The organism is Actinoplanes subtropicus (genome assembly GCF_000721705.1).
GTDB lineage: Bacteria > Actinomycetota > Actinomycetes > Mycobacteriales > Micromonosporaceae > Actinoplanes > Actinoplanes subtropicus.
On the sequence record NZ_JOJL01000008.1, the window covers coordinates 340,993 to 398,169 of the forward strand.

Below are 57,177 nucleotides of genomic sequence, written 5' to 3' on the forward strand. Positions count from 1 at the left end.
GGGTCCACCTGATGCTGTCCAAAAACAGGCTGGCGGCAGCGGCGCTCGCCGCGCTGCTCGTCCCGTCGGTCATGAGCGTCACGCCGGCCCAGGCGGCGCCGAAAGACAAGGGCTTCTCGGACCCGGCCCCGCTGAAGCGGGTCGCCCTCACCGGCGGCAGGACGAAACGAGCCGCGCCGCCACGGAAGTCGTACCCGAAGTTCGACCCGGCCGGCCACGCGGCTCTGCCGGGCGCGCAGGACGCCACGGTCCGACTGACCGCCAAGACGGCCGCACGCGTCGGCGATTCCCCCATCTCGCTCGCCCGCGCGGCCGGCGGCGCGAGCCCCGATGCGGTACACGTCACGACGCTGAGCCAGCAGGCGGCCCGTACGGCCGGCGTCCATGGTGTGCTTTTCAGCCTGCGCGGCTCGGGCGGCGGCGACGTCAGCGTCACGGTCGACGACTCGCGCTTCCGCAACGCCTACGGCGGCGGGTTCGCCTCCCGCCTGCACCTTGTTCGCCTGCCCTCGTGCGTGTTGTCGAGCCCCCAACTGCCGCAGTGCCAACGGCAGACACCGGTCAGCACCCAGGCGACCGCCCCGCTCTCGGCCCGGGTGGCCCTTGCCGCGGACAACTCGACGACCGTCCTGGCGGCCACATCGGGCGGCTCCGGGTCGGGCGGCTCCTACTCGGCCACCAGCCTCGCGCCCGGCGGATCGTGGTCGACCGGCGGCAACACCGGCTCCTTCACCTACAGCTACCCGATCGCGGTGCCGCCGGCCATCGGCGGCGGCGCCCCGACCCTCGACCTCGGCTACGACTCGGCGACACAGGACGCGCGCACCGAGGGGACCAACGACCAGTCGTCCTGGCTGGGTGACGGCTGGGACGTCGCCGACAGCTTCATCGAGCGCACCTACCAGGCCTGCGACGACGTCAAGGACTCCGGCGAACCGGCCGGCGGCGGCGACACCTGCTGGGCCGGTCAACTGCTGACCATGTCGCTCAACGGGGCGTCGACCTCGATCGTCTACGACGACGACACCAAGACGTTCCACAGCTCGGCCGACACGTCGACCACCAAGATCGAGAAGCTGTCCGGCGCTACGAACGGGACCGCGAACGGCGAGTACTTCCGGGTCACCGAGAACGGCGTGCAGTACTACTTCGGCCTGAACCGGCTTCCGGGCTGGTCGACCGGCGCCGCGGAGACCGGCTCCGCGTGGACGGTGCCGGTCTACCGCGCGCACGCCGGCGTCGGCGATTGCCCGGACGGTGCCTTCGCCGCCACCGCGTGCACCCTGGGCTACCGGTTCAACCTCGACTACGTCGTCGACACGCACGGCAACGCGACCGCCTACTACTACTCGCCGGAGACGGGTTACTACGGCGCCGACGACAAGAACGACGCGGTCGCGTACACCCGTGGCGGCACGCTCGACCACATCGACTACGGCATGACGGCGTCGACGGTCTACTCGGCCGCGCCCGAGCAGATCAAGTTCGACGTCACCGAGCGCTGCACCGTCGGCGAGCCGGCCGGGAACACGTGCACGGATGCCCAGTTCACCAGCGGCCATCCGGAGTACTGGCCGGACGTCCCGGTCGACATGAACTGCACGAAGGGCGCCGACTGCACCAATCACGGCCCCACCTTCTGGTCCCGCCGAGCGCTCGCGTCGATCACCACGCAGGTCCGGGTCGGCGGCGCCTACCAGCAGGTCGACCGCTACGACTTCACCCACTCGTTCCCGGACAACGGGGACAGCGCGCCCACGCTCTGGCTCGAGTCGATCAAGCACACCGGTCTGGACCGGCTCGGCGGTGCCGCGGCCGACGCGTCGACGCCCGCCGTGGTCTTCTACCCGGGGCAGCTGCCGAACCGGGTCGGAACCGTGCCCGGCCTGCCGAGGATGTACCACAACCGGATCACGACGGTGGTCTCCGAGACCGGCGCCGAGACCGACGTCGTCTACCGGACGCCCGACTGCGGCGACCTGCCGGCCAGCGACCTGACCGACGCGAGCGACGCGAAGGCCCAGGCGTACGCGTCGGACAACAAGACCGCCTGTTTCCCGGTGTACTGGATCCCCGAGGCCCAGCCCCGGCCGCTGATCGACTGGTTCTACACGCACCCGGTCGCCTCGGTCACCACCCTCGACCCGAACAACCACTATCAGGACGGCAGCTCGCCACACCTGATCACCGAGTACGCCTACCAGGGCACGCCCGGCTGGCACTACGACGACAACGAGACCGTCAAGGCCAAGAACCGCACCTGGGGACAGTTCCGCGGCTACCCCGAGGTCGACATCCGGACCGGCGACCCGGCGGTCTTCCACTACACCGACGGCACGCAGGTCTTCGACCGCAGGACGCTCACGAAGAACTACTACTTCCTCGGCATGGACGGCGACACGCTGCCGAACGGCCAGAAGCGGCCCAACCACCCGCTGACCAGCACCGACGGCACGATCACCGCCGACGACTCGGGAGTGCTGGCCGGGCAGCTCTTCGAATCGGTGACCTACACCGGCGACGGCGGCACGATCAACAGCAGCACGGTGACCGTACCGACGATCATCGGGCCCACCGCGTCCCGCGCCCGCACCGGACTGCCCGCCCTCACCGCGCAGATGGTCCGTACCGCGCGGACCGTGACCCGCCAGGCCGTATCGACGGGCTGGCGGCGCACCGAGACCGACACCTTCTACAACCGCACCCTCGGGCAGAGCACCACCGGCATGCCGGTGCAGACGGCCGACCTGGGCGAGTCCGGCGCGGCCGGCAACGCCGCACACTGCACCTTCCACCGCTACCTCGACGGCAAGACCGCCACCCTGGTCGAGCCCGCCGAGGTGATCACCACCGACCAGAAGTGCGACACCGCCGGCGCCCAGCCCTCCGGCACGCTGCTCTCCGACCTGCGCACCTCCTACGACGGCAACGCCTTCGCCTACAACAACGACGGGCAGAGCAACCCCGCGCTGCCCACCGTCGGCAACGCGACGCTCGACCAACAGGCGTCGGCCGCGAGCGGCACGACGGCCTCGGCCTTCGTCGACCTCACCAGGAAGACGTACGACGGCTACGGCCGGGTCGTCTCGACGATCCGGACGCCCAGCTCGACCACGCCGGACGGCAAGGCGAGCATCGCGCAGAGCACCTACACCCGGCTCACGCCGAGCAGCGGTGCGCTGCCCGGTGCGGCCGTGCAGATCACCCAGGTCACCGCGGGCGTCGACTGCTCCGCCGTCACGACGTCGAGCAAGGACTGCCAACTGAGCTCGACCACCCTGGACGCGGCGCGGCAGAAGCCGATCGCGGAGACCAGCGTCTCCGGCGGCCTGACCTCGATGACCTACGACGCGCTCGGCCGGCTCACCGCGGTGTGGCTGCCGAACAAGAGCATGGCCGCCAAGGCGCCGGCGAACATGACCTACACGTACGCGCCGTCGAACACCGGGCCGTCGATCGTCACCACCAGCACGCTGCGCGACGACGGCGGCTACAACGTCTCCAAGGCGCTCAGCGACGCCATGCTGCGCGAGCTCGAGAAGCAGGCCGTCGGCGAGAACGGCAGCACCGCGGTCACCGACACCCAGTACGACTCGCACGGCTGGACCGTGCTCATCAACAACGCCTACGCCGTGTCCGGTGACCCGCGCGACGCGCTGATCTCCGATCACCTGTCGCAGGTGTCGATCCCGTCCACCACGGCGACCGACCACGATGCGATGGGCCGCGTCACCCAGTCGACCGATGAGCACAACGGGGCGGCCATCCGGTACACGCGGACCGCCTACACCGGGGACACGACGACGGTCCTGCCGCCGGCCGGCGGCGTCGCGACCACCACCACCGTCAACGGCCGCGGCCAGACCGTCGGCCTCGCCCAGTACACCTCGCCGCCGACGATGAGCGGCACGCTCAGCGCCGGCTTCACCGCGAGCGGCGGCGCCCGCCAGACGATCGCGTACACCTACACGGCCGACGGCAAGCAATCGACGGTCACCGGGCCCGACGGCTCGGTCTGGGGCTACGGCTACGACCTGCTCGGTCGCCAGACGTCACACACCGACCCGGACAGCGGGACGAGCTACACCGGATACGACGACGCCGGCCGCGTCACCGCGACCAAGGACGCCCGCGGTGTCGAACTCGATTACACCTACGACCTGCTCGGCCGCAAGCTGACCGCCGTCGACAAGGCCAAGAGCAATTTCCAGTTCGCGTCCTGGACGTACGACACGCTCAAGATCGGCAAACCCACCTCCTCCACCCGGTACGTCTCCGGCGTGACCGGCGGCTACACCGTGGCCGTCACCGGCTACTCGGCCCTGGGCAACCCGATGGGCTCCACCGTCACCCTGCCGAGCGTCGAGCGCCCGCTGCCGTCGTCCTACTCGACCGGATACGCCTACACGGGTACCACCGAGGCGCTCGCGCAGCAGAGCGACCCGGCGGCCGGCAACCTGCCCGGCGAGACCATCACCTACACCCATGACGCTCTCGGCGCGGCGACCAGGACCTCGGGTGTGGATCTGTACGTGGCCGACACCACGTACACCGACTTCGCCCAGCTCTCCAAGGTCCTGATGGGCGACTCCGCCGACCAGGCCGCGGTGCTCTACACCTACGACGAGGAGACGCTGCGCCTGACCGGCCGCGAGATCCAGCGCAGCCAGGGCATCGGGCCGACGGTCGACGACACCACCTACAGCTACGACCCGGCCGGCAACCCGCTCGCGGTCACCGACAAGCAGTCCGAGACCGGCAACACCGTCACCGACGTCCAGTGCTATCGCTACAACGGCCTCGCCCGGCTCGCCGAGGCTTGGACGGCCGCGGACTCCTGCCCCGCGGCGGGAACCGGGCCGGCGGCCACGGCGGTCTCCTCGGGCCCAGGGTCTTATTGGCAGTCGTACGGCTACGACTCCGTCGGCGACCGCACCTCGCTCACCGACCACTCCACCGCGGGCGGGACCGATGTCTCCGCCTCGTACACCAACGGCTGCAGCAGCGGATGCAACCGTACGGGCGCGCAGCCGCACACTCTCACCGCCACGACGGGCGGCGCCGACCCGGCCAAGTTCGTCTACGACGTGGCCGGCAACCTGCTCACCCGGACCGCCACGAGCGGCAACGGGCAGAACCTGAAGTGGGACGACGAGGGCCACCTCGCCCAGGTCGACACCACCGGCAGCACCCCGACGACGACCAAGTACCTGTACGACGCCGACGGCAACCAGCTGATCCGGCGCGACCCGGGCCGGACCACCCTCTTCGCCGGCGACACCCAAGTGGTGATCAACACCGCCGTGAGCCCGGCGGTCGTCCTCGGCGCGGTCCGCACCTACCAGCACGGCGGCACCGGCGCGGCCGTCGCCGAGCGGTCCACGCTGCCCGGCGGCGGCACCGACTACCTGTTCAACGACGCGCGTGGCACCGCCAACCTGGCGATGGACACCACGACCCAGGCGCTGTCCCGTCAGCAGTACAAGCCGTACGGTCAGGTGCGGGCCAGCAGCAACACCACCGCCTGGCCCGACCTGACGCACGGGTACCTCGGCGTGCCGCAGGACCTGGGCACGGGCTACGCGGACACCGGCGCCCGCAAGTACGACCCGGCGCTCGGCCGGTTCATCAGCCCCGACCCGGTGCTCGAGACCACCGACCCGAACCAGCTGGGCGGGTACACCTACGCCGGCGACAACCCGATCTCCCACTCGGACCCCAGCGGGCTCTGCGATCCCGACATCTGCGCTCCCCAGCTGGACCACACCGGAAGCGGCTCCGGCGGGGATGACGAACACACCACCAAGAACGGCAAGAAGGTCCCGGTCGTCAACGCGGGCAGCACCGGACACGCACCGCTCACCATGTCGGGACACACCTATGTCGACCAGAACGGCATCCCGCACGTCACCATGCAGGCGCCGGGGAAGAACGCCGGTGTCGTCGCGTTCCTCAACCAGCAGCTGACCGCGAGCGGCGAGTACTACGACCCGTCGACCGGGAACGGATCCATGTACCTGGAACAGAACGAGGACAATCCGGCCATGGGGAAGGGACTGGTCCGCCTCGGCGACGGCAAGCTGGTGCCGCGCGGCACCACCGCGGACTCCATCAAGGTCTCCTGGGTCAACGGCCGGATGGTCAGCGTGGACAGCGTCGATTTCACCGCGACCGACACCGCCTACAGCGATGCGCGCGGCGCCGCGAACGCGAACACGATGAAGAACAAGATGGATGTCAACGGCAAGGGCCAGGCCGGGAGCGCCGTCTATGTCGCCAAGTCCGACGCCGAGGCGGCCGACATGTACGAGCGGGTCAAGGACGTGCCGAACGCGCGGGTCGTCAACCCGACCACCGGGTGGGACTCCGGCGAGGTCTACAGCGACACCCATCTCGCCGCGCTGCGTGGGCTCGGGCTCAAGGAGACGCCGCCACGGACGGCTACCGGCGAGGTCGAGGGCGGCGGCGGAGGCCGCGCGGCCGGCGCGGCCGGGGCCCTGTCCCTGGTGGGCGACCTTTACCAGGCGTACAAGTTCGGGCATGCGCTCGGGTCGAAGGATCCGCGCGAGATGGATAGTTTCATGTGCGGCTTCACCGGGCTTCCCGTCTACTGCGCTCAGGCGAACGGTGTCGGGGCGGCCGTTGCGTAAGGTAATTGCTGGATCAACGAGCGGGAACGACACCATGGGACTGGATCTCACCTGGGCCGACGCGGCCGCGGTGATGCGCCGACGGGACGAGTGCTGGGAGGCTGGCGGGGAGTGTGACCACCAGCCGAGCTGCCGGGACGACGTCGAACCCTTTCCGGAGGAAATCGAGTTCCCGTACCGGCAGCTCGACGACGTCGCGAAGATCATGGAGCGGCTCGGGATGGGTTACGAGGGCGCGATCCTGCCCGACGAGGTGTTCTCCGAGAGCGAGATGCGGGAAGAGGCATGGCGCTGGCAGCGGCTTCCGGGAAAAACCGGGATCGCGCTGTTCAAACTCCGGTCGAACGACCGGTGGCTGGTGACCGTGCCGGAGATCGACGAAGCGCTGGCCGCCTACGCCGCGGTGCCGGAGCGCGAGCGGGCCGAGCTCGAGACCGGCAAGAAGTGGGCGGCGTGGATCGAGTGGCTGCGGCAGTCGCGGCAGCACGGGGGGTTCGAGGTCGAGTGACCGGCCCGCCGCCGGTCACACCCGGATGCGGAGCACCGCGGCCATCAGGCACGGCCACGGAGCCTACGACAGGTTGCCTCGATCGCCGACAATTCCAGTGTGAGAGTGCGGATCCTGGGGACGGCGCTGACGCTCGCGCTGGTCTCCGCCGGCTGTACCACGACGAGCAACGCCACCCCCGGCCCGGCGCGGGTCAACCCGCTGCCCGCCGACGTCCAAGGCCTGGGCCCGGCCGTCTTCGTGACCAACGACGGGACCGTCGAGAGCCTGATCGCCGTCGCGCGGTTCGGCGACGAGATCGCCGGCGTCGCGCCCCTGCGGCGGCGGGCCGAGGTGGCGCTGGGCGACCCGCGGCTGCCGACCGTGGTGCACGGGCTCGGCGACGACTCCGGGAAGGACGGGATCCTCGAGGGCGGCCGGCTGACCGATGTGGAACTGCCGCAGAACACCTATGTGGACCGGGTATTCCGGCTCGGCCCCAGCCTGTCCGGGACGGGGACGTGGTGCCTGACCATCCGGGCGGACGGGGCTATCGCCCGGCCCGCCGCGGAGTCGACCTGCGAGACGGCCCGGTACGGCGGTGCGTACTGGTCGGCAGCCCCGGACATGTGGGGCGGGATCAACCTGTCCACCGGCGCCGCCACCAAGGCGATCGTCCTGCCCGACTATCCGATGGCCGCCTCGCCCGACGGCCGCTACCTGGCCACGGTCACCGACCGGCTGATCCTCGCCGACCTCACCAAGGGCACGGCGAAGCCGACCGTCGACCTGCCGGAATGGCGCGACCAGCCCGGCGTCTTCACCAAGGACGGGTACGCCCTGGTGCACGACCAGAAGCTCAGCGTGGTCCACCCGGACGGCACGCTGCGTAACCTGCTGGCCCCGGTGAGCGAGGCGGCCTTCTCCTCGGACGGCCGGTACGCCCTGGCCGACGACTCGTCCGGGCTGGCCGTCGTCGACCTGTACAGCGGCGCGGTGCGCCGCATCGCCGGCTCGTCGAGCAAGCACGTGCCGTACCTCGTCGTGGCCGGCCACCAGGCGCTGGTGGTCGAGATCGACAATCCCGGCATCGACCACCCCGGCCCGGCGAGCGCCAGCGCCGTCGACCTAACGACGGCGCGCCGCCGGGCGGTCGCCCTGTCCGTGCCGGAGGAGACGGACGCCCAGGTCATGGACCCCGTGGACGGGCTGGCCAGCCTTCAGTTGCGCGGCAGCGGCGACGTCTTGACGATCACCACGGCCGGCACGGTGACGCTCGCCCCGAGGGGCGCGCTGCCGTACCTGCCGCTGCCGGGCGGGCGGGTGCTCTACCGGCTGGACAAGCGCGAGGACGCCCTGCTGGTCGCCGACGACCGCGGCGGGCATGCCGAGATCCGTACGGGCGCCGGCGCCGGCGAAGACGTCGGCGACGTGGTGGTGGCCGGCGACCATCTCATCCTGGCGCTGAGCGGCAGGCAGCCGCCGAGCGCCGAGACGACGCTGGTCAGGCTGGACGGGACCGGCAAACCGCTGGTGCTCTACCGCGGCGCGGTCCTCGCCAGCCTGGGGTAGGCAGGAGTTACGCCTTCCGGCCGACGGCGGCGAACTGGGCGATGTCCGGAGCGGCCAGCGCCTCCTCGTCCGGCCGCCAGCGGGTCACCGAGACCACGCCGGGCTCGATGAGCTCCAGACCGTCGAAGAGCGCCGCTATCCGGGCGGGGCTGCGCAGGTGGTATTTGGGCTCGGCCGAGATGTTCCAGATGCGCGCGGCCTCCACGACGGCTTCCTCGGTGTCGCCGCCGTCGTACATCGCGAGGTAACTGCCCGCGGGGAGGCCGGCCATCAGCCGGTCGATGATCGACTTGGCCTCCTCGTCGCTCTCCACGTGGCCGAGGATGCCCATCAGCATGAGCGCGACCGGCTGGGTGAGGTCGAGCGTCTTGCCGGCCTCGCCGAGGATCAACCCGGGATCGCGGAGATCGGCGTCGACGTAGGCCGTGGCGCCCTCGGGGCTGCTGGTCAGCAGGGCGCGCGCGTGCGCGAGCACCAGCGGGTCGTTGTCGACATACACGATCCGCGAGTCGGGCGCGGCCTGCTGCGCCACCTCGTGCGTGTTGTCGGCCGTGGGCAGGCCGGTGCCGATGTCGAGGAACTGCCGGATGCCGGCCTCGGCGGCAAGGTACCGCACGGCCCGGGCCAGGTATTTCCGGGACAACCGGGCGTACGTGCCCAGATGCGGCATGGCCGCGATGATCTGGTCGCCGACGGCGCGGTCGGCCTCGAAGTTGTCCTTGCCGCCGAGAAGGTAGTTCCAGATCCGGGCCGTCTGGGGGATGTTCGTGTCGAGGTCCGTCATGTCCACATTCTTACCCGGGAACGGACCACGGCGTCCACAGTGGAGAGGCGTCGATCTTGGCGGCAAAATTGCCTGATCACGCCAGTGAGGAATATTCAGGGCGGTGGAGGCCAAGCCGCTGACCTGCGGCGAGGTGCAGCTCAAGGTGGGCCCTGAATATCCCTCGCTTGACATCGTGCGCTGTTATTGACTCCGCTCACTCTAGTCGCGGATGGTGGTGCGGTGACGTCCTGGATGCGCCGACATGATCACAACATCTTCCTGAATACGGCGAATCTGCTGGTTTGCGGAGCGCTGGCGGGTGTTGTCGTGGCGGCCGGAATTTTTCCGGCCGCCGCCATGTCCGGGCTGGCGGCCAAGGCCGGCGGCGAGACGTTCGCGAATCTGCCGAGCGAGCTGAAGGCGTTCAGCTCGCCGCAGATCAGCCGGATCTACGCGTCCGACAACAAGACGCAGATCTCCCAGTTCTACGACGAGTTCCGCAGCGACGTACCGCTCAAGGACATCTCGCCGCACATGCGGGACGCCATTGTCGCCGCCGAGGACAGGGAGTTCTACCACCACCGCGGCGTCGACTTCAAAGGCGTCGCGCGCGCCCTGGTGAACAACAACAAGGGCAAGGCCAAGCAGGGCGCCTCGACCATCACCATGCAGTGGGTACGGATGTCGCTGGCGTACTCGGCGACCAACCCGCAGGAGGTGGTCGACGCGACGGTGGACACGCCGAAGCGCAAAGTCGTCGAGATGAAGTACGCGCTGCAGGTGGAGAAGGAACTGACCAAGGACCAGATCCTCGAGCGCTACCTGAACATCGCGCCCTTCGGCAACCAGGCGTACGGCATCTTCGCGGCCAGCCAGGTTTACTTCAACAAGAAGCCGAAGGACCTCACGATCGGCCAGGCCGCCATGCTGGCCAGCATCGTGAAGGCGCCGACCAGCTACAACCCGGAGACCGCCCAGGGCAACAAGGAGCTGCTCGAGCGGCGCAACAACTACGTGATCCCGGGCATGGTCCAAGCCGGGATGATCACGCAGGCGGAGGCGGACAAGGCGTTCAAGGAGCCCATCCCCAAGCAGGTCAGGCCGGTCGCCAACGGCTGCGTGTCGGTGGCGAAGAACGCGTGGGGCTTCTTCTGCGACTATTTCTACCGCTGGTGGATGGGCCGGGAGGAATTCGGAGCCACCGCGTACGACCGGGAGCGTCGCCTGAAGAGCGGCGGCTACCGCATCGTCACCACGCTGGACGTGGACGCGCAGGCGGACGCCCGGGACGACATCTCGGCCGAGATCAAGGACACCAACCGGAACGCGCTGCTGATCGCCGCGGTCGAGCCCGGTGACGGCAAGGTGCGGGCGCTCGCCGCGAACCGGCATTACAAACTCGACGACAAGGCGCATCCGCAGAACTACCTCTCGTCCGATCCGGGCAAGGCGAGCCGGGGCATCCGGGGCACCTATCCGAACACCACGAATCCGCTGGTGACCGGGGGCGGCGACATCACCGGGTACCAGGCCGGGTCGGTGATGAAGATGTTCACGATGGTCGCCGCGTTGGAACACGGCTATCCCCTCGCGTACAGCATAAAAGCCGAGAAACAGTATAAATCCGGCTACATCATTAGCAGTAGCAGCGATTCGGCCTGCCCGGGGACGCATTTCTGGTGCCCGGAGAATTCCGGCGGCGGCGAGGAGGGCGTCTACAACCTGTGGACCGGGTTCGGCAAGTCGATCAACACGTTCTTCGTGCCGCTCGAGGAGCGGGTCGGCGCCGAGAACGTCGTCGCGGTGGCCAAGCGGTTCGGCATCCAGTTCCGGGCGGCGAGCGACGCGAAGCTGGCCGAACCGGGCAACTCGCACCAGTGGGGCGCGTTCACCCTCGGCGTCTCGGCCACGACGCCGCTGGACATGGCGAACGCGTACGCGACGCTCGCCGGCGACGGCATGTACTGCGAGCCGACCCCGATCGAGCAGATCACCACCAAGGCCGGCGAGAAACTGGACGTCGGCAAGTCCCACTGCACCCGCGCGACGAGCGCGAACGTGGCCCGCGCGGCGCTCGACGCGGCCCGCTGCCCGGTCGGTGACTCGTCCCAGCTGGGCTCCTGTCACGGCGCCACCGCTCCCGACACCCGCGGCGTCGTGAAGCACCCGGTCTTCGGCAAGACCGGCACCACCGACCACGACAAGACCGCGGCGCTGATCGCCGGCACCACGTCGCTGGTCGTGGCCGGTTATCTGGTGAATCCGGACTATCAGGAGCATTCCGACCGGATGTCGCACCACATCGTGAACCCGGCGGTCTGGAACACGCTGGCCGACTTCATGCGGGGCAAACCCAAGGTCCAATTCAAAACGCCGGACAACAACAAGATTGCGTACGGGGATCAGCGCCGGATTCCGGATGTGGAGTGCGACCCGATTCCCAGCGCGAAGAGCAGCATCGACGCGGCCGGCTTCGACGTCTCGGTCGGCCAGACCGTCGACTCGGCCTGCCCCGCGGGCACGGCGGCCGGCACCAACCCGCCCAACCGGACGATCAAGGGCGGCCCGGTGGAGATCGAGGTCAGCAACGGCAAGGGCGCCGGAGGGCCGCCGGTCCCCGGCCAGGCCGGCACCGCGACCCGGTCGCCACGACCTAGATAAGTGTCTTCTCAGCCTGCTCACAGCCGCCGACCAAGCCAACCCGGGTAGGTACCCACTACCCTGGTAGGGCAGCACATGACGTGCTTCAACCTCAGGGAGGCTGGACACCGTGAAATCTTCGAACCCGGTACTGTCGCGGCTCGGCCAGGCCGCCGAGCGGCAGCGGACCGCCGGGTACGGATATGGCGAGCCGTACCCGACCACTCCGGGCTATGCGGCCCCGCCGGTCGCGCAGGCCATGTCGATCGACGACGTGGTCGTCAAGACCGTGATCCTGCTCGGCCTCACCGGCATCTCCGCGGTCGCCGCGTGGAATCTCATTCCCGACGCCTACCTGGGCGCCGCGTGGATCGGCGCCGCGATCGTCGGCCTGGTCCTGGGCCTCGTCATCTCGTTCTCGCGGATGGCCAACCCGGCCCTGGTGGTGACGTATGCGGTCGTCGAGGGCGTCTTCGTCGGCATGGTCAGCAAATTCTTCGAGTCGTTCTACCACGGCATCGTCCTGCAGGCCGTGGTCGCGACCTTCGGCGTCTTCCTGCTGATGGCGGTGCTCTACACCCAGCGGGTGATCCGCTCGTCCCCGCGCTTCCGCAAGATCATGATCGCCACGATCGGCGGCCTGTTCATGATCATGCTGCTCAACTTCGTGCTCGCCCTGTTCGGCGTGCACACCGGCCTGCGCGACAACGGCGCGATCGGCATCATCTTCAGCCTGGTCTGCATCGTCGTCGCGTCGCTGAGCTTCGTGCTCGACTTCGACCAGATCGAGCAGGGCGTCCGCATGGGCCTGCCCCAGCGCTACTCCTGGACCTGCGCCTTCGGCATCCTGGTCGGCCTGATCTGGCTGTACCTCGAGATTCTCCGCCTCCTGAGCTACCTCCAGGGCGGCAGCCGAAACTAACCGCCACCCGAACCCCAAGGCATCACCCAGGCGGCGCCCGGATCGTCCTCCCACGGTCCGGGCGCCGCCGCATGCCCGGCTACGCTCGCTCCCGTGACCGACTTCGCCGCTGCGATCGACCGCCTGCTCAACCAGGTGCGGCACTGGGAGCAACCACGCTGGCGCAACGGCAAAGCGGACCAGGTCTACGCGCTGGTCCAGCACCTCGCCGACCTGGCGGCCGACGCCGAGTCCCGCCCCCACCGCCCGGTCCCCCGCGAGCCCGACGTCATCCTCCCCGACCAACTCCGCGTCATGGCCGACGACCTCATCGCCGCCGCCCCCGCCGCAGCCGCCCCCAACGCAGTCCTAGCCGAGGCCGCCGAAGCAGTCGACCTCCTACGCAAAAACCTATAAAAACCGCCGAGCCCGGCCGCTCCAAGCAGACCGAACCCGGCGGAACCCCTACCCCGCCACTTCCGTGAACCCCTCACCACAGAACGGCGATCGACTCCCGGGGCCCCGTGCCGTGTAACGGCCCGGCCCGCGGTCACTCCCGGGCCTCCCGGTGCCCCGTGCCGTGTAACGGCCCGCGGTCACTCCCGGGCCTCCCGGTGCCCCGTACCGTGTAACGGCCCGCGGTCACTTCCAGGCCTCCCGGGGTGCCCCGTATCACGTAACGGCCCGCGATCGCCCCGCTGATGAGGAGACAGTCGATTTTCGAGACCGTGGGGTTTGCGGTCTCGAAAATCGGCTGGCTCCTCATCAGCCCCGAAGGGGCGATCGCCCGCGGCGCCGAAGGCGACGCCAGCCAGCTCAGCCGCACGGGACGGCCAACTCAGTCAACTCAACTCAGCTCAACCGCTCGACCCAGCTCAACCGCTCGACCCAGCTCAACCGCTCGACCCAGCTCAACCGCTCGACCCAGCTCAACCGCTCGACTCAACTCAACCGCTCGACAACCATCGCCATGCCCTGGCCGCCGCCGACGCACATCGTCTCCAGGCCGATGGTCTTGTCCTGCCAGTCGAGGGAGTTCAGCAGCGTGCCGGTGATCCGGGCGCCGGTCATGCCGAACGGGTGGCCGACCGCGATCGCGCCGCCGTTCACGTTCAGCTTCTCGATCGGGATGCCCAGGTCCTGGTACGACGGGATGACCTGGGCCGCGAACGCCTCGTTGATCTCGACCAGGTCGACGTCGTCGATGGTCATGCCGGCCCGCTTCAGCGCCTGCTTCGACGCCTCGACCGGGCCGAGGCCCATGATCTCGGGGGAGAGGGCGGTCACGCCGGTCGACACGATCCGGGCCAGCGGGGTGATGCCCAGCTCGCGTGCCTTGGTGTCGGTCATGATGACCACCGCGGCCGCGCCGTCGTTCAGCGGGCAGCAGTTGCCGGCGGTGACCCGGCCGTCGGGGCGGAACACCGGCTTGAGCCCGGCCACGCCCTCGACCGTCACGCCCGGCCGGGGGCCGTCGTCCTTCGAGACCACCGTGCCGTCCGGCAGCGTCACGGGAGTGATCTCGCGCTCCCAGAAGCCGTCCGCGATCGCCTTCTCGGCGAGGTTCTGCGACCGTACGCCGAACTCGTCCATCTCCTGGCGGGAGATGCCCTTGATCTGCGCCAGGTTTTCGGCGGTCTGTCCCATCGCGATGTAGATGTCCGGAACCTTGCCGTCCTCGCGCGGGTCGTGCCAGACCGTGCCGCCCTTGGCGGACGCGGCGGTGCGCGCCACCGCCTCGGCGAAGTACGGGTTCTGCCAGCTGCCGCCGACCAGGGCCGCAGCCTCCGGCGGGAGACCGTCCGAGCTGCCCCGGGCGTACCGGGAAACGGTTTCGACGCCGGCCGAGACGAAGATGTCGCCCTCGCCGGCCTTGATGGCGTGGAACGCCATCCGGGAGGTCTGCAGCGAGGACGAGCAGTAGCGGGTGATGGTCGCGCCGGGCAGGCCGTCCAGCCCGAGCTTGGTGGCGACCACCCGGGCCATGTTGAAGCCCTGCTCGCCGCCGGGCAGGCCGCAGCCCAGGTAGAGGTCTTCGATGAGAGTGCGGTCGAGCTGGGGCACCTTGTTCAGCGCGGCATCGACGATGGTGGTGGCGAGATCGTCGGGGCGCAGGTCTTTGAGCGATCCCTTGACGGCCCGGCCGATCGGGGAGCGCGCGGTGGCGACGATGACAGCTTCCGGCATGAGCACCACGTTAACTGGTCAGTAACAACGTCTGCGAGTGCGGATTTGTCACACGCCGGACATGCTCGCCTTCGCGACCGCCGGATACAACGCGTGGGCCCACACTCGATACCCATCGGCGGACGGGTGGAACCCGTCGTAACAGAACGTACCCGCATCGGCCCGGAAGACGGCGCCGGTTTCGCCGGCCAGGTCGACGACCGCGCCGCCGGCCGCCTCCACCGCCCGGGCCTGCGCTTTTGCCATCCGGCGGCCCAGCATGCCGGCCACCTGGCGCAGCGGCGGCGCGATCGCCCGCAGCGCGCCCAGGTCGGGACAGGTGCCGACGACCACGCGTACGCCCGACTCGCGCAACCGCCGCACGGCCTGGCCGAGCAGTTCGGCGGCCTCGTCGGGGCTGCGCAGGCTGGTCGCGTCGTGCGCGCCGATCAGTACGACGGCCACGTCCGGCCGGTCGCCGAGCAGCGCCCGGGCCACCTGGGTGGCCAGGTCGGCCGAGCGGGACCCGGCCACGCCCACGCTGGACAGCAGCACGTGCCGCTCGCCGGTCTCCGCGCTACCCTCGGCGAGCAGCCGGGCCAGCTGGCCGCCGACCGTCTCGGAGAGCCACTCGACGCCCACGCCGATCGCGGCCGAGTCGCCCAGCAGGACCAGGCGCAGGGTCGGGGCGGAGAGCTTGCCCATCGACGTACGCAGGGCCAGGCCCATGGTCGGTTTCGCGTAGCGCCGGGCCTTGGCGGCGAGCACCTCGCCGGCGAGCAGGGCGACGCCGCCTACCGCTCCGGCGAACAGACCGGTGGCCGCCGCCCTGCCGATCCGTGCGTTCAGCCCCGCCATCTCTCGCCTCCCTGCCTCGGCCCCCGCGAATCGTTAATGATCCGCTGGGGTCCACCCTACGGCCCCAGCACCGGAGGGGCCCAGATTCTCCAAGCCGCCCCCGGAAGCGCCGTCCCCGGAAGCGCCGTCCCCGGAAGCGCCGCCCGCCAAGGTGCCGCCCTCCGGGGCGCCGGCCCCTGCACCAGCCGCCGGTGACAGGGCGGCCGCCTTCTGTCCGAACCAGTTGCGCGGCTCGCCGAACCACGGATGCCGCCGCAGCAGCACCCGCCGGCCGCCGGGCTTGGCCGGGCTCACCTCGGTGCCGGCCGCGCGGACCGCCTCCTGTGCCGCGTCCTCGAGGCTGCTCACGCCCACCCCGGCGGTCGGCCGGTCGTCCTCGCCGAGCGCGGCCAGCAGGGTGGGCAGCACCACCGAGGCGGCCCGGGCGTAGCCCTCCGCCGACGGGTGGAAGTGGTCCGAGCTGAACATCCGCACCGGGTCGGCCTCGAACATCGGGCCCAGCAGGTTGCCCAGCGACACCGTACGCCCGCCGGCCGCCACCACCGCGACCGTTTGCGCGGCGGCCAGGTCGCGGCTCCACTTGCGGGCCAGCCAGCGCAGCGGCGGCTTGATCGGCTGGATCGCGCCGATGTCCGGGCAGGTGCCGACGACCACCCGGCAGCCGGTCGCGCGCAGCCGGCGCACCGCGTCGCCCAGGTAGCGGACCGCCTGGTCGCGGGCCGAGATGTGGGTGACGTCGTTGCCGCCGATGAGGATCACCGCGATGTCCGGCTCGTACTCGAGGGCGGCGTCCACCTGGTACGGCAATCCGGACGACATCGCGCCGACCACGGCCACCCGGTAGAGGCGGACCGGCCGGTTCAGCCGCCGGGAGACGCTGGTGGCCAGCAGCGCGCCGGGTGTCTCGCGGGGACGGTGCACGCCGTACCCGGCGGCCGAGGAGTCGCCGAGGATCACCATGGTGATCGGCTTACCGCCGAACTTCGCGCCGTACAGCCCGTCGCCGCGGGGCGGTGGTGCCTCGGCCAGCGGAATGATCCGCCGGGCGTCGGCCGCCTGCCGCAGCAGCACGCCGGCCGAACCGGCGGTCACCACGGCCAGCGCACCCGTCACCCCGCCGAGAACCTGGCCGGCGACCTTGATCCGCCGCCAGTCCTGTGCGGTGAACTCGAAGCCGCTCACGGGTCCCCCTCCCCATCCGGGCTTGGATTTCGAGGCTAACTCGTTCCGGCGAGAGGCAATCATGGCGCGCTCAAGTCATGCTGGAGTGGCGGAGAGGGGAAATGATGGCGAAAACGCTGAAACGAACGGCGGCGTTCACCGCGCTGGCCAGGGCACTCACTGCGGGCGTACGCGGTGGCCCGTCGCTGAGCAAGCGCATGGCGGCCCTGCCCCGCATGCTCAAAGCGACGGCAAAAGGACAGTACGACGGTGGTCTGCGGGTGGCGCTGATGGCCGGCGCCGCCGCGTACATCATCTCGCCGATCGACCTCATCCCGGAGGCGTTCCTGTTCGTCTTCGGCCTGGCCGACGACGCTGTGATGATCACCTGGCTGGCCGGCGCCGTGCTGGCCGAGACGGAGCGCTTCCTGGAGTGGGAGAAGCAGCGGGACCGGGTCGTCGTAATCTAGGGCGTGCGTTACTACGACAACGTCGTCGAGATCATCGGTGACACACCTCTGGTGAAGCTCAACCGCGTCACCGAGGGCATCGAAGCCACGGTGCTGGCCAAGGTCGAGTATTTCAATCCCGGCGGGTCCGTGAAGGACCGGATCGCGCTGCGGATGGTGCTCGACGCCGAGAAGGCCGGCGTGCTCCGGCCGGGCGGCACCATCGTCGAGCCGACCAGCGGAAACACCGGTGTCGGCCTGGCCATGGTCGCGCAGCAGCGCGGCTACAAGTGCATCTTCGTCTGCCCCGACAAGGTCAGCGAGGACAAGCAGAACGTCCTGCGGGCGTACGGTGCGGAGGTCGTGGTCTGCCCGACCGCGGTCGCCCCCGAGGACCCGCGTTCCTACTACAACGTCTCCGACCGGCTGGCCCGCGAGGTGCCCGGCGCCTGGAAGCCGGACCAGTACAGCAACCCGGCCAACCCGCGCTCGCACTACGAGGACACCGGCCCCGAGCTGTGGAAACAGACCGGGGGGCGGCTTACCCACTTCGTCGCCGGGGTGGGCACCGGCGGCACCATCACCGGCGTCGGGCGCTACCTCAAGGAGCAGGGCCCGGTCCGGGTGATCGGCGCCGACCCGGAGGGCTCCGTCTATTCCGGCGGTACGGGTCGGCCGTACCTGGTCGAGGGGGTCGGCGAGGACTTCTGGCCGGCCAACTACGACCGGGAGGTCTGCGACGAGGTCATCGAGGTCTCCGACTCCGACTCGTTCGAGATGACCCGGCGGCTGGCCCGCGAGGAGGGCCTGCTGGTCGGCGGCTCGTGCGGGATGGCCGTGGTGGCCGCGCTCGAGGTGGCCCGCCGGGCCGCCCCCGAGGACGTGGTCGTGGTGCTGCTGCCGGACGGCGGCCGCGGCTACCTGTCCAAGATCTTCAACGACGACTGGATGGCCCGGTACGGCTTCCTGCGTACCGGCGGCGACCAGCCCACCGTGGCCGACGCCCTGGCCGGCAAGGACGGCCGGACGCCGCCGCTGATCCACGTGCACCCGACCGAGACGGTGCGCGACGCGATCGACTACATGCGGGAGTACGGCGTGAGCCAGCTCCCGGTGCTCAAGGCCGAGCCGCCGGTGGTGACCGGCGAGGTGGCCGGCTCGATAGCGGAGAAGGCCCTGCTGGACGCCCTCTTCACCGGCCAGGCCCACCTCTACGACACCATCGAGCGCCACATGGGCGACCCGTTGCCGTTGATAGGGGGCGGCCAGCCGGTGAGCGAGGCAGTGGCCCTGCTGGAGAAAGCCGACGCCGCGATGGTCCTGATCGACGGCAAGCCGGCCGGCGTGCTGACGAGACAGGACCTCCTAGCCCACCTGGTCTGACCACCACCGCGCCGCCCTTTGCTCTGCGCACCATGACGCGCTGCTCTGCGCACCATGACGCGCTGCTCTGCGCACCATGACGCGCTGCTCTGCGCACCATGACGCGCTGCTCTGCGCACCAAGACGCGCTGCTCTGCGCACCAAGACGCGCTGCTCTGCGCACCAAGACGCGCTGCTCTGCGCACCTACGTCATGGTGCGCAGAGCAGCGCGTATAGGTGCGCAGAGCAAAGGGCCGCCGGCTCAGCTCAGCTCGGCGGGGACGGCCACCACGTCCACCAGCGCGTTCTTGCGGAGAAGGGTGATCGGGAGGTTCTGCCCGATCGCCGGCCCCAGCATGAGGCGCTGGAGGGCTTGGACCGTGCCCAGGGGCTGGCCGCCGGCCGAGATGAGGATGTCGCCCAGGTAGATTCCGGCTGTTCCGGCCGGGCTGCCTGGGACGACCTCGACGACCCGCAGGCCGATCTTCTGGTCGAGCCGGGACGCCAGTTGCGGGGGGAGTGGTGCGGGGACGCCGGCCACGCCCAGCCAGGCGCGGCGGACCCGGCCCGAGGCGACCAGCTCGCCGATGATCGTGCGGGTGGTGGAGTTGATCGGGACGGCCAGGCCGAGGCCGTAGCCGGCGACCGCCGTGTTGATGCCGACCACCGTGCCGGTGGAGTCGGCCAGCGCCCCGCCCGAATTGCCGGGGTTGAGCGCCGCGTCGGTTTGGATGACGCTGTCGATGATCCGGACCCGCCGGCCGTCCCGGGCGGGCAGCGACCGGCCCAGCCCGGAGACCACCCCGGCGGTGACCGAGCCGGCCAGGCCCATCGGGTTGCCGACGGCCACCACCAGCTGGCCGATCTTGAGATTGTCGGCGTTGCCGAGCGGCGCGGCCGGCGCGCCCGGGTGGTGCACCCGGACCACGGCGAGGTCGGAGAGCGGGTCCGCCCCGACCACGTCGAACTTCGTCTCGGTGCCGTCCGCGAACGACGCGGTGCCGCCGCTCGCCCCGTTGACGACATGGGCATTGGTCAGGAGGAAGCCGTCGTCGGTGAAGGTGACCGCCGAACCGGCGCCGGCCCCGCGGCTGGTCCGCACCGCGAGGGCGGCGACCGAGGGAAGCAGGCTTGTGGCGACACCGGTCACGATGCGGCTGTACGCGTCGAGCGCCGCGGATTCGACACCCGTGTGTTCGGTATCCATGACCACCGCAACAACCCGCATGACCAGGTCGATGCCGCCGAGGCGTACGCCCACGGCGAACAGCGGCGGTGACGGTCAGCAACGGCAATCGCACAGAAAGTCCGACCGGCGAGCGGGGCGGTGCGGTTGTATGAGTCGTACCGGAGGTTGCAGCACGTCCCGACGGAGAGTGACGGATGGTCATCGCCGACCAAGCGCCGGCCGACATCGTGGACCGCATGCTCTGGCGCGACGCCCAGCAGATGCTCGGGCGGCACGCCGAGGCGGGCCCCGACGGCACCTGTGTCTGGTGTGGATGGCGGTGGCCGTGCGCGCCTCGCCGTCTGGCCGAGCGGGCCGACGCCGCATCCCGCCGCCCCTGGCGGGAGGCGTGGACCGTGCGGCACGACCTGAACAGCATCCGGGCCATGCCCGGCCTGCGAGAGGACTACACCGACCGCAACCAGGGCCGCTACACCTGACAACTCCACCGAGCCTGACAACTCCAGAGAAGCTCCGACGTCGGCCGAACGCTTGACCTCCCCCGGCAGGCCCCGGCTCATCAGCCCGGCCGACGTCTCCCGGCGGTGACACCGTGGCGCCCCGCCAGCGCTGCGGCATCCCGCACCAGGAACCCGCCCTTGAACTGGTACAGGACCGGCACGCCTCCGCTGGTCCAGCGCCTCCGGCCAGGCGCGACCCCCGGTTTGGGCGGGGCGGTTGGCGGGAGCGCGCGACCACAGGTTCCCCCGCAGTATCTCGGTCGCGCGCTCCCGCCCTCCTGTAGTTGGGGCGGATCCACAGTGGAGGTGCCGCCACCGCATGTCCGTCCCGGCTCAGCTGCCACCCCCGGCGGCCGGTTTCGTCGGCCGCAAGGCCGAGCTGGCCCTTCTCGATGCGCCGTCGCCGCAGGTCACCCTGCTGTTCGGCCCGCCCGGCGTGGGCAAGAGCGCGCTCGCCGTGCACTGGGCGCGGGCGGCCGGCGACCTGTTCCCGGACGGCCGGCTGCATGTCGACCTGCGTGGTTTCGCCGACGCCGAGCCGCGTGACCCGGCCGACGCGCTGCGGTTGCTGCTCGAGTCGCTCGGCGTCGAGCCCGGCCGGATGCCCGCCGACCTGGACGGCCGGCGGGCGCTCTACCGCGGGCGTACGTCGTCGCTGCGCCTGCTGGTGGTCCTCGACAACGCCCGGGACGACGACCAGGTGCTCCCCCTGCTCCCGGCCGGTGACCGGAGCCGGGCGGTGGTGACCAGCCGCCGCCGGCTCACCGGCCTGATCGCCGCCACCGGCGCCCGCCCGATCGACCTCGACGTGCTGGCCGAGGACGAGGCGGTCGAGCTCTTCCACGACCGGGTCGGTGGGGCCGGGCCGGGCGCGGCCGACGTCGTCCGGGCGTGCGGCCGGCTCCCGCTCGCCGTCACGCTGGCGGCGGCCCGGGTGCGCACCTCCGGGCACCCGCTCGCCACCCTCGCCGCGCTGCACGCCGAGTTGCGTCGCCCGGCGAACCGGCTCGAGGCGCTCGACGATCTGCGGGCCGTCCTCTCCTGGTCGTACCAGGGGCTGACCCCGCCCGCCGCCCGCCTGTTCCGGCTGCTCGGCCTCGTCGCCGAGCCGGAGATCGCGCTCCCCGCCGCCTCGGCGTTGCTCGGCCGGCCCGCCTCGGCCGCCCGTCGACTGCTGCGCGAGCTGACCGAGGCCGCCCTGCTCACCGAACCGGTCCCCGGCCGTTTCGCGATGATGGACGTGATTCGGGCGTACGCCGGGGAACTGGCCCGGGCCACCGACCCGGCCGCCGACCGGCGCGCGGCGCTGACCCGGCTGAAGGACCACTACAGGCCGGCCGCGCCCGTCCGCCCCGGGCTATCCGAGTGACCGACTGTAACGCAGCTGCTTGACCGGCTCGCCGCCGATCGCCTCGACCCGCGTCTCCCCGTCGGCCACCCACCCGCCGCGGTCGTAGAAGCGGCGGGCCCGCTCGTTGCCCTCCAGCACCCAGAGCACCGCCCGCTCACCGCCGAGCTCGGCGAGCTGCTCGAGGGCGTTCCCCATCAGCAGCCGCCCGACACCGGTGCCCACCACGGCCGGGTCGACGTGAATCGCATAGAGCTCGGCCGCGCCCTCGGTCTCGCTGGGCCCGACATAGCTGAACCCGACAATCCGCTCGAAATCCTCGGCCACGGTCAGCCCATGGGTGCCCTGCTCCCACTTCCAGCGCTCCCCCCACCAGGCCGCCAACGCAGCCGCCCCCGGCGACGCCAGGGCATTGGGGGAGAGGATGTGCGCGTAGGCGGCCGCCCGCGAACGGAAGTGCAGAGCCCCCACCAGCAAGAGATCCACATCATTTCCGGTACGCAGAGTGGCCGCCATCGCCCGACCGTATCCGACCCGGCAAACTACACCGGGCGGTAGGCGAGGTGGAGCAGGTTCTCGCCGATCGTGCGGTTGCTGACCAGGCGCAGCGGGCGCAGCCCGCCCACGCTCGCGAAGAGGCCCGCGCCCGTGCCGGCCAGCACGGGGAGGACCAGGAAGCGCAGCTCGTCGACCAGGTTGTGCCGGATCAGCTCCGGCACCAGGCGGCTGCTCGCGTACACCACGAGGTCGCCCTCGACCTCCTGCTTCAGCCTGGCCACCAGCTCCGGCACCGCGCCGCTCACCGCCGTGCAGTTGTTCCAGGTGAGCTCGCCGGGGGTGGTGGTCAGCACGTACTTGGGCATGCCGTTGAAGCGGTCCGCCCACGCGCCGGGGCGGTCGGCCCAGCGCGGCGCGAAATACTCGTAGCTGCGCCGGCCGATCAGCACCGCGTCGCTGCTCAGCGCCTCGTCGTATTCGGCCTCGGCCCACGCCTCGCGATCCCGGTCGGTCATCCTGGTGAACCAGCCGCCGTGCCCGGTGCCCTCCTCGCCGGTCGGGTCGGTGGCCACCCCGTCCAGGGTGATGTTCTCGCTGACCACGATCCTTGCCATCGCCGTACTCCCTTCGTTGTGCTTGTCAGTGCCGCCGATACCGACACCGCGCCTCCGGTAAAGGGGTCGCGACCCCTTTGCCGCCCGGCCGGTGTCGACATCGGGGAGCGAGGAGGAACCTTGACGATCGATGGGGACGCGTTCCGCGAGCTGACCGAGCCGCACCGGGCCGAGTTGCGGGTGCACTGCTACCGGATGCTGGGCTCGCTGCAGGACGCCGAGGACGCGCTGCAGGACACCATGCTCGCCGCGTGGCAGGGCTTCGACGGGTACGAGGGCCGGGCCTCCGTACGCACCTGGCTCTACCGCATCGCGACCAACCGGTGCCTCAACGCCCGGCGGTCGGCGGCCCGGCGGCGGGCCAAGGAGTGGGACGTGCCGGGTGTCGAGCCGCCCGAGCCGACCCGGTTGGGCGAGGTGGTCTGGCTCGAGCCGTTCCCGGACGCGCTGCTGCCCGGCCCGGAGGCGAGCTACGAGCGCACCGAGTCCGTCTCGCTGGCCTTCGTCACCGCCCTGCAGACGCTGCCGCCGCGGCAGGTCGCCGTGCTGCTGCTGCGTGACGTGCTCGGCTTCCACGCCGACGAGGTGGCCGGGATGCTCGGCACCTCCGTCGACGCGATCAAGAGCGCCCTCAAGCGGGCCCGGGCCACCTTTCCGCGGCCGCCGGAGACCGCGCCCGCCGACGACGCGATCGTCGCCCGGTTCGTCCGGGCCTGGGAGGCCGCGGACGTCCGCGCGCTGGTCGAGCTGTTGACCGACGACGTGTTCATGTCGATGCCGCCGATCCCGTTCGAGTACGAGGGCCGGGATCTCGTGGCCCGCTTCTGCGAGGGCATCTTCGCGGCCGGTCGCAGGTTCCGGCTGGTGCCGACCCGAGCCAACGGCCAGCCGGCGTTCGGCGCGTATCTGCTCCTGCCGAACGGCGCCGGCCGCGCGGCCGGGCTCTACGTGCTCGGCCTCCGCGGCGACCGGATCGCGGCGCTGAGCCGCTTCGAATCCGGCGTTCTCGGTTCTTTCGGGCTGCCGCCGATGAGTCCGGCGGCGCCCGGCGGTCTACTAAGGCATGAGCGAACCACGAGAGACGACGAACCTCGACCGCTACGGTGACGCCGAGCTGCCGTGGAGCCGCGCCGAGGCCGCGCTGTCCACCCCGCCCAGCCCGGAGATCACGCACTTCCTCGGCACCTGCCGCCCGGACGGCACCCCGCACGCCGCCGGCATCGGCGCCCAGTGGCTGGCCGGCAATTTCTACTTCACCAGCAACCCGACCACCCGCAAGGCCCGTGACCTGGCCGTCAACCCGCGCTGCACGATCTCGGCGCGGCTGGACGGCATCGACCTCGTCCTCGAGGGCACCGCGGCCAAGGTCACCGACGTCGAGACGCTGGAGCGGGTCGCCGCCGGCTACCGAGACGGCGGCTGGCCGTGCCAGGTCGAGGGCGAGGCGCTCACCGCGCCGTTCAGCGCGCCCAGCGCCGGTCCGCCGCCGTGGGAGGTCTACCGCCTCACCGCGCACACCGTGGTGGGCGTCGCGACGCGCGAGCCCTACGGCGCTACCCGCTGGACGTTCTAGCCGGGAACGGCACCCGCATCAGGTCCTCGGCCAGCACGATCTCGCCGGCGAACTCCGGGCGGGCTTCGTCGAGGAACCGCGAGGCGTCCTGGTAACGCTGGGAGAAATGCGACAAAACCAGCTTGCGTACGCCGGACTCGCGCGCCACCGCGGCGGCCTGAGCGGCGGTCAGGTGACCCACCATCTCGGCCATCGACTTGTCCTCGTTCAGGAAGGTCGACTCGATCACCAGCAGATCCACCCCCTCGGCCAGGGCGTAGACGTTGTCGCAGAGCCCGGTGTCCATCACGAACGCGAAGCTCTGGCCCGGGCGGACCACGCTGACCTGGTCGAGCGTGACGTCGCCGAGGCGGCCCGCGCGCTGCAACTCGCCGACCGCCGGGCCGCTGATGTCGTGCCGGGCCAGCAGCGCCGGGACCATCCGGCGGCCGTCCGGTTCGGTGAGGCGATACCCGTAGGTGGGCAGGGAATGCCATAGCGGCAGTGCGGTGAGGCGCCCCGCCGGGGTCTCCGCCGCGAAGGCCGCGCCCGCCACCGGCGCGGGCACGATGTCGGCGTTGTCCCAGTAGCTGGTGGCGTGCCGCAGGCGGTCGTAGTACTCCTGGCCCTGCGCCGGGTAGTGGACCGTGACCGGGTGCGGCACCTTGTCCAGCGAGATGCGCTGCAGGACGCCGGGCAGGCCGAGGCTGTGGTCGCCGTGGAAGTGCGTGATGCAGATCCGGGTGATCGGGGAGACCGCGAGGCCGGCCATCAGCATCTGGCGCTGGGTGCCCTCGCCCGGGTCGAAGAGGATCACCTCGTCGTCGAAGCGCAGCAGATAGCCGTTGTGGTTGCGATGCCTCGTGGGCACCTGGCTCGCGGTACCGAGCACGGCCAACTCGCGCGTCACAACTGAGCTTCTCCAGAAATGGGCTCCAGGTACGGGTCGACCCCCGGGGTCTTCCACGCACACGCGTGGTCCGGTCGGACAAGGCCGGATCCCCGGGGGTCGGGTGGCTGCCTGAGTTTCGCCGGACCGCTGCCACACGGTCTCGACGCTTTTCGTCAAACAGAACGAAGCTGTCGAGGACAGCGGCTAGCGGACAGCCACCTCACGAGTCCCGTTGGTATACAACTTCGGACCACCTCCCTTCACGTGTACGGCCACGTTATCGAGAGCGCCCCGAGCGCGCCAACGTTTTTAAATCACTACAGGCGCGGGAATACGCGCGGTGACATTTCGGTGCCCTCGACGGCGAGCGACGCCGGGCCGACGATCAGCGGGTCGGGGCGGCCGACCACCTCGTCGTCCTTGTTCTCGTAGTCGAAGCGGCTCAGCACGTGCCGCATCGCCTCCAGCCGGGCCCGCTTCTTGTCGTTGCTCTTCACGACCGTCCACGGCGCGTCCGCGGTGTCGGTGTAGAAGAACATCGCCTCCTTGGCCTCGGTGTAGTCGCCCCATTTGTCCAGCGAGGCCAGGTCCATCGGGGAGAGCTTCCACTGTCGGACCGGGTCGACCTGCCGGATCGCGAAGCGGGTGCGCTGCTCACCCTGGGTCACCGAGAACCAGAACTTGACCAGGTGTACGCCGGAGCGGACCAGCATCCGCTCGAGCTCCGGGGTCTGCCGCATGAACTCGAGATACTCCGCGCGGGTGCAGAAGCCCATCACCCGCTCGACGCCGGCCCGGTTGTACCAGGACCGGTCGAACAGCACGATCTCGCCGGCCGCCGGCAGGTGCGCGATGTAGCGCTGGTAGTACCACTGGGTGCTCTCGCGCTCGCTCGGCTTCTCCAGCGCCACCACCGAGGCGCCGCGCGGGTTCAGGTGCTCCATGAACCGCTTGATCGTGCCGCCCTTGCCGGCCGCGTCCCGCCCCTCGAAGAGCACGACCATGCGCTCGCCGGTGCTCTTGCACCAGTTCTGCAGCTTCAGCAGCTCGATCTGGAGCAGGCGTTTGTCGTGGTCGTACTGCTGGCGGGTCATCCGCTCGTCGTACGGGTAATCCTCGCGCCACGTATCGACGGGGGTGCCGTCCGCGTTGAGCAGCACCGGGTCGTCATCGTCGTCGTCGGCGACCCGATAGCCGCCCAGCGCCGTGATCGGCCCGGTGTAGGGCTCGGTCGTCATGTCCTTCTCGTACTCCGCCTCCGCCTGCATAGGAGGTTTCTACCCCGTGCAGATGAACCTCAGCCCAGCCAGCGGCGAAGCTTCTTCTTTCGCGAAGCTTCCACCACAACGGGCAGCCCGGCGTACGTGTCCTTGCCGACCTGCTCCTGCCGCGCCCAGAGCACGCCGAACCAGAAGCTGTCCGGCCCGAGCTCGTGCAGCAGCTCCCGGGCGACCACCGAATCCTGGTGCGCGCCGAGCACGTCCTGCAGGTCGGTCAGAGCGTTGACCAGGGCCTTCCCGCTCTTGCCCGCGCCCGGGGCGAAAACTTCAACGGCATAACGAGCCTTCTTGTACGCCTTCCGCGCGTCATGCAGCTCCGCGTCGACCCCGTCGGCGAACGCGGTGTCGAGCAGCGCGTCGGCCTTGTGGAGGCTCTTGCGGGCCCGGCCCCGGGCGTCCGGCTCGCCCTTGCCCGGCAGCGCGGCCAGCTTGTCGACCCGGTCGAGCAGCTTCAGGTAGCGCTCGCTCTCCAGCGCCTTGCCGAGCGCGGCCTGGCCCTCCCGGATCTGGTAGTCGAGGTGCTCGCGGACCCGGCCGGCGGCGTCGGCGAACTCGGGGCCGGCCTGCTCCACCTCGGCGAGCAGCTTGCCCTTCTGCACCTGGCCGTCGCGCACCTGGCCGAGCAGGTCGGCGAGCCACTTCAGCTCGTCGCCGACCTCCTCGAAGCCGGGGAACGAGCGCTTGAAGGTCTTCAGGGTGCTGCGCAGCCGCCGGGTGGCCACGCGCATCTTGTGTACGGCCTCCGGATCGCTCTGGCGAACACCGGGGTCGAATGCGGTGAGGGCGTCACGCTGTTCTCGCGCGTACACAAAGACGGGGTTTTTGGTCGGTTTTTCCCGGGGGAGGGCGGAGAGGCGGCCGTTGAGGGCGCGGGCGACCTTGGAGGGGCCGGCGGCCGGGACAGCGCCGGCGCTGAGCAGGCGGCGCTCGACCGCCTCCAGCAGGCCCGGGTCGCCGTCGACCAGCTCGACCTCGACCTCCTGCCAGCGCTGCGTCTGGCCGCCCGACTCGGCGATCACCGAATCCTGCGCGACCAGCGCGAGCGTGTGCCCCTTCGCGTCCCGCAGCGGCGTCTCCACCCGGTGCGTGCGCAGGCGGGCGACCGGCTTGAGCGCCCGGCGCCGGATGATCGCCCGAACCTGCCCCGTCAGCTCGGCCGGCACCTTGTCGCCGGCACCGTTCAGCGGAAGGCGGTGCTCGGTGCGGCTGCCACCGCTGGCCGGGGTCTTCAGATGCCAGCCGGCGTCGTCACCGCCCGAGCGCCGGCGCAGCGTCCGGCGGTTCCGCATCAGGGTCAGCTCGTCGGTGTCGAAGTACGTGGCATCCAGGTCATGGGTCTTGGCCTCGGCGGCGGCACGGATGCCCGCCGTGCCCGCCAGCGCGGGCAGCACGAAGCCCTCCGGGACGTCGTATTTACGCTCGGTTTCGCTGGCGATCTCCATCTGTTCATGTTGCCCGATCGGAGGCCGCCGACACAGGCCAAACGATTGGCAGGTTGTGCACAGCCCAGTCTCAGCTTCTCCTGGCACCGTTGAGGGCCGGTCTCGCAGGAGGTGTTTCCATGGAGAAGCCCGAAACGAAGCGGGTCTCGCTCGCCGGGCTTGGCCTGCTCAGCGCGGGAGCGGTGCTCGGCATCGCGCTCGCGACCCCGGCCTCGGCCGCCTCGGCGGACAGCCCGCGCCCGCCGAAACCCCCCGCCTCGCCGGTCGTCGGGAAAGACGCCTAGCGACAGGTCCGGCTAGCGGTAGGTTCCGCGGCTGCGCAGGTAGAGCGCCCGCGAGTAGTTGGCGGTGGCCGCGCCGAAATACATGGTCGCCAGCCCGACGTGGAAGCTGTTGTCGGTCAGCGCGTTCTTCGAATTGGCCGACTCCGCCCACCGGATCTCCGCATCCGAGGCACTGATCCCGCGGCGCTCACAGCGCAGCCGGTTCATCTCCTTGCCGAGCTTCCAGGTCTCGAGCGCGGCCTCGGCCTGGCGCATCATCGTGCGCGCCTGATCGGAGAGCGACTCGGCGAGAGCCCAGGCGGCCCGCTCCTCCTCGCTGTTGAAGGCTGACATGCTGCACCTCCCGGCTGGCATCGCGTCAATCCCAGTGTGCGGATCATGTCGGCCCATGTCGATCTTTTTCCACCCCAGGCGTGAAATACGGCCTATTCCACCGCTAACTGTTTGCGCCTGTCGTCGAACCGTCCGCGCATCGCCGCCAGGTCGGCCAGCGACCGGTCGTAGAGGTCGAAATCGGCGTCTGTAATGCGCCGGATGCCGTGGGCGCTCACGGCATAGCCGCCCGCGAGTGCGAAGCCGTAGACGCCGGCCGCTTGGAGCGCTACTCGGGCGATCTCGGCGTGGCGCGGTTCCATCAAGCCGCCGAGTGGCTGCGGCGAGCGGCCAGTTCGGGGAAGCGGTCCTCCCATTGCTCGCGAACGGCGAGCGGAAGCCACATATCGGCCCAGAGTTCGACCAGCGTGGCGCGGTCGAGGTAGGCGGTTAGATCGGTGGGCGCCGCCGCCTCGTTGATCACCGAGCGGTACATGTCCACGATGCGGCCGGGCTGATCCAGGTCATATCGCGGGTTACCGGACCGCTTGAGGTGTCCCGGCAGAGTGACGACGCCCGACACGGGGCCCGACAGAAGATCGAGGCGGTCGGGCACGACGACGGGTTTCGCATAGCCACGTCGCCGCGGCGGCGTCCGATCCGTGGTCATCGTGCCCTTTCACCGCCGCTGACCTTACTCGGCGACGCGGGCGACGCCGACCGGACAGGTCAGGCCGTTCGGGCCGTGGTTGCAGTAGCCGTACGGGTTCTTCGAGTCCGACAGGTACTGCTGGTGGTAGTCCTCCGCGTAGAAGAACTGGGTCAGGGGCTTGATCTCGGTGGTGATCTCGCCGTGGCGGGCCTTGGTGACCACCGGCTGGAAGGCCTCGCGGGACGCGTTGGCGATGCTCAGCTGCTCGTCGGTGGTGGTGTAGATCGCCGAGCGGTACTGGGTGCCCACATCGTTGCCCTGGCGCATGCCCTGGGTCGGGTCGTGGTTCTCCCAGAAGGCCTTCAGCAGGTCCGCGTACGCGATCTTCTTGGGGTCGTACACGACCTGGACCACCTCGGCGTGCCCGGTCGAGCCGGAGCAGGCCTCCTCGTACGTCGGGTTCCTGGTGAATCCGCCGGCGTAACCGGCGGCGGTCGAGTACACGCCCGGGAGGCGCCAGAAGATGCGCTCCGCTCCCCAGAAACAGCCCATGCCGAAGACCGCGACCTCGAGCCCGTCGGGCCACGGGCCCCTCATCGGGGTGCCGAGGACGACGTGCTTGTCGGCGACCGGCATCTCCAGCGGGCGGCCGGGCAGAGCCTGGTCGGGGGTGGGCAGTTCGAGCTTCTTGTGCCGCAGGAACACGGTCACTCCCTTCATCCGGTTTCTGCAACGCCGGAGGTAAGGTCGCCCTTACCCGAGTTCGGAGGCGATTTTCGCGGCGTAGTCGGCGGCCTCGTCGTCGCTCGCATACCGGGTTCGCGGCCAGAAGAAGCCCTTCAGGCCATCCCCTTTTGTCCGCGGCACGACATGCGTATGCAAATGCGGCACCGATTGCGAAACGATATTGTTTATCGCGACAAAGGTGCCGGTTGATCCCAGCGCCGCCGGCACCGCCGCGGCGACCCGCTGCACAAGTCCGAAATATCCTGGCAGATCGGCGGAGGGTAAATCGGGCAACGTCACCACGTGCTGCCGCGGAACGACCAGCACGTGCCCCTTGAACACCGGCCGCGTGTCGAGGAAGCCGACACCCGAAGGAACGTCGACGACCTTGAACGCGGGCACCGACCCCGCCACGATCGCACAGAACACGCAGTCCGCCACCAGCTGAGACTAGCCTTGCGCGCATGACGGCTAACAGCTACGGCTTCGACACCCTCGCCATCCACGCCGGTCAGGAACCGGACCCGCGGACCGGCGCGGTGGTGCCGCCGATCTACCAGACCAGCACCTACGCCCAGGATGCCGTCGGCGCGCCCCGGCTCGGTTACGAATACTCCCGCTCCGGCAACCCGACCCGCGACGCGCTGCAGGAGTGCCTGGCGGCGATCGAGGGTGGCCGCCGCGGCCTGGCCTTCGCGAGCGGCCTCGCGGCCGAGGACACGCTGCTGCGGGCCGTCTGCCGGCCCGGCGATCACGTGGTCATCCCGGGCGACGCGTACGGTGGCACCTTCCGTCTTTTCTCGAAGGTGGCCGAGAACTGGGGTCTGGACTGGACGGCCGTCCCGCTCGACGACCCGGACGAGGTGCGGGCCGCGTTCCGCCCCGGGCACACCCGGCTGATCTGGGCGGAGACCCCGACGAACCCGCTGCTCAACATCGCCGACATCGGGGCGCTGGGCGCGCTCGCCCACGAGTACGACGCGATGCTGGTCGTCGACAACACCTTCGCCTCGCCGTACCTGCAGCAGCCGATCGCGCTGGGCGCCGACGTCGTCGTGCACTCGACCACCAAGTACCTGGGTGGACATTCGGACGTGGTGGGCGGCGCGCTGGTCACCGCCACCGACGACCTGGGCGACATGCTGGCGTTCCACCAGAACGCGATGGGCGCGGTCAACGGGCCGTTCGACGCGTGGCTGACGCTGCGGGGCATCAAGACCCTCGGCGTACGCATGGATCGGCATTGCGACAACGCGGAGCGAATCGTCGGATATCTGAGCGAGCACCCCGCCGTGGCGAGCGTCCTCTATCCGGGGCTGGAGTCGCACCCGGGACACGAGACGGCCGCCAAGCAGATGCGCCGGTTCGGTGGCATGGTCTCGTTCCGCGCGGCCGGCGGTCCCGACGCGGCGATCGAGATCTGCAACCGGGCGAAACTGTTCGTGCTGGCCGAGTCGCTCGGCGGAGTCGAATCGCTGATCGAGCACCCGGGACAGATGACACACCTGTCGGCTGCGGGCTCACCGCTTGAAGTCCCCGCCGATCTCGTGCGACTGTCTGTCGGCATCGAAAGCGTTGACGATCTGCTCGCCGACCTCGAGCAGGCACTCGGCTGACCCTTCACATACACGGAGCTTGGGATGTCGGACGGCACTAGCTGGGTGGGCGCCACCGCGAAGCAGATCTCCCGGGCGGTACGGCGCGGGGACGTGTCGGCCACCCAGGTCGTCGCCGACACGCTCGAGCAGATCGCGATCTCCGACCCGTCGCTGGACGCGTTCCGGGTGATCCGCGGCGGCGAGGCGATCACCGAGGCGGAGAAGGTCGACGACCAGGAGGACCTGGCCAACCTTCCGCTCGCCGGGGTGCCGGTCGCGGTGAAGGAGAACACCGCCGTGGCCGGCCTGCCCACCTGGAACGGCTCGGCCGGGGCCCGCCTGCCGGTCGCCGAGGAGGACCACGAGGTGGTCCGCCGGCTGCGCGGGGCGGGCGCGATCGTGGTCGGGGTGACCCGGATGCCCGAGATGGGGCTCTGGGGGGTCACCGACGACGAGGACGCGCCGACCCGCAACCCTTGGGACCGCGACCGTACGCCGGGCGGCTCCTCCGGCGGCTCGGCCGCGGCGGTGGCGGCCGGCCTGGTGCCGATCGCCCAGGGCAACGACGGTCTCGGCTCGATCCGCATCCCGGCGGCCTGCTGCGGGCTGGTCGGCCTGAAGCCGGGCCGCGGCGTGATCCCGGCCGAGCTGGGCACCAACGACTGGTTCGGCTTCGCCGAGAACGGGGTGCTCACCACCACGGTGGCCGACGCGGCGCTGGGCTTCGCGGTGCTGGCCGGCCGCGATCCGGTGAAGCTGGTCGAACCCGGCAAGCTGCGGATCGGCGTCTCGACCAGGTCGCCGGTGGCGGGCGTACGCCTGGACGAGCCGAACCGCGGTGCGGTGGCCACGGCCGCGAAGCTGCTGACCCAGGCCGGCCACGACACGCTCAAGGCCGAGCCGCGCTATCCGACCGTGCTCGGCCTGCGGGTGCTGGCCACCTGGTTCGCCGCCGCCTACCGGGAGTCGCAGGGCCTGGACGTCAGCCGGCTCCAGCCGCGCACCCGGCAGCACATCCGGCTCGGCAAGTGGACCTCGCGGACCGGCCTGGTCAAGCAGGAGCACCGGGACGCCTGGCGGGAGATGTCGATCAAGTTCTTCGCCGACCGGAAGGTGGACGTGCTGCTCACCCCGGCACTGGCCGCCGCGCCGCCGCCGGCCGACCAGTACTCGCAGGGCTCGTGGCGGCACAACATGGCGGTGAGCATGCGGTACGCGCCGTACGCCGCGCCGTGGAACGTGGCCGGGCTGCCGGCGATCGTGGTGCCGGTCGGGTTGCGCCCGGACGGGCTGCCGCTGGCCGTGCAGATCGTCGGGCCGCCCGACTCCGAGCTGCTGCTTCTCTCGATCGCCGGGCAGCTGGAAGTGGCCAACCCCTGGCAGCGTCACGCCTTCGGGTGATCAAGTGGCACGATTTGACGCATGAGTGGCGTACCGCTGGATCTGTTGTCCCTCAGCGACGTGGAGGCGGCGCGCGAGCTGCTGACCGGGGTCGTCGAGACCACCCCGGTGCTGCAGTCACGGCCGTTGTCCGAGGTCACCGGGGTGCCGACCTGGCTCAAGTGCGAAAACCAGCAGCGGGCCGGCTCGTACAAGGTGCGCGGGGCGTACACCCGGATCGCTCGTCTCTCCGCCGATGAGCGCAAGCGCGGCGTCGTGGCCGCCAGCGCCGGGAACCACGCGCAGGGCGTAGCCTTGGCGGCCGAACTGCTCGGCGCGAGCGCGACGGTCTTCATGCCGGAGGGCGCGCCGCTGCCGAAGGTGACCGCGACCAGGGGATACGGCGCGGCGATCGAGTATGCGGGGACCAGCGTCGACGATGCGCTGGAGGCGGCGAAGCACTTCGCGGCCGAGACCGGCGCGGTCTTCATCCACCCCTTCGACCACCCGGACATCATCGCCGGGCAGGGCACCGTCGGCCTGGAGATCCTCGAGCAGCTACCGGCGGCGGCCACGATCGTGACGGCGGTGGGTGGCGGTGGGCTGATCTCCGGCCTGGCGGTCGCGGTCAAAGCTCTTCGACCGGACGTACGGGTGGTAGGTGTCCAAGCGCAGGGTGCGGCGGCGTTTCCGCCCTCGCTGGCGGCCGGCGCGCCGCGCAAGCTCGCCCGGGCCGCCACGATCGCCGACGGCATCGCCGTGCTGCGGCCCGGCGACCTGACCTTCGCGCACGTCAGCAAGCTGGTCGACGACGTGGTGACGGTGACCGACGAGGACCTGTCGGCGGCGCTGCTGGTGCTGCTGGAGCGGCACAAGATGGTGGTCGAACCGGCCGGCGGTGCGGCGGTGGCGGCGCTGCTGACCGGCGCCTGCGTGCCGGCGACGGGCGGCCCGGCGGTGGCGATCCTCTCCGGCGGCAACATCGACCCGATGCTGCTGCTCCGGGTCATCGAGCACGGGCTCACCTCGGCCGGCCGCTTCCTGCGGCTCGCGGTGCGCTGCGACGACCGGCCGGGGGAGCTGGCCCGGCTGCTCGGGGAGATCGCGGAGCAGCGGGCGAACGTGGTGGATGTGGCGCATTCGCGACAGAGCCCACGGCTGGGCTTCGGCGAGGCGGAGGTGGCGCTGTCGGTCGAGACCCGCGGCCCCGACCACTCGGCGGCCCTGATCAGCGCCCTGCGAGCCGCCGGCTACCGGGTGGCGCCCCTGGCCGACGCCACCCCCTAACCGCTGCGATCACCCCCGCAAACACCCCCGATCCTGCAGGGTGCCCCGCAGCCGGGTTCGGCCCGCGCTCCCCAGGGGCGATCGCCCGCGGCGCCGGAGGCGACGCCAGCCAGCTCAGCCAGCCAGCTCAGCCCTCGAAGGGACCGAACTCGACGACGGTGACCTTGATGTCGGCGCCGCTGGGGGCCGTGTAGGTGACCGTCTGGCCGGTGCCGACGCCGAGGATCGCCTTGCCGAGCGCCGACTCCGGGCTGTACACGGTGAGGTCGGTGGTCGACGCGATCTCGCGGGACCCGAGCAGGAACGTCTCGGTGTCGGTCTTGTCGTCGTCGAAGTAGATCGTCACGACCGAGCCCGGCTGCACCGAATCGGCCGTCGAGGCCTCGCCGACCTCGGCGTTCCGCAGGAACTCCTTCAGATACTGAATGCGGCCTTCCTGTTTGCCCTGCTCCTCCCGGGCAGCGTGATAGCCACCGTTCTCCCGCAAGTCGCCCTCCTCGCGGCGAGCGTTGATCTCCGCAGCGACGGCGGGCCGCGCGGCGATCAGCTCGTCAAGCTCGGCCTGCAGCCGGTCGTAAGCGTCCTGAGAAAGCCAAGTCTTGGGCGCCTCTGAACTGGACACGGTCGATCTCCTTGCTGGAACGGGGAACGCTCAGCATCGTCGTTGCCTGCTGAACGGAGCGAATCACCAAGCTTACCAGCGGTACGCACAACGGCCGGATTGCTCGATCTTGCACCATTCAAACCCGGAACCGAGGGGGTCAACCGGCGGGTTGACAACCCACGACGTCGCCCACCGAACCACGTTTCGAGGTGGGCACCGGCTCGTCGGCCGAGATCGAGGTGGCGCTGGCGTCAGCGGGCTTCACGACGACCGTACGCCGGCCGACCTCGTTACCGCCGTAGTCGCGGGCGCGCAGCACGCACTCGGCCGACTTCCCGGCCGGCACCTTGACGGTGAACTTGATCGTCATGGCGGTGTCGGTCGGCTGCCAGCCGACGATCTGCGCCTGGTAGTCGGTCTGCCCGTACCGCTGATAGAGCTTCACCGACACCAGCACCGACGCCGCCAGCACGACCACCAGGATGATGACGGGCACCACCGGGCGGCGCCGGCCCTCGCGCCGGTGCCCGTAGCGGCCCGGCGGGAACACCGGATTTGTGGTGCGCGTCTCGCTCACCTGAAGACCTCTCGTGCGTTTCTTGTCGGTGGCATCAGCCAGAATGGCAGAGTCCATCTTCGCACTCCGCCTACTAGAGGAGTTCTTCGGTGACCGAGCAGCTGCGCCTCATGGCGGTGCACGCCCACCCCGACGACGAGTCGAGCAAGGGCGCGGCGACCATGGCGAAATACGTCGCCGAGGGCGCGAGTGTGCTGGTCGCCACGTGTACCGGCGGCGAGCGCGGCAGCGTGCTCAACCCGAAGATGGACCGGCCCGAGGTGCTCGCCGACATCGCCAACATCCGCCGCGCCGAGATGACCAAGGCGCGCGAGATCCTCGGCGTCGACCAGGCATGGCTCGGCTTCGTCGACTCGGGCCTGCCCGAGGGCGACCCGCTGCCGCCGCTGCCCGAGGGCTGCTTCGGCCTGCAAGACCCGGAGGAGGCGGCGAAACCGCTGATCAAGCTGATCCGCGAGTTCCGGCCGCACGTCATGACGACGTACGACGAGAACGGCGGCTATCCGCACCCCGACCACATCATGTGTCACAAGGTGTCGGTGGTCGCCTTCGACGCGGCCGGCGATCCGGAGAAATACCCCGAGCTCGGCGAGCCGTGGCAGCCGATGAAGCTGTACTACAACTCCGGCTGGACCAAGGCGCGGATGCTCGCGCTGCACGAGGGCATGCTGGCGGCGGGCCTGGAATCGCCGTACACGGAGTGGCTGGAGAAGTGGTCCGACCGCGACGACCGCGGTGACAAAATCACCACCCGCGTCGAGTGCGGGGAGTACTTCCACGTCCGGGACGACGCGCTGCGAGCGCATGCGACCCAGGTCGACCCGGAGGGGTTCTGGTTCCGGATCCCCCTCGACCTGCAGCAGAAGGTGTGGCCGACCGAGGACTTCGAGTTGGCGCGCTCGCTGGTCGACAGCCCGGTGCCGGAGTCCGATCTGTTCGCGGGGATCCACGATCGGGTCGAGGCCTGCTGAGCTTGCTGGCGTCGCCTCCGGCGCCGCGGGTGATCGCCCCTTCGGGGCTGATGAGGAGGCAGCCGGTTTGCGACGCCGCAATCCCCGCGGCGGCGCAAACCGGCTGCCTCCTCATCAGCGGGGCGATCGCGGGCCGTTCCCGGATACGGGGCACCCCGCAGATACGGAGTCGTCGTGCGTCGCGACATGCCGGGCACCGGACGGGCCTGCACAAGACTGCGGCGGCGGATCGGGCGGGGCTCCCACGCTGAGCGAAGGCACTCGTCTCGCTCGGTGGGTCAGCTGTTCCGGCTAGTGGGCTGCGTCCGCACGCTGACCGGCCCGCCCCACCGCGACCAACACGCAAGCCCCTGATGTTCGCAGCGATGGCCGGGTCTGGGCAGAGCCCAGGGTCTACCCCCGAAAGCAGAGAACCCGACAAATGCGACGCGCGGCAAGGAGAACTCGCTCCGCGGGCGATCGCAAGCCGTCCCGTGATACATACAGAGTCCACGGCGATGACCGGGGTCGGCGGGGTTCGGGTGACAGGGGCGGGCGTACCCTCACCTTGTGGACGTCATTTCTGCGGTCAACAACTTCGGCGACACCCGGTCGGGTGGCCTGGCCGGCCCGATGGGGCTGTTCGTGATCGTGTTGCTGTCCATAGCGACTGTTTTGCTGATTCGCAATATGAACAAGCGCTTGCGTCGGCTTCCCGACAGTTTCCCTGACGCACAGCAGACACAGCGTGAGGCCGAGATCGCGCGGCTCAATGCCGACCTCGAGCGCCCCGGTGTCGAACCGCTTCGTCCCGACAGCGATCAGAATCGATCGTCGGGAGATCAGGTCGCTGCGGAATCCGAGGTCAACGCCGATACTACTGACAGTGACAAAGCCGTCGCAGATGGCGACCAGGGCCGCGTTTGACCACGTGAACGGCGGTTCGGCCGCCGAAACGGCCAATACTCTGCGTATCGGTCAGACAAAAGCCGAACACGGGTCGTGCGTCAACCCTTGTTGTGTTCATCGGGATTGATTTAGCCTTCCGCCGGGGGTCTCAACGACCCCGGACCCTGCGCGGAAGGGGGCGCCGAAAATGACCATTCCCCGCCCCCGGCTTTCGCGACTGCAGATGCACGTGCATCCGCGAGTGCCGCTCGTGAACTGGGACAACTCATGACAGCGCCCCCCGTCGCCGGGACGGGCGTCCGTCGATCGTGGACAGCCGCGACCGGCTTGGCCGGACGGTCCCGCGGCGTCCGCGCGCTCACCGCCGTCGTGGTCTGCGTGGCCGTTCTGGCGGCCGTCGGCGGCGTGCTCCTGCCCGCCGATCGCCCCCTCGGAAGTCCACTCTCGGTAGTGGCCGGAGTGGGCCTGGCGGCGGTGCTGGTGACCGCCGGACAGCTGGCCCGGCTGCGGTTCCGGCTCGGCCGCGGCGTCGTCTCCATCTCGTGGGGCGAGGCCGCGTTCATCATCGGGTACGTGGTGGCCCCGCCCGGCTGGCTGCCCCTGGCCACGCTGGCCGGCGCAACCTTCGCCTGGACCCTGCTGTCCTGGCTGGACGAGCGCCGCAACATCGCCGAGGTCGCGCACCTGGCCGCCTGCCTGTCGCTCGGCGCGGCCGGCGCCGCCGGGGTGGCCCGGCTGATCGGCGGCGACGCGTCGCTGCTCAGCGTGCGGGCCCAGGGCGCCCTCGTGGCCGGCGCGCTCACCTACTTGCTGATCACGTTCGGCCTGGCCGCGCTCACGCTGACCGTGCATCGCGACGCGGCGACCGCACAGATCTTCGCGCGGATCCCGTACGCCAAGATCCCGATGTTCGTCGGCAACGTCCTGGTGGGGCTCGGCGCCGTCTTCGCCCTGCTGCGCGGCCCGGCCTGGCTGCTCGCCTTCGTCCCGGCGCTGTGGCTGCTGCAGCGCACCTACCGCTTCCACCTGCGCGCCGAGCAGGAGCGCCGGATGTGGGAGGCGTTCGCCGCCGCCACCGCCGCGATGCCCGGCCGGACCCTGTCCGAGGTGGCCGCCGCCGGCCTGCGCGGCGCGCTCGACGTCTTCGGCGCCCGGCGGGTGGAGATCGAGGTGCAAGGCGTGGAGGGCGAGCGGCGGTACGCCCAGGAGGCCCCCGGCCAGGACAACGCCGTCGCCGGGTTGCCCGGTCCGGCGATCACCCGGTCGATGGCGGTCGCCGGCGATGTGGTCGGCGAGCTGACCGTCTGGCTGGCCGAGCCGACCCTGCCCGCGCCCCGCGACGAGGCCGCGATCTCCGCGTACGGCGACGCACTCGCCGCGGCGCTGCATGATGCCTCGGCCCGCGAGCAGGTCGCCGAGCTGCGCGAACGCGTCGACCACGACAACGCCCACGACCGTCTGACCGGCCTGCGCAACCGGGGCAGCCTGCTCGCCGACGGCGACCGGGTGCTGCGCGAGGAGGTCGGGCGCGACCGGCATGTCGCCCTGCTGCTGCTCGACATCAAGGGCTTCCGCGAGGTCAACGGCACGCTCGGCCACCGCTGCGGCGACGAGGTGCTCAAGGTGATCGCCGAGCGCCTGACCGACCTGTCCCGGGAGAACGACCTGATCGCCCGGGTCGGCGACGACGAGTTCGCGCTGCTCATCCCGACGGTCACCGCGCTGGCCGACTCCACCCGCCTGCGCGAGAACCGGCTGCACGAGAACCGGCTGCACGAGAACCGGCTGCACGAGAACCAGCCGCATGAGACTCCGCAGCACGACACGGCCAGTCCGCTGCCGATGGCGGTGCGCCGGGCCCGCGAGCTGGTGGAGAACCTCGCGCTGCCGATGGAGGTGGCACGCGTACGCCTGGCGGTGGAGATCGCGGTCGGCGTGGTGGTGGCCCGAGCCGGCGGCGTCGAGGTGGCCGAGCTGGTCCGCCGGGCCGCGCTCGCCCTCGGCCAGGCGAAGGGCCAGGAGCTGGCGGTCGCCACCTACGACGCGAGCCAGGACGCGGTGACCACCGACGAGCTGGCGCTGCTGGCCGAGCTGCAGGACGCGCTGGCCGCCGAGGACCAGATCGTGCTGCACCTGCAGCCCGCGGTCGACCTGGTCACCGCGGCGCCGACCGGGGTCGAGGCGCTGGTCCGCTGGCGGCACCCGCGGCGCGGCCAACTGTCGCCGAACGACTTCATCCGCACGGTCGAGCACACCGAGTTGCTGACCCCGTTCACCCGGCGCGTGCTCGATCTGGCGCTGCAGTCCGCGGCCGGCTGGCACCGGGTGGGTGTCGACGTTCCGGTGTCGGTGAACGTGTCGGCCCGCAGCCTGCTCGACCCGGCGTTCCCGGCCCAGGTCACCGAGGCGCTGCGGCGCCACCGCGCGGCCGCCTCGAGCCTGGTCCTGGAGATCACCGAGTCGGTGGCGGTCAGCGACCTGCCAATCGTCGACGACGTCCTGGCCAAGCTGCGCGACGCCGGCGTCCAGCTCTCCCTGGACGACTTCGGCACGGGCTACTCGTCGCTGGCGATCGTCACCCGCGCCCCGGTCGACGAGATCAAGATCGACCGCTCCTTCGTGGACGACATGATCGACTCCTCGGCGGCCGAGGCGGTCGTCCGCGGCGCGGTCGAGTTGGGCGCGCGGCTGGGCGTCCGGGTGGTCGCCGAGGGCGTCGAGACGACCGAGCAGCGGGCCGCGCTGATCGAGCTGGGGTGCCCGAACGCCCAGGGCTACCACTTCTGCAAGCCGATGCCGGCCGACCGGATCGTGCAGGCGCTGACCCAGCTGAGCGACGCCGCCCCGGACAACATCCGCCCCCTGCGGGCCGACGACGCCTCCTGACGGCGTGCCGCGCGGCCCGGCGCCGATCCCGGCCCGGCGCCGATCCCGGCCCGGCGCCGATCCCGGTTCCGCGCCGATCCCGGCGCGGTGCTCAGCGCCGGCCGAGGGCTCGTTGCGGCGGGCGCCTCTCGCATTGAAGGCGCTGCGCGGGCGTCAGCGGGGGGATGGCGGTGGGCGTGTGGGCCCGACGGCGCGAGGCGTTACCGTTCGGGGCGTGTCACTCACGTCGATCAGCCGATCTTGTCGCCATCTGAGCGTGGTGGGTGCGGTGCGTTACTTGTCCGTCCCGGCGCTCGTTAAAAGCCGGGAGCCGGGAGCCGGGAGCCGGGAGCCGGGAGCCGGGAGCCGGGAGCCGGGAGCCGGGAGCCGTTAAGTTCGGTGTCTCGTGGTCGGTGACCGCCGGGTTCGGGTGCCGGTCGGTGCGGGGTCCGAGCGCTGGGTGACGGTCGCGGCGGAGCGGACGGTGCTCGCCGTCGCCCGTACGATGACCTCGACGTTGCGGGTCCTCGATGCGGTGGCTTCGCTGTCCGGCGACCCGCGGGTACAGGTGGTCTTCGCGATCAACGGCTCCTCCCCGTTCGCGGGCGGCGTGCAGCGGCTGCTCGACGCCGTGGGCGCACCGGTCATCCCCTGGCCGGAGGCGGCGAGGCTGTCGTTCGACCTGGTGCTGACGGCGAGCGAGAACACCGAGCTGGACGGCTTGGACGCGCCGGTGCTGGTTCTGCCGCACGGGGTGGGTTTCCAGAAGTTCCTGCCGGACTCGCGGGACGCCGGCCGCCGGTTGTCCGGTTCGCTGCGTCGCGAAGACGTGCGGGATCGCCGGGTGGTGGTGGCGGTGTCGCATCCGGATCAGGCGGCCCAGCTCGTGGCGCATTCCCCGTACCTGGCCGGGATGACGGAGGTGATCCTCGATCCCGTCTTCGAGCGGCTGCCGGCGAGCGCCTGGTTCCGCGACCGATACCGTACGGCGTTGGGGCTGGGCGATCGCCGGCTGGTCGTGCTCAGCTCGACGTGGGGCCGGGAGTCGCTGCTGGGCCGGTGGCCGGATCTCCCGGTGCGGCTGCTCGCCGAGCTGAGCATCGATGAGCACGTGGCCGGTGCGATCCTTCACCCGAACATCTGGTCGGGCCATGGCGCCTGGCAGGTGCGCTCCTGGCTGGCCCGCGCGAGGGACGCCGGCCTGCTGGTGATGCCGCCGGAGGGCAGCTGGCCGGCGCTTCTCGTCGCCGCCGACTGCGTCATCGCCGACCACGGGTCGGTGAGCCTGTACGCCGCGGCGGTCGATCGTCCCGTCCTGCTGGCGCCGCCCGCGGCGGAGACCGTGCCGGGGACCGCGATCTCGATGCTGAGCGCGGTCGCCGTACGGCTGGATGTTCGACGTTCCCTCCGTGACCAGGTGATTCAGGCGGTGAACGGGCACCACGCCGGTCGCTACGAAGAGGTGACCGCCAAGTCTTTCGCCGGGCCGCCGGCGGCGCGGCCGGTGCGCAGCCTCGTCTACGAGCTGCTCGCGCTCGCCGAGCCGCCGTACGAGCCGCCGCTGAGGGGCTATCCAGCACCGGAGCCGGAGCAAACCTTGCCCACTGCGTACGCGATCTATACGCAGTTGTTCGATGGCGGTGTCGCGGTGCGGCGCGTTCCCGCGAGCGCCGATGCCGCGGCCACCGCGCCGATCGGCTGGGAGCGGCATCTGGCCGTCGACAAGCAGGAATGGGACCTGCGCCTGCTGCAGAGTGCCGCGATCCTGGTGTCGCGGGAGCCCTCCGACGAGAAGCGGGATCGCGAGTTGCTGGCGCGCCTGCCCGGCGCGGACCTGACGGTCGCCCCGGCCGAGGACGGGGCCGTGGTCACGATGCGCAGTGGCGGCCAGATCGAGCTGCGCGACCCGGACCGGCGGTGGGACCCGATGCTGCTGGGCGCGGTGGCTAGGGCCGTGCCGTACGCGGAAGCCGCGACGACACTCGTCGTCCGAACCGGCACCCGCGAGTCGCGCATCTCGCTTCGCCGATGGGGGTGATCGTGCTCAGCGAAGCCGATCGAGCCGCCCGCGCAGCCGCTCGACGCGCAGGCCGCCCGCAGCCTGCTCGACCTCCAGCGCGCGGTGCACTTCACGCCGTTCCCCGTCCCGGTCCCCGAGCCGCTCGGCCAGATCGGCCAGCGCCTCGCGAGCGGGGACCTCGTAGTGCCACAGCCCTTGGCCGGCGAAGTAGTCGGCGGCGGCGCGCAGGTCACGACTGGCCTGGGCGAGATCGCCATCGTGCAGCCGGGCGAGCCCGAGGCTGTACCGGCAGCGGGCGGCCATCCGGTCGTCGCGGTCGTGCAACCAGTCGTACGCCTCGGTAAGCAGCGCCAGAGCGTCCCCGCGGCGCCCCATCGCGTCGAGGCACACGCCGAGGAAGTACCGCACCAGCGCCGCACCTCGCCACTGCCCCGCCTCGATGTTGAGCGCGAGCGCCTTGCGGTACGCGGCCTCGGCTTCGACCCGGTCGACGTTTTCGAGGTAGCGGCCGTACATCTCGAACACCGAGGCGACCAGTTCGGGATGATCGACGTGGGTCACCGCCTCCAGCGCGGCCTCGATCTGCACCCGGGCGGCCGGCAGATCACCCAGGTCCTGGTACGCCCGCGACGCCATGCTGGTCAGCCGTGCCACCACGTCGTACCGGCCATGACGCCGGGCGGCCCGCACGGCGAGCCGAGTCGTCTCGATCCAATCCGGGTGATGCCGGTGGTTGAGGTACAGGGCGGTCAGGGCGAGCGCCAACTGCCAGGTCGGCTCGTCCATGCCCGCGTCCGCGGCCGTACGGACCACGGCCAGCAGATTCGCCCGCTCGGCCGCCAGCGCGGCCAGCGCGGATCGCCGGCGATCCGCCCCCGCGAAGGGATCGGGCCCGAGCGGCTCGGCGTGGCCCACCCGCAGCCGGTCGTCGCCCATGATCGCCCGGTCGGCCCAGCCCGCGAACGACAGGCAGGACTCCACCACCCGGCGCAGAACGGCGGCTCGGCCGTCGGGCTCCTCCACCGCCGCCTGCCGCGCGGCATGCAAGCGGACCAGCGGATGCATCCGGTACCGGCCCCGGCCGGAGCGCTCCAGCAGACTGGCATTGGCCAGCGTCTCCAACGCCCTGGTCGCCGCCGGCCCGTCCGTCCCGGTCACCGCGGCCGCGAGAGCACCGGTGCAATCGTCCAGCTCGACCGCGCCCACGCCCCGGTACAACTGCCGGGCCTCGCCGGGCAGCCGGCCGTAGCTGACCGCGAACGCGGCGGCGACGCCGTCGGCCACCCCGGTCGCTGCCCACCCGGGCACCGACAGCGTGTCCAGCCGGCGCCCCTCGTCCGCCAGCTCCTCGGCCAGGTCGGCGACGGTCAACGTGGAGTCGAGTGCCAGCCGCGACCCCGCCACCCGCAGCGCCTCCGCCAGCCCGCCGCACCGGCGCACGACCTCCTCGGCCGACGCCGGATCCCCGGAGACCCGATCGTCTCCGCACATCTCGGCGAGCAGGGCGACCGCTTCCCGGTCCGGCAGGGCCTTGACCTCGATCACTCTGGCGCCCTCCTTGACCAGGTCGGCGAGGCGATACTCGGTCGTCACGACCACCGCACTGCCCGCGGCGCTGGGGATCAGGGCGCGCACCTGCGCCGGGTCCGTCACCCCGTCCAACACGATCAACATCGGCTTGCGCCCGGCCGTACGACCGCGGAACAGCTCCACCTGGTCGACCAGGCTGGCCGGCAGGAACCGCTCGTCCACGCCGACCGCGCGCAACGCCTTCGCCGTACCCTCGGAAACCGCGGCGCCCCCGGACCGCCCCGCCAGCGTCGCGAAGTCGACGTGGACATGGCCGCCCGGGAACCGATCACCGAGAAGTGCGACCGCGCGTGCGACCAGCGCTCGTTTGCCCGCCCCCGGCATCCCGATCAGCATCACCATCGTCACGCCGGCCGACCGGTCACCGGTCAGAAACCGCCGCAGGGCCGCCAGCTCGGTCACTCGGTTGAAGAAGGAGCCGACGAACGCCCGGAGCTGCCACGGCACCGCCTCCTCGGCCGGCAGGGGCGGATAGTTGTTGACAGTCATGTCCCCGTCGACCCGGATCAGCCCGGCGATGCCGCCCTCGGCGTGAATCTCGACCCGCGCCCGCTGCCACAGGTTCCGGAACTGCTCCGCGAAAACCGGGTCCTCTGTGGCCAGCCGTAGCAGCGCCGTCACGAGCGTCGTGCGGGCGTCCTGGTCCGGTGTTCCCTGTTCGAGGACGGCCAGCGCGTTCGAGGCGTCGGGATCCGCTCCCAGACGGTGCCGGACGGAACGCACCAGAGACGACCATGCGTTCGCCGTCGCGGCGGCCACACCCTCGCCCGCCCGTGTCGCCAGACCGCCGGACAGCGCGGCGACGAAGGCCTCGACCATCTCCGAATACATCCGACCCCCAGGCACGAAACGGTCAACCGGCGTAGCTCAGGGTATAGAACCACGTACACCCCGATCAGCCCTTGGACGACCCGAGCGCCAGGCCAGCGATGAATTGTTTCTGCAGCAGGACGTAGACCACGAGGGTGGGGACGGCGGCGATGAGTGCGGCCGCGGCGATCATGTTGTGGTTGGCGACGAACTGGCCCTGGAGGTTGGCCAGCGCCGAGGTGATCGGCCGCTTGTTGCCGGTGGAGATCAGCGTGATGGCCCAGAAGAAGTCGTTGTAGATCCAGGTGGTGAGCAGGGTCGCCAGGGCGGCCAGGGCCGGCCGGCACAGTGGCAGGGTGAGCCGCCAGTAGCGGCTCCACAGCGACGCGCCGTCCAGCAGTGCGGCTTCGTCGATCTCGGTCGGCAGCGTCTTCATGTAGTTGGCCAGCACGAAGACGCAGAAGCCGAGCTGGAAGGAGATGTTGATGACGATCAGACCGGCGTACGAGTTGTAGAGCAGTCCGTTGCCGCTGATCCAGTCGGGCAGGTGGACGGCGAGGTAGATCCGGTAGAGCGGGGTGATGATGACCTGCTGCGGAAGCAGGTTGCCGGCCGTGAACAGGATCAGCAGGGGGATGGTGAACCGCAGCCGGAGCCGGGACACGACGAAGGCGACCATCGAGGCCAGCAGGAGGGTGATCAGGACGGCGGGCACGGTGATGTAGACGGAGTTGAGGAAGAACCGCCACATGTCCGACTGGGTCCAGGCGTTGGCGAAGTTGGCGAGCGTCAGGTGCCGGGGCAGCGAGACGTACCCCAGCTTGTTGGTCTCCTCCACCGGCCGGAGGGCCACGTAGAGGGCGAAGACGATCGGGGTCACCCACAGCACCGACATGACCAGCATGAACATCTGCGCGGCGACGCTGCCGACCCGCCGCGGCCGGCGGGCCGGGGTGGCCGGAGGATGGCTGGTGCGCGCCGGGGTGGTGGCGGCCGTGGTGGTCATCGTTGCTCCTCCCGGCGGAACGCCTGCCACAGGAAGATCGAGATCGGGACGAGGGAGATCACCAGGAGTACGACGCCGAGAGTGGAGCCGAACCCGATCCGCTGCGTCTCGCCCACGATGTTCTGGGTGACGGCGACGGAGAGCAGTTCGAGGCCGCGCAGCGGGTTGCCGTTGCTGGTGATGTAGACCAGGTCGAAGGCCCGCAGCGACTCGATCACCGTGACCACCAGGATGACGATGTTGATCGGCCGCAACGCCGGGAACACCACCCGCCAGAAGGTCTGCCAGGGGTTGGCGCCGTCGACGACGGCAGCCTCCCGCAGCGCCGGGTCGAATGCCTTCAGACCCGCCAGATACAACACCATCACGTACGGCGCCTGCCGCCAACTCGCCTCGACGAGCAGCGCCCACAGATTGAGCCGCGGATTGCCGAGCCAGTCGATGAGGTTGTCGTTGTGGTTGTGCCCGATCAGGGTGTTGATCAGCCCGTAGTTGGGCGAGTAGATCAGTTCCCAGATGATGCCGATCAGCGCGAGCGACAGCATGACCGGTAGGAAGAGGGTGCTCTGGTAGATCCGGCTGCCCCTGATGCCGCGGTCCAGGATGACCGCGAACAACATCCCCAGCGGGGTGGCCAGGAGGAGGAAGACGGCCAGCCACAGTGCGTTGTGCCGGACGGCGGGCCAGAAGTCGGGATAGTTGGTGAAGGCCTGGTGGTAGTTCTGCACCCCGTAGAGGCAACCGGGTTGCGGAATGCCGGGCGCGGAGGGCAGATCCGCGCAGGACTTCATGGTGATGCTGCCGACGCCGGTCCACTTGGTGAAGGACAGGAACACCGAGGCGAGCGCCGGCACCCAGATGAAGGCGAGGTCGAGCAGCAGCGGCACGCCGAGCATGAGGGTGGCCACGACGACGTCGCGGCGGCTGAGGGTACGCAGGCGGCGCCTCCGGCGGCGGGTGGCCGCCGGAGGCGCGGAGACGGTCTGACTCATCACTTCGTGAAGATCGTCTTGGCCTGGTCCTCAGCGCTCTTCTGGATGGTGGCGATGGTGGCCGGGGTGGGCGAGTCGACGAACTGCTGGATGAGTTTGATCATCGCGTTCGCCATGTCCGGAACGGTGTCGCGGTCCATGAACTGGGCGACGTTCTTGCACTTGGCGATCTCGGCGACCGACTTCTTCTGGATGTCGTTGTAGCTCGGCGCGACCAGGCCGGTGGCCAGGCCGACATCCCAGTGGTCGGTGGCCAGGAACGTGGTCTCCGCCTGCGCGGTGCCGATGTATTCGAGCACCTTCTTCGCGGCGTCCTGGTTCTTGCCGTTCTTGGGCAGGATGAACCCGTCGGTGGGTGCGTCCATGTAGTCGGTGCCCCATTGCGGGTCGATCGCGGGGAACGGGAAGAAGTCGAGGTCGCCCAGGTTCTTCGGGTCATAGTTGGCGGCGACCTGGTTGGAGCCCTGGAACATCATCCCGGCCTGCTTGTTCTCCAGTGCCTTGGCGGCATCCTGCCAGATCCGGCCGTTGGCACCCTTCTGCTGGTACGCGGTCAGCTCGCGCCACTGGTCGAAGACCTTGGTGACGCCGGGATCGGTCCACGGCACCTCGTGCTTCATCAGCTTGATGTGGTAGTCGTAGCCGTTGATGCGCAGGTTGAGGATGTCGAAGGTGCCCAGCGCCGGCCAGCCGTCCTTCTCGGCGAAGGCCAGCGGGATGAGCTTGTCGGCCTCCATCTTCTTGCACAGCGTGATGAAGTCGTCCCAGGTGGCCGGGACCTGGTAGCCCTTGGCCTTGAAGACGCTCTTGTTGTAGAACACGACCCAGGGGTAGTTGTAGATCGGCACGAGGTAGTACTTGCCGTCCAGCCCCTTGGACAGGTTCTTGGCGGCATCGCCGAAGGTGCCGCCGATCTTGTCCCACACGTCGTCGATCGGGGTCAGCAGGCCTTGGGCCGCGAAGAACTGCAGCCGGTACCCGGCGAACCAGGTGGCGAGGGAGTCCGGCGTGCCTTGCAGATAGTTGCTGATGTTGTTCTGGAACGTGTTGTGGTCGGTCGTGTTGACCGTGATCTGCACTCCCGAGGAGCTAGTGGCGCTCTTCACGAGCGAGGCGAACGCGTCCTTCGGGGCCGGGTCGGAGTAGTTCGACCCGAACGTGATTCCGCCGCTGCCGGCGGAACCGCCGCCGCTGGGCGACGACTTGTTGTCACCGCAGGCGGCCAGGAACGCGCCGGCCACGGTGAGACCGGCGAAGCTCTTCAGAGCCGAACGGCGGCTCAATCCGGACGAAGTGAGCGAAATTGGGGAGTTGGTCGGCATGGTCGCCTCCGGCGTCCTGTTGACTTGGGTTCGAGTCGTGGACGCGAACGTCCGACTCACCAGATTTCTCCAGGAAAAACGAACATCAATCAACGCAGAGCACCATGAGCAAACTACCGGTTACCGACTGATGTCAAGAGGCCTCCTTTCTGTTTCGACAATCTTCGAAGCGCTGTCGTAGCGGCCCGGCCGTGTCGTTGGTTCGAACCTGGTTCCTGAATGGTCGCCGGAGTGGTAACCACGGGTACCGGCCTGGTTCGCTCACCAGCACGGGTGAGCCGGCGGTACCCGATGAAGTCCTCAGGGGACGGCGGACCGGCTCCGCGAGATTCGAGGAGGAATGTATGCATCTTCGACGAGCTGCCGCCGCGGCGGCGCTGCTCCTGACCACGACGGGGCTGGCCGTCCTGACGGCAACTCAAGCCGCTCTCGCCAGTCAGGGAGGATGCACCAATTACACCGGAATCCATGGATACGACGTGGGCGTCTGCGTCAACGACCATGGCACCGGCCTTTCGGCGTACCCGGACATCTACGTCAACCGCTCCGCCGGCGCCGGCAGCTGCACCATCACCATTCAGCTCTGGAACGACCTCAACCAGCGTTTCGGCAATGACGCCACCGTCGATTGCGGAAGCGGTCACAAGGTCGGCAACGCGACCTCGCTCAACTCGCCGCAGACCGTCCATGCCTTCGCCCGGCTCAATCTGGGCGGAACGCAGTACGCAATGGGGGACAGCCCGTCCATCCGGATCGGAACCGTCACCTACCCCAACAACCAGACCGGCTGTGTGGACTGGCCGGTCACGAAGTTCCTCCAGACGCCGTGGACCCACCAGGTCAACGGGGGAGCCGGCACCGTGACCCAGATGCCGGACGGGTACTACAACAACAACGGTGGCTCCGGGTACCACAAGGGTTGCGACAGCACGAGCAACATGAATCAGTACTACGCCCTGGACGTCACGATGAATCCTGGCGGTCCGGTTCTTGCCGAGGGCGGCGCCGGAACGGTGGTGATGGCGGGAGACACGCAGGCCGGCTGGGCCAGCTGCGGCAAGACCGTCGTGGTGGATTACGGCGGCGGCTGGTGGAGCGCAGTCTGCCATCTCCAGTCCGTGTCCGTGCATGCGGGCCAGTCCGTCACCGCCGATACCGTCATCGGTTATTCCGGGATTACCGGCGACTACGGAGGCACTGCCCACCTGCATTTCTCGCTCATGCAGGGCGCTCAGCTCTACTCGGTCAACGGCGTGCCCTACGGCGTTTACGGCGGGCATAGCGCCAAGCCCCACCACATGTTCCACCTGGGCAACAAGGGCTACTACGAGAACATCACGCCGGGCATGACGATGAGCTACTGACAGGCCGGCCGCGAGATCGACGCCGCGCCGTTCCGCGATCGTCGATTCGCCGCCGGTTCATCGAAAGGTGCCGATGGTAGGATCGGCCGTCCAAAGGTTTGACGTCAGAACGGTGGTGTGGGTGGACCACGAACCGGCGAGCGAGGGTGCCCGCGGTGACAATGCCACCAGATCGGGCGAAGCCTGCGCAGTGCAACGAGAACTCGGCGCCGCACTGCGGAGGCTTCGCCATGATCGGGGATTGTCGCAACGGGCGCTGGCCCGCGAGCTGAGATACGGGTCGCACAGCACCATTGCTCAGCTCGAGGCCGGTCGCCGCATACCGTCAGCGGAAATCATCGAGGCCTATCAGCGACACTTCGCAGTCTCGGACGACAGTCTGCGCCGGCTACGCGGCCGGCTCCTGGCCGAGCTGTCCCTGGCCGCACACGACCAGGCGTTGCGCCTCGCCCAAGCGTCCAGCGTGGCTGTGGTCGACACGTCCCGTTCCGATGTGGTCGGCAACGGGAAGCCGGTCGACGGTGGCGATCCGGTTCCGGCGACGGACGCGGCAAGTGATCCGCCGTCCGGGGCTTTTCCCGGACGACTCCGGAGGCGGTGGCGGCTCCTGACGGTCATGTCGTCGGTCGTTCTCCTCGTCGTGGCGGTGGTGCCCTGGTACGCGCGCCGGACGGAGGCGATCCACGACGGGTGGGATCCGTACGTGCACGGATGCCGGGGTGACGAGACGGAACTCGAACGCCGCCCCATCCTCTGGCCCGACGGTCAGCCGTACGGCCAGGTGGTCTTGTTCTACTCCCATGCCTGCCAGGGAGTGTGGGGCTATGTGTACGGACCCAACTCGCCCAGCTGGCGCGTCTATATCGTGGCCTACCGGGCCGACGGAACCGGGCGCGACGAGTCGAGCTTCCGGGGTGCGGCACGACCCAACTCCTGGGGCAACGCCATGTCGACGCGTCAGGGGTGCGTGGCGATCCAGGCGTGGGTACGCACCCGGGAGGCGCCGGATCCGCTGGACGGCCCGGTCGCTACGACCAGCTGCTGGAATCCCACCTGACCCGGGCGCCCGATGTGGCTTGAACGCGCAAAGGAAGTCACGCCGACGAGTGTGTCGTAGCACTCAACCGGTCACTTTGTGTGCCCACAAGCTGGCGATCGGGACGGCGACCACCTGTTCGGCCAGCCGGAAGATGCGAGGGCCGGTGCGCAGGACGAGGCCGGCTGCGAAGGCTGACCCGATGCGTTCGGCGAACCATTCCAGGTGCCGAGCGTTGGCGGCTGAGGGGGCGGCGGTGGCTTTGACTTCGACAGCGATCATTTGGCCGTCTCTGGCTTCGATGAGCAGGTCGACCTCGTGCCGACCGTGCGCATCGCGATAGTGGAACAGATCAGCGCCGACAACGCTGGCGGCGCATGCCGCTCTCGGCCTACGAGCGGGTGCATCGTCAGCCGAGGATCCAACCGGTGGCGTGCCAGCCCGCGGTGGTCAGGTCGGTCTCTGAGGAGCCGGTCAGAATGAACCGGCCGGGGCGCGGATCGTCATCGACAGCCCGCTTGACCGCGCCGAGGACTTCGGGGACAAGCTGCCACTCGTCTACGAGATCGGCTCGGGTATCTGAACGCACTGCGCCACTCGTACTGGATGGCGACGGCCGTCTATATGGGGGTGGACCCGTACCTCGCCACCGGCTTCGGCGTCCTGCACGAGATGGACGGGGCCGAAACCAAGTCAAGGGGCGGAGACGGCAAAACGTACGATGCGACGTGGAATAGCCAGGACTCGAACGTCGACCTCAACAACAATCAGGTCGGCGCCCAGGTGGGCCTCGACGTGGTCAAACAGAACGGCGACGGGATCGGCGCGATGAAACAGAACGCTCAGCAGGCGTACGACCAGATCGCGACCATGATTCGAACGAATGGCTGCAACTCCGCCGGGTGCATCGATGTCTCCAGCCCGCTTCCCTGAGTGGGCACGCGCCCGGCTGCTCCTGCTGACAGTGCTGCTGTCGGCTGGGCTGGCCGGGTGCTCACCGGGCGGCGGGACGAGCATCCTGCTGCCGGTCTGGCTTCCCGGGGGCGACATTGTCTACCAGCACGAGACGTTCGACGGCAACCGTGGCTGGACCCTACGGGCGCCGTCCGGCGAGACCCGCGAGATCGACCTGACCCAGGCGTATGTGGCCCTGAACGCCCGCAAGACCGGGTGCGGCACGGGGTTCCTGACGTTCGTGGCACGGGACGGCGGCCTCGGGCTGTCGTACGACTGTGCCAGCTCGACCGAGCTGATGGAACGGACTGCCTCCGGTGCGTACCAGTACCTCGGTTCACTGCCATCCGGCTGGCACGTTGGATGGCTGCGGGCCGGCACCGCGCTGACCGGCGTGGCCGCCGGATCCACCACTGCCCAGTCCGGGGACGGGCGCTGCGAGGGAATCGCTCCCCTCGAGGCGGCCCGCATCGGCGGCCCGTACGACGACGTCTCCGTCGACGGCCGGACGTATCCGTTGTCGCCGCCGCAGAAGGACGCCTGTACCGCACCGGACGGCGGGTTCACCGGCGCGTCCCAGCCCGCGGCTCGCCGCGATGGCACGTACCCGGTGTTTCTGATGACCGGCGACAACGGTGCCGAACGTGTCTGGTGGTGGCCGCCGGGCGCATCACAACCACGACCGACCGGCCCGGAGTTACGGGGCGTCGACAAGCTCTCGATCGACCCAGCGCAGGCGCGGGTGGCGGTGAGCACCGGCCTGGCCGATGGCGGCGTGACGCTTGTCGACCTGGCCACGGGTGCGACTCGCAAGGTGGCGGGCGCCGGCTCGTCCGGCGCCGCCTTCGCCCCCGATGGCCGCCGCATTCTGTATATCCGGGATGACAAACTCAGGTTCGCCACGCCGTGACCCGTGTTGTGACTTGGGCGCGGTGGTCCGTCGACCTGCGGGCCGCCTTGACCCCGGCCGGGTTCCTCGACGTCGCCGTCGACGAGCGGCCGGGCCGGCGTGCGGTCGAAGATGCCTTCGTGCGGTCGAAGATGCCTTGTGGCGCGAGGTGGCGGCACTGGGCTCCCGCACTGTTCCAGCGCTGAAGTCGGCCACCGGATCCGACGGGGTGTCGGCGCTTCCTGATGTGGGAGGCTGTTCTGTGTGAATCGATTGGGCGCTGCGACCTCGCCATACCTGCTCCAGCACGCCGAGAATCCGGTGGATTGGTGGCCGTGGTGCGACGAAGCGTTCGAGGAAGCGCGGCGGCGGGATGTCCCGGTTTTGATCTCGGTCGGCTATGCGGCCTGCCACTGGTGTCATGTCATGGCGCACGAGTCGTTCGAGGACGACGCGGTCGCCCGGCTGATGAATGACGGGTTCGTATCGATCAAGGTGGATCGGGAGGAGCGGCCCGACGTCGACGCCGTCTACATGACGGCCACGCAGGCGATGACGGGGCAGGGCGGGTGGCCGATGACCGTGTTCGCCACGCCGGAGGGTGAGCCGTTCTTCTGCGGCACCTACTTCCCGAAGCCGAACTTCGCCCAGCTGCTCACGGCCGTCGCCGAGGCGTGGCGGGACAAGCGGGCCGAGGTCGTCGAGCAGGGGGCGAAGGTGGTGCAGGCGATCGGCGGGGCTCAGCTGGTGGGCGGGCCGACGGCGCCGATCTCCGCGGAACTGCTTGCGGCCGCGGTTGCCGGCCTTCTCAAGGAGCAGGACCGGACGTACGGGGGGTTCGGCGGTGCCCCGAAGTTCCCGCCACACATGACCATGCTTTTCCTGTTGCGGCACCATCAGCGGACCGGGTCGGGGGAGGCGCTCGAGGCGGTGCGGGAGGTGGCCGAGCGGATGGGCCGGGGCGGCATCTACGACCAGCTCGCGGGCGGGTTCGCGCGGTACTCGGTGGACGCCCGCTGGACGGTGCCGCATTTCGAGAAGATGTTGTACGACAACGCGCTGCTGCTCCGGGCGTACACGCAGTTGTGGCGGCTCACCGGCGACCCGTTCGCGCGCCGGATCGCCGACGAGACGGCCGCGTTCCTGCTGCGTGACCTGGGCACCCCGGCCGGTGGGCTGGCGTCGGCGCTGGACGCGGATGCCGCGGGGGTCGAGGGGCTGACCTACGCCTGGACGCCGGCGCAGCTGGCCGAGGTGCTCGGCGAGGCGGACGGCGCCTGGGCGGCCGATCTCTTCCGGGTCACCGAGGGCGGGACCTTCGAGCACGGCAGCAGCGTGCTGGTGCTCGCCCGGGACATCGATGCCGCCGAGCCGTCGTTGGTCGCGCGCTGGTCGGGCGTACGGGAAAAGCTGTTGGTTTCTCGTGCCCGGCGCCCGCAGCCGGCCCGGGACGACAAGGTCGTCGCGTCCTGGAACGGGCTCGCGGTGACCGCCCTGGCCGAGCACGGCGTGCTGACCGGCTCCCGGGCGAGTGCCGATGCGGCGATCGCGCTCGCCGAGGTGCTGGCGACGCGGCACCTGGTCGACGGGCGGCTGCGGCGGGTCTCGCGGGACGGTGCGGTCGGCGAGCCGGCCGGCGTTCTGGAGGACTACGGTTGCGTGGCCGAGGCGTTCCTCGCCGTGCATCAGGTGACCGCCGACGGGCGCTGGCTCGACCTGGCGCGGGAGTTGCTCGATGTGGCGCTCGCGCACTTCGGCACCGGGGACGGCGGCTTCTTCGACACGGCGGACGACGCCGAGCGGCTGATCACGCGGCCGGCCGATCCGACCGACAACGCGACGCCGTCCGGGCTCTCGTCGATCTGCGCGGCGCTGGTCGGCTACACGGCGCTGGCCGGCGACCCGAGCTACCGGGAGGCGGCCGATGCGGCGCTGGAGCGGGTCGCGCCGCTGATCGAGGGGCATCCGCGGTTCGCCGGCTACTCGGCGGCGGTGGCCGAGGCGGCGCTCTCCGGCCCGTACGAGATCGCCGTGGTCACCCACGAGGAGCACGACGAGTTGCTCAGCGTGGCCCATCGACACGCGCCGCCCGGTGCGGTGGTCGTCTCGGGGGCGCCGGACCGGCCGGGTGTCCCGCTGCTCGCCGACCGGCCACTGCTCGGCGGCTTGCCCACGGCGTACGTCTGCCGCGGTTTTGTCTGTGATCGCCCGGTCACCGATTCGCGCGAGTTGGTCGCGCGGCTGGGGTCGCAGGAGGGTTGAGCTGGGGTGTCGATAGGCTGACGGTACGATGGATACCCGAACCGGTCTGCCCGTAGTCGGCATGGTGGGCGGCGGCCAGCTGGCCCGGATGACCCACCAGGCCGCGATCTCCCTCGGTCAGTCACTGCGCGTGCTCAGCGTGTCGCCCGACGACAGCGCCGCCCTGGTGGCCGCCGATGTGCGCCTCGGCACGCACACCGATCTCGCCGCGCTGCGTGACTTCGCGAAGGGCTGCGACGCGGTCACCTTCGATCACGAGCACGTGCCGACCGAGCACATCGAGGCGCTCGAGGCCGAGGGCGTCAAGATCTTCCCGGGGTCGGCGGCGCTGGTCTTCGCCCAGGACAAGGGGCTGATGCGGGAGCGGCTGACCACGCTCGGCGCGCCGGTGCCGCGCTGGCGGAGGGTCGAGACGGCGGCCGACATCGCGCGGTTCGCGGCGGGCGTCTGGCCCGTCGTGGCCAAGGCGGTCCGCGGCGGTTACGACGGCAAGGGCGTCTGGATGCTGTCGTCGGCGGCCGATGCTGCCGAGCTCGTGGCCACCGGCACGCCGCTGCTGGTCGAGGAGCGGGTGCCGCTGCGGCGGGAGCTGGCGGCGCTGGTGGCGCGATCGCCGTTCGGGCAGGTCGCGGCCTATCCGGTGGTCGAGACCGTGCAGCGGGACGGCATCTGCGTCGAGGTCCTCGCGCCCGCGCCGGGCCTTGCCGAGTCGCGGGCCGTGGCGGCACAGCAGCTCGCCATCGACCTGGCCACCTCGCTCGGCGTGGTCGGGCTGCTGGCCGTCGAGCTGTTCGAGACCGGGGACGGCATCGTCGTCAACGAATTGGCGATGCGCCCGCACAACTCCGGCCACTGGACGATCGAGGGCGCCCGCACCTCGCAGTTCGAGCAGCACCTGCGGGCCGTGCTCGACTACCCGATGGGCGCGACCACGCTGACCGCGCCGGCCGTGGTGATGGCCAACGTGCTCGGCGGCGCGCCGGGCGGCATCTCGATCGACGAGCGGCTGCATCACCTGTTCGCGACCGATCCCGGCGCTCGCGTGCACCTCTACGGCAAGCAGGTCCGCCCCGGCCGCAAGATCGGCCACGTGACGGTCCTCGGCGACGACATGACTTCGGTGCGGGCCCGCGCGGCCCGCGCCGCCCGATGGCTGCAGGAGGGCGCGTAATGGCACCGGTGGTCGGCATCATCATGGGCAGCGACTCGGACTGGTCCACGATGGAGGCCGCGGCGGAGGCGCTCGCCGAGTTCGAGGTGCCGTTCGAGGTCGGCGTCGTCTCGGCGCACCGCACCGTACGCAAGATGGTCGACTACGCCGAGTCGGCGGCCGACCGCGGCATCAAGGCCATCATCGCCGGCGCCGGCGGCGCGGCCCACCTGCCCGGCATGGTCGCCGCGCTCACCCCGCTGCCGGTGATCGGCGTGCCGGTGCCGCTCAAGTACCTGGACGGCATGGATTCGCTGCTGTCGATCGTCCAGATGCCGGCCGGCGTCCCGGTCGCCACGGTCTCCATCGGCGGCGCCCGAAATGCCGGCCTGCTGGCGGTGCGCATCCTCGGCGCCGCCGACCCGGTGTTGCGCGCGAGGATGGCGGCGTTCCAGGCGAGTCTCGAGAAGCTCGTCGCCGAGAAGGACGCCGCGCTGCGCGACCGCCTGCTGGGGTAGCGTCGGCGCATGGCGCGACGGTGGGGACTGTCGATCGGATCGTTCGTCCTGGCGGTGTTCTTCGGCGGCACGTCGCTGTCCGCCGGAAATGTCGGCTCGGGTGTGGCGCTGTTCCTCTTCTTCGCCGTGCTCGCGATGCTCGTCTCGCCGCGTGCCTTTCCGAGATCGGTGACCGACGCGGAGGCGCGGGCCCGGAGCGCCGAGGACGGCCGGGCGATCGTCTACTGGCGACCCGGGTGCCCGTTCTGCGTGCGGTTGCGGGCCTCGCTCGGGCGCCGCGCCGACCGTCTCCATTGGGTGGACATCTGGGCCGATCCGGCGGGCGCGGCGTCGGTCCGCGCGGTGGCCGACGGCAACGAGACGGTCCCGACCGTGATCACCGCCGGCGCCGCGATGGTCAATCCCCAACCCGAGGTCGTTCGGGCGTTGGCCGCTTAAGCGCTGTGTGGGCGCCGCTGTCTGGGTGCCGCCGTTTTGGTGCCGCCGTCTGGGCGACGTCAAAGCGCCGTCTGGGCGCCGTCTGAGGCGAGCAGGGCGGCGGCCACGGTGTCGACGTACCACCGCTGGTATTGCTCGGTGGTCCAGCCCCGCTGGCGGACCAGCCAGTCGTAATTGCGGACGTCCATCGCGAGCCAGAGCACGTCGGCAGCGGTCTCGACGTCGTGGTCGGCGCGGAGCCGTCCGGTAGCGGCGAGATCGGCGGCCAGGCCGGTCATGCCGCGTCGCCGGTCGTCGAGGTTGCGACGCCAGATCGCGGCGGCGTCCGGGTCGGCGCTCGCCGCCCCGGCCAGC

The 57,177-nt window shown here is 70.3% G+C and carries 51 protein-coding genes (1 of these 51 only partly in view); 28 read left to right on the top strand and 23 right to left on the bottom strand.

The window, feature by feature from the left end:
* Positions 1–11: 11 nt before the first annotated feature.
* The 3 genes from IH26_RS0114390 (at position 12) to IH26_RS0114400 (ending at position 8,709) form a co-directional block, all read left to right on the top strand.
* Complete coding sequence (locus IH26_RS0114390; RefSeq protein ID WP_051808100.1) at positions 12–6,650, top strand: RHS repeat domain-containing protein; 6,639 nt, start codon at positions 12–14, stop codon at positions 6,648–6,650.
* Positions 6,651–6,684: 34 nt separating this feature from the next.
* Complete coding sequence (locus IH26_RS55815) at positions 6,685–7,158, top strand: hypothetical protein (protein WP_051808101.1); 474 nt, start codon at positions 6,685–6,687, stop codon at positions 7,156–7,158.
* A 99-nt stretch (positions 7,159–7,257) separates the two neighbouring features.
* Complete coding sequence (locus IH26_RS0114400; RefSeq protein WP_157437182.1) at positions 7,258–8,709, top strand: hypothetical protein; 1,452 nt, start codon at positions 7,258–7,260, stop codon at positions 8,707–8,709.
* A 7-nt stretch (positions 8,710–8,716) separates the two neighbouring features.
* On the opposite strand, the gene IH26_RS0114405 is transcribed toward IH26_RS0114400, so the two are convergent.
* Entirely contained in the window at positions 8,717–9,493 is a 777-nt protein-coding gene (locus tag IH26_RS0114405; RefSeq protein WP_030436683.1) for an SAM-dependent methyltransferase, read from the bottom strand.
* Between the two features lie 222 nt (positions 9,494–9,715).
* Between IH26_RS0114405 and IH26_RS0114410 the strand changes: the two genes are divergently transcribed.
* From IH26_RS0114410 to IH26_RS0114420, 3 genes are all read left to right on the top strand, one after another.
* Positions 9,716–12,136 carry a transglycosylase domain-containing protein gene (locus tag IH26_RS0114410; protein WP_030436684.1) on the top strand — a complete coding sequence of 807 codons (2,421 nt, stop codon included), beginning with the start codon at positions 9,716–9,718 and terminating at the stop codon, positions 12,134–12,136.
* A 109-nt stretch (positions 12,137–12,245) separates the two neighbouring features.
* On the top strand, positions 12,246–13,037 hold the full coding sequence (locus IH26_RS0114415) for a Bax inhibitor-1/YccA family protein (protein ID WP_030436685.1): 792 nt from the start codon (positions 12,246–12,248) through the stop codon (positions 13,035–13,037).
* Positions 13,038–13,130: 93 nt separating this feature from the next.
* A complete protein-coding gene (locus IH26_RS0114420) occupies positions 13,131–13,433 on the top strand; it encodes a hypothetical protein (protein ID WP_030436686.1) in 303 nt (100 codons plus the stop codon).
* Between the two features lie 525 nt (positions 13,434–13,958).
* Here the strand turns inward: IH26_RS0114420 and IH26_RS0114430 are convergent.
* Genes IH26_RS0114430 through IH26_RS0114440 form a run of 3 tightly spaced genes read right to left on the bottom strand, consistent with a single transcriptional unit; the run spans position 13,959 to position 17,222 of the window.
* Positions 13,959–15,203, bottom strand: a complete 1,245-nt coding sequence (locus IH26_RS0114430; RefSeq protein ID WP_030436688.1) for an acetyl-CoA C-acetyltransferase — start codon at positions 15,201–15,203, stop codon at positions 13,959–13,961.
* 48 nt (positions 15,204–15,251) lie between these two features.
* Positions 15,252–16,040, bottom strand: coding sequence for an SGNH/GDSL hydrolase family protein (locus IH26_RS0114435; protein ID WP_030436689.1), 789 nt, complete (start codon positions 16,038–16,040; stop codon positions 15,252–15,254).
* Between the two features lie 33 nt (positions 16,041–16,073).
* The gene (locus IH26_RS0114440; protein WP_030436690.1) at positions 16,074–17,222 is read right to left on the bottom strand and encodes an SGNH/GDSL hydrolase family protein; all 1,149 of its coding nucleotides are present in this window, start codon (positions 17,220–17,222) and stop codon (positions 16,074–16,076) included.
* A 104-nt stretch (positions 17,223–17,326) separates the two neighbouring features.
* Between IH26_RS0114440 and IH26_RS0114445 the strand changes: the two genes are divergently transcribed.
* Positions 17,327–17,671, top strand: coding sequence for a YkvA family protein (locus IH26_RS0114445; RefSeq protein ID WP_030436691.1), 345 nt, complete (start codon positions 17,327–17,329; stop codon positions 17,669–17,671).
* Between the two features lie 3 nt (positions 17,672–17,674).
* Positions 17,675–19,033, top strand: a complete 1,359-nt coding sequence (locus IH26_RS0114450) for a cystathionine beta-synthase (protein ID WP_030436692.1) — start codon at positions 17,675–17,677, stop codon at positions 19,031–19,033.
* 242 nt (positions 19,034–19,275) lie between these two features.
* Here IH26_RS0114450 and IH26_RS0114455 read toward each other — a convergent pair whose 3' ends face one another.
* The gene (locus IH26_RS0114455) at positions 19,276–20,274 is read right to left on the bottom strand and encodes a S1C family serine protease (RefSeq protein ID WP_245665174.1); all 999 of its coding nucleotides are present in this window, start codon (positions 20,272–20,274) and stop codon (positions 19,276–19,278) included.
* Positions 20,275–20,396: 122 nt separating this feature from the next.
* Here IH26_RS0114455 and IH26_RS0114460 point away from each other — a divergent pair, with 122 nt between their 5' ends.
* Entirely contained in the window at positions 20,397–20,681 is a 285-nt protein-coding gene (locus IH26_RS0114460) for a hypothetical protein (RefSeq protein WP_030436694.1), read from the top strand.
* 340 nt (positions 20,682–21,021) lie between these two features.
* Positions 21,022–22,071: an NB-ARC domain-containing protein gene (locus IH26_RS0114465; RefSeq protein ID WP_051808102.1), complete on the top strand. Its 1,050-nt coding sequence runs from the start codon at positions 21,022–21,024 to the stop codon at positions 22,069–22,071.
* On the opposite strand, the gene IH26_RS0114470 is transcribed toward IH26_RS0114465, so the two are convergent.
* Entirely contained in the window at positions 22,060–22,566 is a 507-nt protein-coding gene (locus IH26_RS0114470; protein WP_030436696.1) for a GNAT family N-acetyltransferase, read from the bottom strand. The genes IH26_RS0114465 and IH26_RS0114470 overlap by 12 nt on opposite strands.
* Positions 22,567–22,592: 26 nt before the next feature.
* Positions 22,593–23,162, bottom strand: coding sequence for a dihydrofolate reductase family protein (locus tag IH26_RS0114475; RefSeq protein ID WP_030436697.1), 570 nt, complete (start codon positions 23,160–23,162; stop codon positions 22,593–22,595).
* Between the two features lie 120 nt (positions 23,163–23,282).
* On the opposite strand from IH26_RS0114475, the gene IH26_RS0114480 reads away from it, so the two are divergent.
* Together IH26_RS0114480 and IH26_RS0114485 are read left to right on the top strand one after the other, a co-directional pair.
* Positions 23,283–24,269 (top strand): RNA polymerase subunit sigma-70, encoded by a 987-nt coding sequence (locus IH26_RS0114480; protein ID WP_245665176.1) that lies wholly within the window; start codon positions 23,283–23,285, stop codon positions 24,267–24,269.
* Positions 24,226–24,735: a pyridoxamine 5'-phosphate oxidase family protein gene (locus IH26_RS0114485; protein WP_030436699.1), complete on the top strand. Its 510-nt coding sequence runs from the start codon at positions 24,226–24,228 to the stop codon at positions 24,733–24,735. Before IH26_RS0114480 ends, IH26_RS0114485 begins: the two co-directional genes overlap by 44 nt.
* Here IH26_RS0114485 and IH26_RS0114490 read toward each other — a convergent pair.
* From IH26_RS0114490 to IH26_RS0114500, 3 genes are all read right to left on the bottom strand, one after another.
* Positions 24,716–25,624, bottom strand: coding sequence for a ribonuclease Z (locus tag IH26_RS0114490; protein WP_030436700.1), 909 nt, complete (start codon positions 25,622–25,624; stop codon positions 24,716–24,718). The genes IH26_RS0114485 and IH26_RS0114490 overlap by 20 nt on opposite strands.
* Before the next feature lie 299 nt (positions 25,625–25,923).
* Entirely contained in the window at positions 25,924–26,874 is a 951-nt protein-coding gene (gene ppk2 / locus IH26_RS0114495; RefSeq protein ID WP_030436701.1) for a polyphosphate kinase 2, read from the bottom strand.
* A 29-nt stretch (positions 26,875–26,903) separates the two neighbouring features.
* Positions 26,904–28,328 carry a CYTH and CHAD domain-containing protein gene (locus IH26_RS0114500; RefSeq protein WP_030436702.1) on the bottom strand — a complete coding sequence of 475 codons (1,425 nt, stop codon included), beginning with the start codon at positions 28,326–28,328 and terminating at the stop codon, positions 26,904–26,906.
* 119 nt (positions 28,329–28,447) lie between these two features.
* On the opposite strand from IH26_RS0114500, the gene IH26_RS61275 reads away from it, so the two are divergent.
* On the top strand, positions 28,448–28,612 hold the full coding sequence (locus tag IH26_RS61275) for a hypothetical protein (protein ID WP_169789749.1): 165 nt from the start codon (positions 28,448–28,450) through the stop codon (positions 28,610–28,612).
* A gap of 12 nt (positions 28,613–28,624) precedes the next feature.
* On the opposite strand, the gene IH26_RS0114510 is transcribed toward IH26_RS61275, so the two are convergent.
* The 5 genes from IH26_RS0114510 to IH26_RS0114530 form a co-directional block, all read right to left on the bottom strand.
* A complete protein-coding gene (locus IH26_RS0114510) occupies positions 28,625–28,945 on the bottom strand; it encodes a hypothetical protein (protein ID WP_030436703.1) in 321 nt (106 codons plus the stop codon).
* 92 nt (positions 28,946–29,037) lie between these two features.
* Complete coding sequence (locus tag IH26_RS0114515; protein ID WP_030436704.1) at positions 29,038–29,247, bottom strand: hypothetical protein; 210 nt, start codon at positions 29,245–29,247, stop codon at positions 29,038–29,040.
* Positions 29,247–29,594: a hypothetical protein gene (locus IH26_RS0114520; protein ID WP_034215065.1), complete on the bottom strand. Its 348-nt coding sequence runs from the start codon at positions 29,592–29,594 to the stop codon at positions 29,247–29,249. The genes IH26_RS0114515 and IH26_RS0114520 overlap by 1 nt, the downstream gene beginning before the upstream one ends.
* A gap of 24 nt (positions 29,595–29,618) precedes the next feature.
* Positions 29,619–30,281, bottom strand: a complete 663-nt coding sequence (gene msrA / locus IH26_RS0114525; protein WP_030436706.1) for a peptide-methionine (S)-S-oxide reductase MsrA — start codon at positions 30,279–30,281, stop codon at positions 29,619–29,621.
* A 48-nt stretch (positions 30,282–30,329) separates the two neighbouring features.
* On the bottom strand, positions 30,330–30,743 hold the full coding sequence (locus IH26_RS0114530; protein WP_030436707.1) for an HIT family protein: 414 nt from the start codon (positions 30,741–30,743) through the stop codon (positions 30,330–30,332).
* 23 nt (positions 30,744–30,766) lie between these two features.
* On the opposite strand from IH26_RS0114530, the gene IH26_RS0114535 reads away from it, so the two are divergent.
* From IH26_RS0114535 to ilvA, 3 genes are read left to right on the top strand one after another with little or no spacing between them, the layout of a single operon-like run.
* On the top strand, positions 30,767–31,918 hold the full coding sequence (locus tag IH26_RS0114535) for a cystathionine gamma-synthase (protein WP_030436708.1): 1,152 nt from the start codon (positions 30,767–30,769) through the stop codon (positions 31,916–31,918).
* Between the two features lie 24 nt (positions 31,919–31,942).
* Positions 31,943–33,301, top strand: a complete 1,359-nt coding sequence (locus tag IH26_RS0114540) for an amidase (RefSeq protein ID WP_030436709.1) — start codon at positions 31,943–31,945, stop codon at positions 33,299–33,301.
* A 21-nt stretch (positions 33,302–33,322) separates the two neighbouring features.
* Positions 33,323–34,567 (top strand): threonine ammonia-lyase, encoded by a 1,245-nt coding sequence (gene ilvA, locus IH26_RS0114545; RefSeq protein ID WP_030436710.1) that lies wholly within the window; start codon positions 33,323–33,325, stop codon positions 34,565–34,567.
* Positions 34,568–34,694: 127 nt separating this feature from the next.
* Here the strand turns inward: ilvA and greA are convergent, their stop codons facing one another.
* Positions 34,695–35,189 carry a transcription elongation factor GreA gene (gene greA, locus IH26_RS0114550; RefSeq protein WP_030436711.1) on the bottom strand — a complete coding sequence of 165 codons (495 nt, stop codon included), beginning with the start codon at positions 35,187–35,189 and terminating at the stop codon, positions 34,695–34,697.
* Positions 35,190–35,328: 139 nt separating this feature from the next.
* The gene (locus tag IH26_RS0114555; RefSeq protein ID WP_030436712.1) at positions 35,329–35,748 is read right to left on the bottom strand and encodes a DUF4307 domain-containing protein; all 420 of its coding nucleotides are present in this window, start codon (positions 35,746–35,748) and stop codon (positions 35,329–35,331) included.
* 89 nt (positions 35,749–35,837) lie between these two features.
* Between IH26_RS0114555 and mca the strand changes: the two genes are divergently transcribed.
* The 4 genes from mca (at position 35,838) to IH26_RS0114575 (ending at position 42,510) form a co-directional block, all read left to right on the top strand.
* The gene (gene mca, locus IH26_RS0114560) at positions 35,838–36,719 is read left to right on the top strand and encodes a mycothiol conjugate amidase Mca (RefSeq protein WP_030436713.1); all 882 of its coding nucleotides are present in this window, start codon (positions 35,838–35,840) and stop codon (positions 36,717–36,719) included.
* Between the two features lie 549 nt (positions 36,720–37,268).
* Complete coding sequence (locus IH26_RS0114565; RefSeq protein WP_030436714.1) at positions 37,269–37,625, top strand: hypothetical protein; 357 nt, start codon at positions 37,269–37,271, stop codon at positions 37,623–37,625.
* A 249-nt stretch (positions 37,626–37,874) separates the two neighbouring features.
* Positions 37,875–40,493, top strand: a complete 2,619-nt coding sequence (locus tag IH26_RS0114570) for a bifunctional diguanylate cyclase/phosphodiesterase (protein ID WP_030436715.1) — start codon at positions 37,875–37,877, stop codon at positions 40,491–40,493.
* A gap of 439 nt (positions 40,494–40,932) precedes the next feature.
* Complete coding sequence (locus IH26_RS0114575) at positions 40,933–42,510, top strand: hypothetical protein (RefSeq protein WP_157437184.1); 1,578 nt, start codon at positions 40,933–40,935, stop codon at positions 42,508–42,510.
* A gap of 6 nt (positions 42,511–42,516) precedes the next feature.
* Here the strand turns inward: IH26_RS0114575 and IH26_RS0114580 are convergent, their stop codons facing one another.
* The 4 genes from IH26_RS0114580 to IH26_RS0114595 form a co-directional block, all read right to left on the bottom strand.
* Complete coding sequence (locus tag IH26_RS0114580) at positions 42,517–44,913, bottom strand: tetratricopeptide repeat protein (protein WP_051808104.1); 2,397 nt, start codon at positions 44,911–44,913, stop codon at positions 42,517–42,519.
* 64 nt (positions 44,914–44,977) lie between these two features.
* The gene (locus IH26_RS0114585) at positions 44,978–45,898 is read right to left on the bottom strand and encodes a carbohydrate ABC transporter permease (RefSeq protein WP_030436718.1); all 921 of its coding nucleotides are present in this window, start codon (positions 45,896–45,898) and stop codon (positions 44,978–44,980) included.
* Entirely contained in the window at positions 45,895–46,890 is a 996-nt protein-coding gene (locus IH26_RS0114590; protein WP_030436719.1) for a carbohydrate ABC transporter permease, read from the bottom strand. The genes IH26_RS0114585 and IH26_RS0114590 overlap by 4 nt, the downstream gene beginning before the upstream one ends.
* Complete coding sequence (locus tag IH26_RS0114595) at positions 46,890–48,173, bottom strand: ABC transporter substrate-binding protein (protein ID WP_245665178.1); 1,284 nt, start codon at positions 48,171–48,173, stop codon at positions 46,890–46,892. The genes IH26_RS0114590 and IH26_RS0114595 overlap by 1 nt, the downstream gene beginning before the upstream one ends.
* A 383-nt stretch (positions 48,174–48,556) precedes the next feature.
* Here IH26_RS0114595 and IH26_RS55820 point away from each other — a divergent pair, with 383 nt between their 5' ends.
* Together IH26_RS55820 and IH26_RS0114605 are read left to right on the top strand one after the other, a co-directional pair.
* Positions 48,557–49,576, top strand: coding sequence for a M23 family metallopeptidase (locus IH26_RS55820; RefSeq protein WP_084598823.1), 1,020 nt, complete (start codon positions 48,557–48,559; stop codon positions 49,574–49,576).
* Between the two features lie 73 nt (positions 49,577–49,649).
* The gene (locus tag IH26_RS0114605; RefSeq protein WP_084598824.1) at positions 49,650–50,633 is read left to right on the top strand and encodes a helix-turn-helix domain-containing protein; all 984 of its coding nucleotides are present in this window, start codon (positions 49,650–49,652) and stop codon (positions 50,631–50,633) included.
* Positions 50,634–50,696: 63 nt separating this feature from the next.
* Here IH26_RS0114605 and IH26_RS0114610 read toward each other — a convergent pair whose 3' ends face one another.
* Positions 50,697–50,963, bottom strand: a complete 267-nt coding sequence (locus tag IH26_RS0114610; protein ID WP_157437185.1) for a DUF4143 domain-containing protein — start codon at positions 50,961–50,963, stop codon at positions 50,697–50,699.
* 255 nt (positions 50,964–51,218) lie between these two features.
* On the opposite strand from IH26_RS0114610, the gene IH26_RS0114615 reads away from it, so the two are divergent.
* The 6 genes from IH26_RS0114615 (at position 51,219) to IH26_RS0114645 (ending at position 56,823) form a co-directional block, all read left to right on the top strand.
* The gene (locus IH26_RS0114615) at positions 51,219–51,545 is read left to right on the top strand and encodes a hypothetical protein (protein ID WP_157437186.1); all 327 of its coding nucleotides are present in this window, start codon (positions 51,219–51,221) and stop codon (positions 51,543–51,545) included.
* Positions 51,523–52,476, top strand: coding sequence for a YncE family protein (locus IH26_RS0114620; RefSeq protein WP_030436725.1), 954 nt, complete (start codon positions 51,523–51,525; stop codon positions 52,474–52,476). Before IH26_RS0114615 ends, IH26_RS0114620 begins: the two co-directional genes overlap by 23 nt.
* 243 nt (positions 52,477–52,719) lie before the next feature.
* A complete protein-coding gene (locus IH26_RS0114630; RefSeq protein ID WP_030436726.1) occupies positions 52,720–54,717 on the top strand; it encodes a thioredoxin domain-containing protein in 1,998 nt (665 codons plus the stop codon).
* 28 nt (positions 54,718–54,745) lie between these two features.
* The gene (locus tag IH26_RS0114635) at positions 54,746–55,888 is read left to right on the top strand and encodes a 5-(carboxyamino)imidazole ribonucleotide synthase (protein WP_030436727.1); all 1,143 of its coding nucleotides are present in this window, start codon (positions 54,746–54,748) and stop codon (positions 55,886–55,888) included.
* The gene (gene purE / locus IH26_RS0114640) at positions 55,888–56,385 is read left to right on the top strand and encodes a 5-(carboxyamino)imidazole ribonucleotide mutase (protein WP_030436728.1); all 498 of its coding nucleotides are present in this window, start codon (positions 55,888–55,890) and stop codon (positions 56,383–56,385) included. The genes IH26_RS0114635 and purE overlap by 1 nt, the downstream gene beginning before the upstream one ends.
* Positions 56,386–56,394: 9 nt before the next feature.
* On the top strand, positions 56,395–56,823 hold the full coding sequence (locus IH26_RS0114645) for a glutaredoxin domain-containing protein (protein ID WP_030436729.1): 429 nt from the start codon (positions 56,395–56,397) through the stop codon (positions 56,821–56,823).
* Positions 56,824–56,882: 59 nt separating this feature from the next.
* Here the strand turns inward: IH26_RS0114645 and IH26_RS0114650 are convergent, their stop codons facing one another.
* Positions 56,883–57,177 carry the end of a TetR/AcrR family transcriptional regulator gene (locus IH26_RS0114650; protein ID WP_245665180.1) on the bottom strand. Its footprint extends 362 nt past the window's final position, so the window shows 295 of its 657 coding nt (coding positions 363–657); its start codon lies beyond the right edge, outside the window — the gene reads right to left on this strand; its stop codon occupies positions 56,883–56,885.

Bases quoted from the DNA above. Each gene is read 5' to 3' on its own strand.
- IH26_RS0114390 (WP_051808100.1), top strand. From the start codon at position 12: ATGCTGTCCAAAAACAGGCTGGCGGCAGCGGCGCTCGCCGCGCTGCTC.
- IH26_RS55815 (WP_051808101.1), top strand. From the start codon at position 6,685: ATGGGACTGGATCTCACCTGGGCCGACGCGGCCGCGGTGATGCGCCGA.
- IH26_RS0114405 (WP_030436683.1), bottom strand. From the start codon at position 9,493: ATGACGGACCTCGACACGAACATCCCCCAGACGGCCCGGATCTGGAAC.
- IH26_RS0114430 (WP_030436688.1), bottom strand. From the start codon at position 15,203: ATGCCGGAAGCTGTCATCGTCGCCACCGCGCGCTCCCCGATCGGCCGG.
- IH26_RS0114435 (WP_030436689.1), bottom strand. From the start codon at position 16,040: ATGGCGGGGCTGAACGCACGGATCGGCAGGGCGGCGGCCACCGGTCTG.
- IH26_RS0114445 (WP_030436691.1), top strand. From the start codon at position 17,327: ATGGCGAAAACGCTGAAACGAACGGCGGCGTTCACCGCGCTGGCCAGG.
- IH26_RS0114460 (WP_030436694.1), top strand. From the start codon at position 20,397: ATGGTCATCGCCGACCAAGCGCCGGCCGACATCGTGGACCGCATGCTC.
- IH26_RS0114465 (WP_051808102.1), top strand. From the start codon at position 21,022: ATGTCCGTCCCGGCTCAGCTGCCACCCCCGGCGGCCGGTTTCGTCGGC.
- IH26_RS0114470 (WP_030436696.1), bottom strand. From the start codon at position 22,566: ATGGCGGCCACTCTGCGTACCGGAAATGATGTGGATCTCTTGCTGGTG.
- IH26_RS0114475 (WP_030436697.1), bottom strand. From the start codon at position 23,162: ATGGCAAGGATCGTGGTCAGCGAGAACATCACCCTGGACGGGGTGGCC.
- IH26_RS0114485 (WP_030436699.1), top strand. From the start codon at position 24,226: ATGAGCGAACCACGAGAGACGACGAACCTCGACCGCTACGGTGACGCC.
- ppk2 (WP_030436701.1), bottom strand. From the start codon at position 26,874: ATGCAGGCGGAGGCGGAGTACGAGAAGGACATGACGACCGAGCCCTAC.
- IH26_RS0114500 (WP_030436702.1), bottom strand. From the start codon at position 28,328: ATGGAGATCGCCAGCGAAACCGAGCGTAAATACGACGTCCCGGAGGGC.
- IH26_RS61275 (WP_169789749.1), top strand. From the start codon at position 28,448: ATGGAGAAGCCCGAAACGAAGCGGGTCTCGCTCGCCGGGCTTGGCCTG.
- IH26_RS0114510 (WP_030436703.1), bottom strand. From the start codon at position 28,945: ATGTCAGCCTTCAACAGCGAGGAGGAGCGGGCCGCCTGGGCTCTCGCC.
- IH26_RS0114515 (WP_030436704.1), bottom strand. From the start codon at position 29,247: ATGGAACCGCGCCACGCCGAGATCGCCCGAGTAGCGCTCCAAGCGGCC.
- IH26_RS0114520 (WP_034215065.1), bottom strand. From the start codon at position 29,594: ATGACCACGGATCGGACGCCGCCGCGGCGACGTGGCTATGCGAAACCC.
- IH26_RS0114535 (WP_030436708.1), top strand. From the start codon at position 30,767: ATGACGGCTAACAGCTACGGCTTCGACACCCTCGCCATCCACGCCGGT.
- IH26_RS0114540 (WP_030436709.1), top strand. From the start codon at position 31,943: ATGTCGGACGGCACTAGCTGGGTGGGCGCCACCGCGAAGCAGATCTCC.
- ilvA (WP_030436710.1), top strand. From the start codon at position 33,323: ATGAGTGGCGTACCGCTGGATCTGTTGTCCCTCAGCGACGTGGAGGCG.
- IH26_RS0114570 (WP_030436715.1), top strand. From the start codon at position 37,875: ATGACAGCGCCCCCCGTCGCCGGGACGGGCGTCCGTCGATCGTGGACA.
- IH26_RS0114580 (WP_051808104.1), bottom strand. From the start codon at position 44,913: ATGTATTCGGAGATGGTCGAGGCCTTCGTCGCCGCGCTGTCCGGCGGT.
- IH26_RS0114585 (WP_030436718.1), bottom strand. From the start codon at position 45,898: ATGACCACCACGGCCGCCACCACCCCGGCGCGCACCAGCCATCCTCCG.
- IH26_RS0114590 (WP_030436719.1), bottom strand. From the start codon at position 46,890: ATGAGTCAGACCGTCTCCGCGCCTCCGGCGGCCACCCGCCGCCGGAGG.
- IH26_RS55820 (WP_084598823.1), top strand. From the start codon at position 48,557: ATGCATCTTCGACGAGCTGCCGCCGCGGCGGCGCTGCTCCTGACCACG.
- IH26_RS0114605 (WP_084598824.1), top strand. From the start codon at position 49,650: ATGGTAGGATCGGCCGTCCAAAGGTTTGACGTCAGAACGGTGGTGTGG.
- IH26_RS0114615 (WP_157437186.1), top strand. From the start codon at position 51,219: ATGGCGACGGCCGTCTATATGGGGGTGGACCCGTACCTCGCCACCGGC.
- IH26_RS0114620 (WP_030436725.1), top strand. From the start codon at position 51,523: ATGTCTCCAGCCCGCTTCCCTGAGTGGGCACGCGCCCGGCTGCTCCTG.
- IH26_RS0114635 (WP_030436727.1), top strand. From the start codon at position 54,746: ATGGATACCCGAACCGGTCTGCCCGTAGTCGGCATGGTGGGCGGCGGC.
- purE (WP_030436728.1), top strand. From the start codon at position 55,888: ATGGCACCGGTGGTCGGCATCATCATGGGCAGCGACTCGGACTGGTCC.
- IH26_RS0114645 (WP_030436729.1), top strand. From the start codon at position 56,395: ATGGCGCGACGGTGGGGACTGTCGATCGGATCGTTCGTCCTGGCGGTG.